This is a genomic window from Paraburkholderia mimosarum LMG 23256 = NBRC 106338 (genome assembly GCF_000739815.1).
In the GTDB taxonomy this organism is placed as follows: domain Bacteria; phylum Pseudomonadota; class Gammaproteobacteria; order Burkholderiales; family Burkholderiaceae; genus Paraburkholderia; species Paraburkholderia mimosarum.
Map to the genome: position 1 here is coordinate 57,672 of NZ_BBJJ01000002.1, position 56,973 is coordinate 114,644.

51 protein-coding genes and 2 pseudogenes (2 of these 53 running past the window's edge) are annotated in these 56,973 nt (G+C 65.7%); 36 read left to right on the forward strand and 17 right to left on the reverse strand.

Features of this window, described 5'->3' with window-relative positions:
• Together BMI01S_RS02295 and BMI01S_RS02300 are read left to right on the forward strand one after the other, a co-directional pair.
• Window positions 1-1,636, forward strand: the 3' portion of a protein-coding gene (locus BMI01S_RS02295) for a hypothetical protein (RefSeq protein WP_244145284.1). The gene continues 182 nt to the left of window position 1, outside the view; 1,636 of the gene's 1,818 nt are visible here — the last part of the coding sequence; its start codon lies off the left edge, out of view; it ends in the stop codon at window positions 1,634-1,636.
• A gap of 218 nt (window positions 1,637-1,854) precedes the next feature.
• A complete protein-coding gene (locus tag BMI01S_RS02300; RefSeq protein ID WP_028230114.1) occupies window positions 1,855-2,307 on the forward strand; it encodes a GDP-mannose mannosyl hydrolase in 453 nt (150 codons plus the stop codon).
• Between the two features lie 41 nt (window positions 2,308-2,348).
• Here the strand turns inward: BMI01S_RS02300 and galU are convergent, their stop codons facing one another.
• The gene (gene galU, locus BMI01S_RS02305; RefSeq protein WP_081723316.1) at window positions 2,349-3,317 is read right to left on the reverse strand and encodes a UTP--glucose-1-phosphate uridylyltransferase GalU; all 969 of its coding nucleotides are present in this window, start codon (window positions 3,315-3,317) and stop codon (window positions 2,349-2,351) included.
• 280 nt (window positions 3,318-3,597) lie between these two features.
• Here galU and BMI01S_RS02310 point away from each other — a divergent pair, with 280 nt between their 5' ends.
• Window positions 3,598-4,602, forward strand: a complete 1,005-nt coding sequence (locus tag BMI01S_RS02310; RefSeq protein WP_028230113.1) for a GlxA family transcriptional regulator — start codon at window positions 3,598-3,600, stop codon at window positions 4,600-4,602.
• A 133-nt stretch (window positions 4,603-4,735) separates the two neighbouring features.
• On the opposite strand, the gene hmpA is transcribed toward BMI01S_RS02310, so the two are convergent.
• A complete protein-coding gene (gene hmpA / locus BMI01S_RS02315) occupies window positions 4,736-5,938 on the reverse strand; it encodes an NO-inducible flavohemoprotein (protein WP_028230112.1) in 1,203 nt (400 codons plus the stop codon).
• 244 nt (window positions 5,939-6,182) lie between these two features.
• A complete protein-coding gene (locus BMI01S_RS02320; RefSeq protein ID WP_028230111.1) occupies window positions 6,183-6,764 on the reverse strand; it encodes a cob(I)yrinic acid a,c-diamide adenosyltransferase in 582 nt (193 codons plus the stop codon).
• Window positions 6,765-6,922: 158 nt separating this feature from the next.
• Here BMI01S_RS02320 and BMI01S_RS02325 point away from each other — a divergent pair, with 158 nt between their 5' ends.
• The 6 genes from BMI01S_RS02325 to proC all read left to right on the forward strand — a co-directional run bounded on the left by BMI01S_RS02325 (window position 6,923) and on the right by proC (window position 14,201).
• Window positions 6,923-8,338, forward strand: a complete 1,416-nt coding sequence (locus tag BMI01S_RS02325) for an FAD-binding oxidoreductase (RefSeq protein WP_028230110.1) — start codon at window positions 6,923-6,925, stop codon at window positions 8,336-8,338.
• Between the two features lie 134 nt (window positions 8,339-8,472).
• Window positions 8,473-9,978 (forward strand): FAD-linked oxidase C-terminal domain-containing protein, encoded by a 1,506-nt coding sequence (locus BMI01S_RS02330; protein WP_028230109.1) that lies wholly within the window; start codon window positions 8,473-8,475, stop codon window positions 9,976-9,978.
• 153 nt (window positions 9,979-10,131) lie between these two features.
• A complete protein-coding gene (gene glcE, locus BMI01S_RS02335; protein WP_028230108.1) occupies window positions 10,132-11,220 on the forward strand; it encodes a glycolate oxidase subunit GlcE in 1,089 nt (362 codons plus the stop codon).
• An 18-nt stretch (window positions 11,221-11,238) separates the two neighbouring features.
• Entirely contained in the window at window positions 11,239-12,468 is a 1,230-nt protein-coding gene (gene glcF, locus BMI01S_RS02340; RefSeq protein WP_028209471.1) for a glycolate oxidase subunit GlcF, read from the forward strand.
• A gap of 196 nt (window positions 12,469-12,664) precedes the next feature.
• Window positions 12,665-13,363, forward strand: a complete 699-nt coding sequence (locus BMI01S_RS02345) for a YggS family pyridoxal phosphate-dependent enzyme (RefSeq protein ID WP_028209470.1) — start codon at window positions 12,665-12,667, stop codon at window positions 13,361-13,363.
• Window positions 13,364-13,385: 22 nt separating this feature from the next.
• Complete coding sequence (gene proC, locus BMI01S_RS02350) at window positions 13,386-14,201, forward strand: pyrroline-5-carboxylate reductase (protein WP_028209469.1); 816 nt, start codon at window positions 13,386-13,388, stop codon at window positions 14,199-14,201.
• Between the two features lie 97 nt (window positions 14,202-14,298).
• On the opposite strand, the gene ubiA is transcribed toward proC, so the two are convergent.
• From ubiA to recG, 8 genes and pseudogenes are all read right to left on the reverse strand, one after another.
• Window positions 14,299-15,162: a 4-hydroxybenzoate octaprenyltransferase gene (gene ubiA / locus BMI01S_RS02355; RefSeq protein WP_028230107.1), complete on the reverse strand. Its 864-nt coding sequence runs from the start codon at window positions 15,160-15,162 to the stop codon at window positions 14,299-14,301.
• Between the two features lie 184 nt (window positions 15,163-15,346).
• Window positions 15,347-15,835 carry a Dps family protein gene (locus BMI01S_RS02360; RefSeq protein ID WP_028209467.1) on the reverse strand — a complete coding sequence of 163 codons (489 nt, stop codon included), beginning with the start codon at window positions 15,833-15,835 and terminating at the stop codon, window positions 15,347-15,349.
• Window positions 15,836-15,858: 23 nt separating this feature from the next.
• On the reverse strand, window positions 15,859-17,250 hold the full coding sequence (locus BMI01S_RS02365) for a transposase (RefSeq protein ID WP_028230106.1): 1,392 nt from the start codon (window positions 17,248-17,250) through the stop codon (window positions 15,859-15,861).
• Window positions 17,251-17,322: 72 nt separating this feature from the next.
• Window positions 17,323-17,436, reverse strand: a pseudogene (locus tag BMI01S_RS40605) (IS607 family transposase); the annotation flags it as partial.
• A gap of 92 nt (window positions 17,437-17,528) precedes the next feature.
• Window positions 17,529-17,705, reverse strand: coding sequence for a hypothetical protein (locus BMI01S_RS40610; RefSeq protein WP_154671138.1), 177 nt, complete (start codon window positions 17,703-17,705; stop codon window positions 17,529-17,531).
• 92 nt (window positions 17,706-17,797) lie between these two features.
• The gene (locus BMI01S_RS02370; protein ID WP_028230105.1) at window positions 17,798-19,237 is read right to left on the reverse strand and encodes a catalase; all 1,440 of its coding nucleotides are present in this window, start codon (window positions 19,235-19,237) and stop codon (window positions 17,798-17,800) included.
• A gap of 388 nt (window positions 19,238-19,625) precedes the next feature.
• A complete protein-coding gene (locus tag BMI01S_RS02375) occupies window positions 19,626-20,585 on the reverse strand; it encodes a hydrogen peroxide-inducible genes activator (protein WP_028209465.1) in 960 nt (319 codons plus the stop codon).
• 169 nt (window positions 20,586-20,754) lie between these two features.
• Window positions 20,755-23,316 carry an ATP-dependent DNA helicase RecG gene (recG, locus tag BMI01S_RS02380; protein WP_407668927.1) on the reverse strand — a complete coding sequence of 854 codons (2,562 nt, stop codon included), beginning with the start codon at window positions 23,314-23,316 and terminating at the stop codon, window positions 20,755-20,757.
• A gap of 234 nt (window positions 23,317-23,550) precedes the next feature.
• Here recG and queA point away from each other — a divergent pair, with 234 nt between their 5' ends.
• From queA to secF, 5 genes are all read left to right on the forward strand, one after another.
• A complete protein-coding gene (gene queA / locus BMI01S_RS02385; protein ID WP_028209463.1) occupies window positions 23,551-24,642 on the forward strand; it encodes a tRNA preQ1(34) S-adenosylmethionine ribosyltransferase-isomerase QueA in 1,092 nt (363 codons plus the stop codon).
• A 102-nt stretch (window positions 24,643-24,744) separates the two neighbouring features.
• Entirely contained in the window at window positions 24,745-25,956 is a 1,212-nt protein-coding gene (gene tgt, locus BMI01S_RS02390; RefSeq protein ID WP_028209462.1) for a tRNA guanosine(34) transglycosylase Tgt, read from the forward strand.
• A 254-nt stretch (window positions 25,957-26,210) separates the two neighbouring features.
• Window positions 26,211-26,540, forward strand: a complete 330-nt coding sequence (gene yajC, locus BMI01S_RS02395; protein ID WP_028209461.1) for a preprotein translocase subunit YajC — start codon at window positions 26,211-26,213, stop codon at window positions 26,538-26,540.
• Between the two features lie 151 nt (window positions 26,541-26,691).
• Window positions 26,692-28,740 (forward strand): protein translocase subunit SecD, encoded by a 2,049-nt coding sequence (gene secD / locus BMI01S_RS02400; RefSeq protein ID WP_028230103.1) that lies wholly within the window; start codon window positions 26,692-26,694, stop codon window positions 28,738-28,740.
• A 15-nt stretch (window positions 28,741-28,755) separates the two neighbouring features.
• Window positions 28,756-29,706 carry a protein translocase subunit SecF gene (secF, locus tag BMI01S_RS02405; RefSeq protein ID WP_028230102.1) on the forward strand — a complete coding sequence of 317 codons (951 nt, stop codon included), beginning with the start codon at window positions 28,756-28,758 and terminating at the stop codon, window positions 29,704-29,706.
• Between the two features lie 68 nt (window positions 29,707-29,774).
• Here the strand turns inward: secF and BMI01S_RS02410 are convergent, their stop codons facing one another.
• Both BMI01S_RS02410 and BMI01S_RS02415 read right to left on the reverse strand, forming a co-directional pair.
• On the reverse strand, window positions 29,775-30,326 hold the full coding sequence (locus tag BMI01S_RS02410; protein WP_036044289.1) for a YceI family protein: 552 nt from the start codon (window positions 30,324-30,326) through the stop codon (window positions 29,775-29,777).
• A 60-nt stretch (window positions 30,327-30,386) separates the two neighbouring features.
• On the reverse strand, window positions 30,387-30,923 hold the full coding sequence (locus BMI01S_RS02415; RefSeq protein WP_036044288.1) for a YceI family protein: 537 nt from the start codon (window positions 30,921-30,923) through the stop codon (window positions 30,387-30,389).
• A 365-nt stretch (window positions 30,924-31,288) separates the two neighbouring features.
• Here BMI01S_RS02415 and BMI01S_RS02420 point away from each other — a divergent pair, with 365 nt between their 5' ends.
• The 9 genes and pseudogenes from BMI01S_RS02420 (at window position 31,289) to BMI01S_RS02460 (ending at window position 40,168) form a co-directional block, all read left to right on the forward strand.
• Window positions 31,289-32,116, forward strand: coding sequence for a paraquat-inducible protein A (locus tag BMI01S_RS02420; RefSeq protein ID WP_081723313.1), 828 nt, complete (start codon window positions 31,289-31,291; stop codon window positions 32,114-32,116).
• Window positions 32,113-32,781 (forward strand): paraquat-inducible protein A, encoded by a 669-nt coding sequence (locus BMI01S_RS02425; protein ID WP_042288186.1) that lies wholly within the window; start codon window positions 32,113-32,115, stop codon window positions 32,779-32,781. Before BMI01S_RS02420 ends, BMI01S_RS02425 begins: the two co-directional genes overlap by 4 nt.
• A complete protein-coding gene (locus BMI01S_RS02430; protein ID WP_028209456.1) occupies window positions 32,774-34,387 on the forward strand; it encodes a PqiB family protein in 1,614 nt (537 codons plus the stop codon). Before BMI01S_RS02425 ends, BMI01S_RS02430 begins: the two co-directional genes overlap by 8 nt.
• Window positions 34,388-34,471: 84 nt before the next feature.
• Complete coding sequence (locus tag BMI01S_RS02435; RefSeq protein ID WP_028230099.1) at window positions 34,472-34,984, forward strand: hypothetical protein; 513 nt, start codon at window positions 34,472-34,474, stop codon at window positions 34,982-34,984.
• Between the two features lie 185 nt (window positions 34,985-35,169).
• The gene (locus BMI01S_RS02440) at window positions 35,170-36,372 is read left to right on the forward strand and encodes a transposase (protein ID WP_255217788.1); all 1,203 of its coding nucleotides are present in this window, start codon (window positions 35,170-35,172) and stop codon (window positions 36,370-36,372) included.
• Window positions 36,373-36,397: 25 nt separating this feature from the next.
• Window positions 36,398-37,129, forward strand: a complete 732-nt coding sequence (locus BMI01S_RS02445) for a PqiC family protein (RefSeq protein ID WP_042288190.1) — start codon at window positions 36,398-36,400, stop codon at window positions 37,127-37,129.
• A gap of 260 nt (window positions 37,130-37,389) precedes the next feature.
• Window positions 37,390-38,706: a THUMP domain-containing class I SAM-dependent RNA methyltransferase gene (locus BMI01S_RS02450; RefSeq protein WP_028230098.1), complete on the forward strand. Its 1,317-nt coding sequence runs from the start codon at window positions 37,390-37,392 to the stop codon at window positions 38,704-38,706.
• Between the two features lie 231 nt (window positions 38,707-38,937).
• Window positions 38,938-39,330 (forward strand): VOC family protein, encoded by a 393-nt coding sequence (locus BMI01S_RS02455; protein WP_407668934.1) that lies wholly within the window; start codon window positions 38,938-38,940, stop codon window positions 39,328-39,330.
• Window positions 39,331-39,482: 152 nt separating this feature from the next.
• Window positions 39,483-40,168, forward strand: a pseudogene (locus BMI01S_RS02460) (helix-turn-helix transcriptional regulator).
• A gap of 79 nt (window positions 40,169-40,247) precedes the next feature.
• Here the strand turns inward: BMI01S_RS02460 and BMI01S_RS02465 are convergent.
• The 3 genes from BMI01S_RS02465 to BMI01S_RS02475 are packed head-to-tail and all read right to left on the reverse strand — an operon-like array spanning window position 40,248 to window position 43,198.
• Window positions 40,248-41,702, reverse strand: coding sequence for an NAD(P)(+) transhydrogenase (Re/Si-specific) subunit beta (locus BMI01S_RS02465; protein ID WP_028230096.1), 1,455 nt, complete (start codon window positions 41,700-41,702; stop codon window positions 40,248-40,250).
• On the reverse strand, window positions 41,703-42,029 hold the full coding sequence (locus BMI01S_RS02470) for an NAD(P) transhydrogenase subunit alpha part 2 (RefSeq protein ID WP_028209448.1): 327 nt from the start codon (window positions 42,027-42,029) through the stop codon (window positions 41,703-41,705).
• Window positions 42,030-42,046: 17 nt separating this feature from the next.
• The gene (locus BMI01S_RS02475) at window positions 42,047-43,198 is read right to left on the reverse strand and encodes a Re/Si-specific NAD(P)(+) transhydrogenase subunit alpha (RefSeq protein ID WP_028209447.1); all 1,152 of its coding nucleotides are present in this window, start codon (window positions 43,196-43,198) and stop codon (window positions 42,047-42,049) included.
• A gap of 309 nt (window positions 43,199-43,507) precedes the next feature.
• Between BMI01S_RS02475 and BMI01S_RS02480 the strand changes: the two genes are divergently transcribed.
• From BMI01S_RS02480 to BMI01S_RS02490, 3 genes are all read left to right on the forward strand, one after another.
• Window positions 43,508-43,999, forward strand: coding sequence for an NUDIX hydrolase (locus BMI01S_RS02480; RefSeq protein WP_028230095.1), 492 nt, complete (start codon window positions 43,508-43,510; stop codon window positions 43,997-43,999).
• Window positions 44,000-44,025: 26 nt separating this feature from the next.
• Window positions 44,026-45,231, forward strand: coding sequence for a tRNA 2-thiouridine(34) synthase MnmA (gene mnmA, locus BMI01S_RS02485; RefSeq protein ID WP_042288291.1), 1,206 nt, complete (start codon window positions 44,026-44,028; stop codon window positions 45,229-45,231).
• A gap of 229 nt (window positions 45,232-45,460) precedes the next feature.
• Complete coding sequence (locus BMI01S_RS02490) at window positions 45,461-47,068, forward strand: FMN-binding glutamate synthase family protein (RefSeq protein WP_028230094.1); 1,608 nt, start codon at window positions 45,461-45,463, stop codon at window positions 47,066-47,068.
• Window positions 47,069-47,190: 122 nt separating this feature from the next.
• On the opposite strand, the gene BMI01S_RS02495 is transcribed toward BMI01S_RS02490, so the two are convergent.
• A complete protein-coding gene (locus BMI01S_RS02495) occupies window positions 47,191-47,802 on the reverse strand; it encodes a glutathione S-transferase C-terminal domain-containing protein (RefSeq protein ID WP_028209444.1) in 612 nt (203 codons plus the stop codon).
• Window positions 47,803-48,063: 261 nt separating this feature from the next.
• Between BMI01S_RS02495 and BMI01S_RS02500 the strand changes: the two genes are divergently transcribed.
• From BMI01S_RS02500 to ruvB, 10 genes are all read left to right on the forward strand, one after another.
• Window positions 48,064-49,458, forward strand: a complete 1,395-nt coding sequence (locus tag BMI01S_RS02500) for an aminopeptidase P N-terminal domain-containing protein (RefSeq protein ID WP_028230093.1) — start codon at window positions 48,064-48,066, stop codon at window positions 49,456-49,458.
• A gap of 45 nt (window positions 49,459-49,503) precedes the next feature.
• Entirely contained in the window at window positions 49,504-50,793 is a 1,290-nt protein-coding gene (locus BMI01S_RS02505) for a UbiH/UbiF/VisC/COQ6 family ubiquinone biosynthesis hydroxylase (RefSeq protein WP_028230092.1), read from the forward strand.
• An 89-nt stretch (window positions 50,794-50,882) separates the two neighbouring features.
• Window positions 50,883-51,125 (forward strand): antitoxin, encoded by a 243-nt coding sequence (locus BMI01S_RS02510; RefSeq protein WP_028209441.1) that lies wholly within the window; start codon window positions 50,883-50,885, stop codon window positions 51,123-51,125.
• Window positions 51,122-51,520: a type II toxin-antitoxin system VapC family toxin gene (locus BMI01S_RS02515; protein WP_028230091.1), complete on the forward strand. Its 399-nt coding sequence runs from the start codon at window positions 51,122-51,124 to the stop codon at window positions 51,518-51,520. Before BMI01S_RS02510 ends, BMI01S_RS02515 begins: the two co-directional genes overlap by 4 nt.
• 235 nt (window positions 51,521-51,755) lie before the next feature.
• Window positions 51,756-52,823, forward strand: coding sequence for a tRNA dihydrouridine synthase DusB (gene dusB, locus BMI01S_RS02520; protein ID WP_028230090.1), 1,068 nt, complete (start codon window positions 51,756-51,758; stop codon window positions 52,821-52,823).
• Window positions 52,820-53,053: a Fis family transcriptional regulator gene (locus BMI01S_RS02525; RefSeq protein ID WP_028209438.1), complete on the forward strand. Its 234-nt coding sequence runs from the start codon at window positions 52,820-52,822 to the stop codon at window positions 53,051-53,053. Before dusB ends, BMI01S_RS02525 begins: the two co-directional genes overlap by 4 nt.
• A gap of 64 nt (window positions 53,054-53,117) precedes the next feature.
• Window positions 53,118-54,683, forward strand: a complete 1,566-nt coding sequence (purH, locus tag BMI01S_RS02530; protein WP_028230089.1) for a bifunctional phosphoribosylaminoimidazolecarboxamide formyltransferase/IMP cyclohydrolase — start codon at window positions 53,118-53,120, stop codon at window positions 54,681-54,683.
• A 191-nt stretch (window positions 54,684-54,874) separates the two neighbouring features.
• Complete coding sequence (gene ruvC, locus BMI01S_RS02535; RefSeq protein WP_028209436.1) at window positions 54,875-55,417, forward strand: crossover junction endodeoxyribonuclease RuvC; 543 nt, start codon at window positions 54,875-54,877, stop codon at window positions 55,415-55,417.
• Window positions 55,418-55,592: 175 nt separating this feature from the next.
• The gene (ruvA, locus tag BMI01S_RS02540; RefSeq protein ID WP_028209435.1) at window positions 55,593-56,174 is read left to right on the forward strand and encodes a Holliday junction branch migration protein RuvA; all 582 of its coding nucleotides are present in this window, start codon (window positions 55,593-55,595) and stop codon (window positions 56,172-56,174) included.
• 102 nt (window positions 56,175-56,276) lie between these two features.
• Window positions 56,277-56,973, forward strand: the 5' portion of a protein-coding gene (ruvB, locus tag BMI01S_RS02545) for a Holliday junction branch migration DNA helicase RuvB (protein ID WP_028230088.1). Its footprint extends 380 nt past the window's final position; the window shows 697 of its 1,077 coding nt (coding positions 1-697); the start codon lies at window positions 56,277-56,279; its stop codon lies off the right edge, out of view.

The following is a 56,973-nucleotide window of genomic DNA, read 5'->3' on the forward strand; positions in this document are numbered from 1 at the left end:
CCCGCAGGCGAGCGGCAGCTTTGCAGTGGCGGCCGGACCGCGTGTCACGTGGCTCGCCTGCACGATGCCGCAGGCGGGCTACTTCGCGTTTTCTGCGGCACTGGCTTCCGAGCCCTCTATGGGTTTGCCCCAGCGCGGCACACGGCCGGCAGGCATCACGACCTTCGGCGTATTGCCCGACGTGAGCGCGGCACTTCCCGCTCCCGCCTTCGCGCACGAGGATCTGCATCGCTTCGGCGGACAAGGAACTGCATATATTGCGCCCGGCCAGCACTGCTGCGGCGGCGACGGCTTGCGGCCGCTCTACACGGATCTGGGACTCGCGTGGGCCAACGACAGGCGCGGCTGGTACGTCATGGAGCCCAAAGGCCCCAAGACATTCGATGCCACCGCCTCGCAGCTCGATCTGTCGTTCAAGCCCGGCGACATCATGCGATTGATCACGCTCGATGGCGTCCCCGCATGGGCAAGTCCGAATGGGGAGGAAACGCACAGCTACGCGCCATCGTCCGCGGCGCAGCTGCGAGACTACATGGCGCGCGTAGGCGCGGAATCCGCACGCGTGCGCGCGCAGGTCTTCCCGCGCCAGGCGCACAACTACTATCAGGTCACATGGGAGCCCGACGCGGACGGCGGCCTGCCATGGAAAGACAGCGACGTCCATTTCGTCGAACTCTACAAGGCCATCTACGAGGGCATACACTCGAGCGACCCTTCCGCGATCATCATGGGGCCGACCTATGCGGGCGTCGATGGCAATACGAAGTGGCTGAAGAAATTCGCACCACTTGGCATTGCTAAATATATCGACGGCGTGACGATTCACGGCTATTACGACTTCGGCACGAGCCCCTCGCATCCGCCCGAGCGCCTTTATGGCGCACCGGAAAAGGGCACGGTCTCGCTGCCGGAGGCGATGCGGGAGCTGCGCGCGACGATGCGCGACGTGCTCAAACCCGGCGCCCCGCTCTTCGTGACCGAAACGGGCATCAGCTACGACATCGGCACGAACTACGCACCGAACTACCCCGATGCGCAAACGCTGTATGCGCAAGGCGCGGTCGTCGCACGCACCCATCTGATCCTGTTGGGCGAAGGCGCCGACACCACGTTCGTCTTCTACGGCGCGGACATGCCGGAGAATACGCCGGGCTATGGCGTGTTCTTCGAGCTCGAGCATCCCAAGGGCATGTATGGCGCGTCGAAAATCAGCCCCAAGCCGGCCGCGCTCGCGGTCGCCACGATGACGCGGCTAATTGACGGCACCTATACGCTCGGGCCGTTGCGTGGCACGCCCGCGGGCGTGTGGGCATACGCGTTTGCGCGGCCCGTCGCAGGCCAGGACGGCGGCAAGGTCATCACGGCGCTGTGGAGCCACGACAACGCGCGCTGGAGTGCGAAGAGCGGCTTCGACGCCACGCGCGCGACGAACTACACGCTTCAGGTGGACGCGCGCGGACGCTCGGGCCGGGTGAGCGTGTTCGACATGATGGGCAACCCGACCACGATGACCTACACCGATGGCATGCTCCCGTTGCGCCTGACCGAGTCGCCCGTGTATGTGGTGTCGGACAACGCCGACGCCATCAAGGCCAATGCGGTCACGCCCGCGGGATACATCAAGCCCAGGCCTTGAGCACATCCCTGCCTGCCGGGGCCCGTTGACGCCAATAACGGGGCCTGGCATCTTGGCCCACGATAGCGAGACTTAGGCGGCTGTGGACAGTGCATCGCCATTTCGGGCCGCCTAGACTGCACATAAACGTGCCGCGTGCCTCGCACGCGCAGGTGCGCAGCGGCTGCGCGACGGACCATCCCATCGACACGACCGACACTCCACGGATACGCACATCCATGCTGTCGCCTACCGAATTCCTGGAGGTGGTGCGGCTCGCGCCGCTCGTCGCGATCGACCTGATCGTCGCCGACGCCGACGGCCGCGTGCTCGTCGGCCAGCGGCGCAACCGCCCCGCGCGCGGCACATGGTTCGTGCCGGGCGGACGCATCCGCAAGGACGAGCGGCTCGACGCCGCGTTCACGCGCATCGTCCAGACGGAACTTGGCATTGCGAGCATGCAACGCTCGTCGGCGCGTTTTGTCGGCGTGTATGAGCATCACTATCCCGACAACTTCGTGGCGGAAAACGGCATCGGCACCCACTATGTGGTGCTCGCCTATTCATTCATGCTGGATAGCACGGTGCCCGTCGGGCGCTTCGACCAGCACAGTCATTACGCGTGGCTTTGGCCCGACGAACTGCTCGCACGCGACGATGTGCACCGAAATACGAAGGAGTACTTTCGATAGAGACACGACGCGCGAGCCGGGCCCGCGTGACGAAAGCCGACTCAGCCGACCGCGGCGGCGGGGGCCAGCAGCGCACTCGCCTCTTCGGCCAGAGCGGCCGTGAGATGCGCGTGCGCGCCTTCGCCCTCGAGCGGCACGACTTGCCCCTCGCGCGCGCGCAGCCATGCGCCGAACGCCTCACGGACTTCCGGGTGACGCAACGCATAGTCCACGGTCGCCTGCAGATAGCCGAGCTTGCTGCCACAGTCGAAACGACGGCCGCTGTAGCGATACGCGAGTACCTGCTCATCGGCGAGCATCGACTGGATGGCGTCGCTCAACTGCCACTCCTCTCCGGGCGCGGGAGTCAGGGCGCGCAAATGCCCGAAAATGCCCGGCATCAGCACGTAGCGCCCCACCACGCCGAGCGTGGAAGGCGCTTCGTCGGGCTCGGGCTTCTCGACGATGCGCGACATGCGAAACACGTGCTCGTCCCAGGGCCGGCCCATCACGACTCCGTACGAGCGCGAGTCCTCGCGCTCGATTTGCTCGACGGCGACGAGGGAGCAATGGTAGTGATCGAAGCGCTCGATCATCTGCGTGAGCACGGGCGGGCTCGCGTCGATGAGGTCGTCGGCGAGCAGCACGGCGAACGGCTCGTCGCCGATGATCTTCTGCGCGCACAGCACCGCATGGCCGAGGCCGAGCGGCTCGGGCTGTCTCACGAAGATGCATTCCACGTGGGCGGGCTTGATGCTTTGCACGGCTGCGAGCAGCGCTGACTTGCCGCGCGCCGCGAGTTCGCGCTCGATCTCATAGGACTTGTCGAAATGGTCTTCGATGGCCCGCTTGCCGCGTCCCGTCACGAAGACCAGTTCGGTCATGCCGGCGGCCACCGCTTCTTCGACCGCATACTGGATGAGCGGCTTGTCCACGACCGGCAGCATCTCCTTGGGACTCGCCTTGGTGGCCGGCAGGAACCGCGTGCCGAGACCCGCAACCGGAAAGACGGCCTTGCGCACTTTTATCATGATCGTCTCGCGCCTCACTTCAGTTCGCTGCATCGGTCGGTGATGGGTCCATCCCGGCCCCGCGTGTGGCGCAAGATGGATGCCGAGCCAGCTTATCCAGCCCATACCGAGCCATTCTGCCAACTTCTCGGCATTTTCAGACTGCGCCGCGCGCGCGCCATCGACCGGCTTATCATGGTTCCCGAGAGCGTGATGTGAACGCGCATAACAGCCACATCAGGGCGCGCGACGCAAAAACGCAACGTACTCCTGCGAATCCTTTCTGCGCGAGGAACCGGCCATGCACATCGATCGGGTGGTCTGCCGGCAAGCCGCCTTCCAGCCGCGCGGCGCTCACTTGAAATTCGGACACGTGGCCAAACGCATCGGCATCCTGGTTTTCGAGGGCTTCCCGCTCGGGGACGTGTCCCTGCTCGCCGACGTTTTTCGTCTCGCGAACGACGCCTGCGCCGACACGCTTCCTGCCTATTCGCTCGTCATGCTCTCCGAAGCAGGCGGCAACGTGGCCAGTGGCTGTGGGCTGCGGATATGGTCCGAGAGCCTGCACGGACCGGTGCGCAGCGGCTTCGATACCCTATTCATCGCCGGCGGTCCGGGCGCGATGGAAGCGCGCGGCAACACGCGGCTCGTCGCGCGGCTGCAAGCGCTGGCGCCCAAGGTGCGCATCATCCGTGCGCTCGGCGAGGGCCGCGCCGTGCTCGCCGCAGCCGACGTGCCGTTCCTGCGCGCGGGGGGCAACAGCGCAAGCTCGGCACACCGGCTGCGCCGCGCGCTCGAAGCGCGCAATGCCGGCGCTTCGGTGGTGACGCCTTCCGAGGCGCTCGTCGCCGCGTTAAAGGTGGTGAAGCGAAATCATGGCGTGGCGCTTGCGCAGCGCGTTTCCGAGCACTCGATGCCGGGCTCCTGGGAACGGCTTGGCCCCATGCTGGACGACGGCGAAACGGACAGCGCGAACGGCAAGATCAACTCGGCCGCTCACTGGCTGCGCGAAAACTACCACCAGCCGATTTCGGTCGCCGATGCGGCGCGCGTCGCGCAGATGAGCATGCGCAACTTCCTGCGCCACTTCAAGACGCAAACGGGGCTCACGCCCTCCGAATATCTGCTGCGCACGCGGCTCGATGCCAGCTGCCTCTTGCTCGCGCAAACCAATCTGCCGATCGACGAGATCGCGCAGCGCTGCGGCGTGCCGCGCGGCGAGCGTCTCGCGCGCATCTTCCGGCGGCGGCTTTCGATCTCGCCTTCGGGATACCGAGCGGTGAACCGGAGGGTTTCGGGCGAATAGGTTTGGCGGGTTTTCACCGCTGGTTTCACCGCTGGTTTTGCCACCTCATACGCACGACGCCGCGCTTTGGCGCGGCGTCGATTTTATTCGGAATGCTGACTGTGCAATGAGCTTGCAACGTCAGCTTTCGCCGCTACAGCATGCCGGAGCCGAAGATCTCCGTGTGGATGCGCGAGGCGTCGACACCGCGGGCGAGCAGCGCGTCGCGCTGTTCGCGCATGAACGCCACGGGTCCGCAAAGGTAGTAGTCGGCTTCGGGCAGCAGCACATCGGCTTCGATGCGGCCGAGGTCGATGCGCCCTTCGAAGTCGTGGTCCACGCCCTGGCGGTCGCTCGTGCCCACTTCCTCGTAGAACACCGCGCGCTTGACGTTCGGATACTCGGAAACGGCGTGGCGCAGGAAGTCGCGGAACGCATGCACCTTCGCATTGCGGCAGGCGTGCACGAACATCACCTTGCGCTCGCTGCGTTCGGCGATCAGCGTAGAGAGCATCGACTTCATCGGCGTGATGCCCACGCCGCCGCTCATCAGCACGACCGGCGTCGTCTTCTTGCGATCGAGCGTGAACTCGCCCATCGGCGCACTGACGTGCACCACTGCGCCCTCTTCCACGCCGTCATGCATGATGTTCGACACGTGGCCGGGCTGCGTCTCGCCGCGGCCCGCCTCGCGCTTCACCGAAATGCGCAGCCACTTGCCGTGAGGCGCATCCGAGAGGCTGTACTGGCGCGGCTGGTCCACGCCGAGCTTGTCGACGAAGCGCGTCACGCTGACGTACTGGCCGGGCTCAAAGCGGCCTGCGGATGCGCCGTCGGCCGGCGCGAGATAGAACGAGGTGATCTCGTCGCTTTCCACTTGCTTGCGCATCACCTTGAACGGACGGAAGCCGCTCCATGAAGCCCCTTCGTACAGCTTCGCCTCGGTGCCGATCATGATGTTCGCGAGCTGCTCATAGGCCACGGCCCAGGCGTCGAGCGTGGGCTGGTCTACAGCGTCGCCGAGCACGTCCACGACCGCGCCCAGCAGATGGCGGCCAACGATCGGGTAGTGCTCCGGACGGATGTTCAGGCTCGCATGCTTGTGCGCGATGTGCGTGACCGCGCCGCCGAGCGCGCCCAGATTGTCGATGTTGGCCGCATAGGCGTACACCGCGCGCGCGAGCGTTTCGGGCTGGCTGCCGCTTTGCTGGTGCGTCTGGTTGAAGATGTTCTTGAGTTCGGGGTGCGCGGCGAACATCCGCTTGTAGAAATGCTTGGTGATCGTGGTGCCGTGCTCGGCGAAAACGGGAGCAGTGGCCTTCACGCGGGCCATCTGGTCGGCGGTTAGCGCAGTCATTTGCGGCTTCTCCTTGGTAAAGATGTACAAACGATACATCTTTAATCCGCCAGCCCGGGCCGGTCATTTTGTCGCACCCCCGCAATTTCGAGAGTGCGCGCCAGATGGGCTGGGACCGGCTGGCCGTCGCGCGCGACTCCGCGAGCTTTTTGCACTGCAAGAAAGGAATCGTTGGGCGCTACGGCGGTGCGAGATGAGAAGACATCCACCGAGCACCGCGTAGTCGTTTCAAACTCCGCACCTTTTACGCGCCTTCACCCTTGTCCGCGCCCCGGTCGTGCTGCCACAGTACATCGCTGCCGCCCGCTGCCCGGTTCAGCACGCGCGCGAGCACGAACAGCAGGTCGGACAGCCGGTTGACGTAGCGGCGCGGGGTGTCGGCAAGCGGCGGCCCCGAATCGGCAGCGGCGCCGAGCGCGACAATCGAACGCTCGGCGCGCCGGCACACGGTGCGGCACACGTGAGCGAGCGCAGCGGCGCGCGAGCCGCCCGGCAGGATGAACTCCACGAGCGGCGGCAGCGTGGCGTTGTAATGCGCAAGCCGGGCATCGAGCCGCGCGAGATGTTCGCCGGTCACGAGCGTGTGGCCCGGAATGCAAAGCTCGCCGCCCAGATCGAACAGGTCGTGCTGGATCGCAACCAGCGCGTCGCGCACGTCGCCGGGCAGCGTCTCGCAAAGCAACACGCCGATCTGCGAGTTGAGCTCGTCGACGTCCCCCATCGCGGCGATGCGTGCATCGTCCTTGCGCACGCGGCTGCCGTCGCCCAGCCCGGTCGAGCCGTCGTCGCCGGTGCGTGTTGCGATCTTGCTCAGGCGATTGCCCATGATGTGCCCTCCGAGGCTGTAGATTGACTGGATCACGTCGGCCCGCGGGCATTATAGGATTCGTGCACCGCAGCATGCGGAGCGCGCCGCTTCGGCCCAGAGGTTCAGCGTAAAATGGGCCGAACCTGCAGTGATACTCATACGAAGGAGACACCCGCGTGAATCACCCCGCGCCGCCCGCCCTCGCACGCCGCCCGTTCCCCACCGAACTCCTCGAGCAACTGCGCAGCGCGTTCGGCGAACGCGTCTCCAACTCCGAGGCAGTGCGCGCCCATCACGGCCGCGACGAGTCGCCCTTCGACCCCCAACTGCCCGATGCCGTGGTGTTCGCGCAAAGCACCGGGGAAGTCCAGACCATCGTCAAGCTGTGCGCGCGTTACGGCGTGCCGATCATTCCCTATGGCAACGGCTCATCGCTCGAAGGCCACTTGCTGGCCGTGCAGGGCGGTATTTCGATCGACCTCTCGCAGATGAACCGCGTGCTCTCGATCAACGCCGAAGACCTCACGGTGACCGTCGAGCCGGGCATCTCCCGCAAACAGCTCAACGAAGCACTGCGCGATACGGGCCTCTTCTTCCCCATCGACCCGGGCGCCGACGCGAGCATCGGCGGCATGACGGCCACGCGCGCCTCGGGCACCAACGCCGTGCGCTACGGCACGATGCGCGAGAACGTGCTCGGCCTCACCGCCGTGCTTGCCGACGGCCGCGTGGTCAAGACCGGCACGCGCGCGCGCAAGTCGTCGGCGGGCTACGACCTCACGCGCCTTTTCGTGGGCTCCGAAGGCACGCTCGGCGTGATCACCGAAATCACGCTGCGGCTCTACCCGCAGCCCGAGGCGGTCTCGGCGGCGGTGTGCGCGTTCCCTTCGATGGGCGAGGCCGTGCGCACGGTGATCGAGACGATCCAGATCGGCGTGCCGATCGCGCGCGTGGAATTCATCGACTCCCTGGCGGTCCGTGCGATCAACAAGCATTCGAACCTCACGCTGCGTGAAAAGCACACGCTCTTCTTCGAATTTCACGGCACTGCCGCGGGCGTGGAGGAGCAGGCGCAGCTCGTGCAGGAGCTTGCCGCGCAGCACGGCGGCGAAGGCTTCGAGTGGGCCACGCGCCCAGAAGACCGTAGCCGCCTCTGGAACGCGCGCCACAACGCGTACTTCGCGATGCTGCAGCTCAAGCCCGGCTGCCGCGCCGTGACGACCGACGTGTGCGTGCCGATTTCGCGCCTCGCCGAGTGCGTGATCGAGACCGAAACGGACCTCAAGGCCTCGCCGCTGCCCTGCCCCATCGTCGGCCACGTCGGCGACGGCAATTTCCACGTCGCAATCCTGATCGATCCCGACAAGCCCGAGGAAATCGACGAGGCAGAGCGGCTGAATCGCCGCATCGTGCAACGCGCGATTGAAATGGACGGCACCTGCACGGGCGAGCACGGCGTGGGCCTGCACAAGATGGACTTCCTGATTGAAGAGCATGGCGCGGACACCATCGACACGATGCGCGCGATCAAGCACGCGCTCGACCCGCACAACCTGATGAATCCGGGCAAGATATTTAGCTGGGCTGCGTAAAGAGAAAGGCGGACCAATGCTGGCATGGGCATTCCCGCCCACGCCCAGCCACCAACCCGCCTCGTTGCGCGCCAGATGCGCCCGACGCGGAACAACCCGACGAGGCGCGCAAACTCGAACAGACGGGAGGAGAGATGAACGCACCGGAGGCGAATTTGCCCGAGCTGAGCCCGGAAGCGCTCGCGCAACGCCAGCGCGAGGTGGTCCAGGCGCTGATGGCCGTGCTGCCGGCGCACTGCTTGTTGCATCGCGAAGAGGACACCGTCGCCTACGAGTGCGACGGCCTCGCCGCCTACCGGCGGCTGCCGCTCGCGGTGGCGCTGCCGGAAACCGAGTCGCAGGTACAGCGCATCGTGCAGATCTGCCGGCGCCTCGACGTGCCGGTCGTGCCGCGCGGTGCGGGCACAGGCCTTTCGGGCGGCGCCATGCCGATCCGGCACGGCATTGTGCTTTCGCTCGCGCGCTTCAAGCGCATTCTCGAAGTCGATCCCTATGCGCGAACGGCCACGGTCCAGCCGGGCGTGCGCAATCTCGCGGTATCCGAAGCGGCCGCGCCCTTTGGCCTCTACTACGCGCCCGACCCTTCCTCGCAGATCGCTTGCACGATAGGCGGCAACGTCTCCGAGAATTCGGGCGGCGTGCATTGCCTCAAGTACGGCCTCACCGTGCACAACGTATTGCGCGTGCGCGCCGTGACGATGGATGGCGAGATCGTGGAGTTCGGCTCGCTCGCGCCCGATGCGCCCGGGCTGGATCTGCTCGCGGTGATGATCGGCAGCGAAGGCATGTTCGCCATCGTGACGGAGGTCACCGTCAAGCTGATTCCGCGCCCACAAACGGCGCAGGTGATCATGGCGAGCTTCGACGACGTCGTGAAAGGCGGCGACGCCGTCGCGGGCATCATCGCCTCGGGCATCATTCCAGCGGGACTCGAGATGATGGACAAGCCTGCCACCCGTGCCGTGGAGGAGTTCGTGAACGCGGGCTACGATCTCGACGCCGCAGCGATCCTGCTGTGCGAATCGGACGGCACGCCCGAGGAAGTCGCCGACGAGATCGCGCGCACGACCATCGTGCTGCGCGAGCATGGCGCCACGCGCATCCAGATCTCGCGCACCGAGGAAGAACGTCTGCGCTTCTGGTCGGGCCGCAAGAACGCGTTTCCGGCAGCGGGCCGCATTTCCCCTGATTACTACTGCATGGACGGCACCGTGCCGCGCCGCGCGATCGGTCCGCTGCTCGCGCGCATTCACGAGATGGAAAAGCAATACGGGCTGCGCTGCATCAACGTTTTCCATGCCGGCGACGGCAACATGCACCCCCTCATTCTCTTCAACGGCAACGACCTCGACGAATGGCATCGCGCCGAGGCCTTCGGCTCGGACATCCTCGAAACCTGCGTCGAACTGGGCGGCACGGTGACGGGCGAGCACGGCGTGGGCATCGAGAAGATCAACTCGATGTGCGTGCAGTTTTCGCCTCAGGAGCGCGACGCGTTTCATGCCGTGAAGCATGCGTTCGACCCGGCCGGGCTGCTCAACCCCGACAAGGGCATTCCCACGCGTGCACGCTGCGCCGAGTATGGGCGCATGCACGTTCGAGGGAATTTGCTGCCGCACCCTGAACTGCCGCGTTTCTGACTTGCGCGGGACCATGCCCACCGCCAGGCCGACAGCGGCGCGCCGTCCATGCATTGCGCGTGACCCGCATGAGGGTCCGCTCCGGGTTGTCAGGCGAGGCTCGCTCGGTACAATCGAACGAACCCTATAACGAACGAGCGCGACCATCACGACATGGAAGAGGACGACATCGTCTCGGACTGGTCCGAACGCATCCGTGCGGCGAGCGCCGATGGGCGGGCGCTCCGGATCCGCGGCGGCGGCACGAAGGACTGGTACGGCCAGTCGCTCGAAGGCGAGATTCTCGACACGCGCGCGCACCGCGGCATCATCGCGTACGACCCGGCAGAGCTCGTGATCACGGCGCGAGGCGGCACACCGCTTGCGGATATCGAAAGCGCCCTCGCGGCGCACGGCCAGATGCTCGCGTTCGAGCCGCCCCACTTCGGGGCCCAGGCGACCCTGGGCGGCTGCATTGCGGCGGGCATCGCCGGGCCGCGGCGCGCGAGCGCCGGCGCGCCGCGCGACTTCGTGCTGGGCGCGGTGCTCATGAACGGCCACGGCGAGGTGCTGCACTTCGGCGGCCAGGTCGTGAAGAACGTGGCGGGCTACGACGTGTCGCGCCTCATGGCGGGGTCGCTCGGCACGCTCGGCCTGCTGCTGGAACTTTCCGTGAAGGTGCTGCCGGTGCCGCAAGCCGAAACCACACTCAAGTTCGACATGAACGGCACCGACGCCGTGCGCAAGCTCAACGAATGGGGCGGCCGCCCGCTGCCGATGACAGCGAGCGCCTGGCGCAACGGCACGCTGGCGGTGCGCCTCGCCGGCGCGGAAGCGGCCGTGAAAACGGCACGCGCAAGCCTGGGCGGCGAGGTGGTGGACGCCGTGGAGGCCGAGCGCTTCTGGGCGGGACTGCGCGAGCAGACCGATCCGTTCTTTGCGTCGATCGCACCCAACGCGGCGCTGTGGCGCCTCGCGCTTCCTTCCATTGCCGAGCCCTTGCAGCTGCCCGGTGCGCAGCTGATGGAATGGGGCGGCGCGCAGCGCTGGTGGATCACGGAAACGGACGCGCAAACGGTACGCATCAGCGCGAAACAGGCCGGCGGCCACGCCACGATGTTCCGCACGGGGTGCGACTACGACCGCAGCGCGGGCGTCTTCACCCCATTGCCCGCGCCGCTCATGAAGATCCATCGCGGCCTGAAGGCCGCCTTCGACCCGGCCCGCATCTTCAATCGCGGCCGGCTGTATTCCGACTTCTGACGACACCCACACGCGGCGATGCAGACGAACCTCGCGGATTTCATACGCAATACCCCCGACGGCGACGAAGCCGACGCGATCCTGCGCAAGTGCGTGCATTGCGGCTTCTGCACCGCGACCTGCCCGACCTATCAGTTGCTCGGCGACGAGCTGGACGGCCCGCGCGGGCGCATCTATCTCATGAAGCAGATGGTGGAAGGCGCGCCGGTCACGAAGAGCACGCTCACACACCTGGACCGCTGCCTCACGTGCCGCAGTTGCGAGACCACGTGCCCGTCGGGCGTGCAGTATGGGCGCCTTGTCGAAGTCGGCCGCAAGCATGCCGAACAGATGGTCCAGCGCCCGCTGCGCCAGCGCCTCATGCGCCGCCTGCTCGCGGGGCTGCTGCCGCGCCGCGCGCTTTTTACGCCGGCCATGCGCCTCGGTCAGCAAGTTCGACCGCTGTTGCCGAGGCGCCTGCGCGACAAGGTGCCGGTGCGCCAGCGCCCGCTCGCATGGCCCAGCGCGAAGCACGCCCGCAAGATGCTGATGCTGCAGGGCTGCGTGCAGCCCTCGATGATGCCCAACATCAACATCGCCACCGCCCGCGTGCTGGACGCGCTCGGCATCGAGACGATCGTCGCGCCGCAATCGGGGTGCTGTGGCGCGATCCGCCTGCACTTGGGCTACGTGGACGACGCGCTCGCCGACGTTCGCGCCAACATCGACGCCTGGTGGCCATACATCGAGCAAGGCGTGGAGGCGATCGTGATGAACGCCTCCGGCTGCGGCGCGACGGTCAAGGAATACGCTCACCTCTTGCGCGACGATCCGGACTATGTGGAAAAAGCGCGCCGCGTGGTCGAACTCACGCGCGACCTTTCCGAACTGCTGCCCGCCTTCGAAGAGCAGCTCGTGGCCGCCACGAGGCGCCGCGACATCGAGACCGTGGCCTGGCATCCCCCGTGCACGCTGCAGCACGGCCAGCAATTGCGCGGCGGCGTGGAAAGGCTGCTCACCGCGCTCGGCCTCGACGTACGGCTGCCCGCCGACAGTCATCTGTGCTGCGGTTCCGCGGGCACCTATTCGATCACGCAGCCGCGCCTTTCCTACACGCTGCGCAACCAGAAGGTGGACCGGCTGCAGGCGCTGGAGCCGCAATTGATCGTCTCCGCCAACATAGGCTGCATCACGCACCTGCAAAGCGGCACGAAGATTCCGGTCACGCACTGGATCGAGCTGGTCGAACATATGCTGGCAACGAACTGAAACGATGGGCGGCCGAGGCGCACGCGCCCTGGGAACGCAATCAATGTAGCGGCGCGCCCCACTCGCAAACAGTCGGCCAATCGGCATAGCCCTTCTGGCCAGTGTTTCGCGCCGTGCACGGTCCGTATAATGGCCGTCGTTCTGATCGTTTTGGATCCAAAACCGGCGCGCATTCCACGCGCCGGCCGCAAGCACGATGACCGATCTCTCCCACAATCTCGAAGCTGTCCGCGAGCGCATCGCGGCCGCCGCCCGCAACGCCGGCCGCGACCCGCAAAGCGTGGCGCTGCTCGCGGTTTCGAAAACGTTTCCCGCTCAGGACGTACGCGCCGCTCACGCCGCCGGCCAGCGTGCGTTCGGTGAAAACTACGTGCAGGAAGCCGTGGACAAGATCGAGGCGCTCGCCGACCTGCGCGCGGGTCTCGAATGGCATTTCATCGGGCCGCTCCAATCGAACAAGACACGCCCCGTGGCCGAGCGTTTCGACTGGGTCCATTCGGTCGATCGTCTGAAGATCGCCGAACGCCTTTCGGCGCAGCGTCCCGCCGGCATGGCGCCGCTCAACGTTTGTCTCCAGGTCAACGTGAGCGGCGAAGCGAGCAAGAGCGGCGTCCCCCCGCAGGAAGCGCAGCAGGTCGCACGCCAGATCGCCGCCCTGCCCAACCTGCGCCTGCGCGGGCTCATGTCGATCCCCGAGCCGGAAAGCTCGCTCGAGGCACAACGCGCGCCGCACCGCCAGTTGCGCGAGCTGTTCGACGCGCTGCGCGCAGAAGGCCTGGCGCTCGACACGCTCTCGATGGGCATGTCGGCGGACCTCGAAGCCGCGGTGCTGGAAGGCGCGACGATCGTGCGCGTCGGCACCGCGATCTTCGGCGCGCGCGATTACTCTCACTGATTCGCTGAACAAATCCAACACCATGAAAATTGCCTTTATCGGCGGCGGCAACATGGCCGCAGCACTCATCGGCGGCCTGATCCGCAAGGGCGTCCCCGCCGACAACCTCTACGCGATCGATCCAAACGACGAAGCCCGCAAGCGCAACGCCGAGCAGTTCGGCGTGCGCACGGGCGCCGCCGCGGACTCGGCGCTGGCGTCGTACGACGCGGTGCTCCTCGCCGTGAAGCCGCAGATCGCCAAGGCCGTGGCCGAAGGCATTGCCCCGCACCTCGGCGCGCATCAGGTGGTCATCAGCATCATGGCCGGCATTCGCATTGAAGACCTGTCGCGCTGGCTCAACGGCCACGCACGCGTCGTGCGCACCATGCCGAATACGCCCGCGCTGATCGGCATGGGCGCAACGGGTCTCGTCGCCAGCGGCGGCGTGGACGCGGCCGGACGCCAGCTCGCCTCCGACGTGCTCGGCGCCGTGGGTCAAACCGTCTGGTTCGACGACGAAGCGAAGATCGACGCGGTTACGGGCATCTCGGGCAGCGGCCCGGCCTACGTCTTCTACTTCATCGAAGCGCTCGAAGAAGCGGCGCGCCAACTCGGCATGGACGAGCAGCAAGGCCGCGCACTCGCCATCGCGACGTTCGCCGGCGCGGCACAGCTCGCGCTGCAGTCGGACGAGCCGCCTGCCGTGCTGCGCGAGCGCGTGACGTCGAAAGGCGGCACGACAGCCGCCGCGCTGGCGTCGTTCGATGCTTCGGGCGTGAAGGCCGCCATCGTCAAGGGCGCGCTCGCGGCAGAAGCGCGCGCCAAGGAAATGGGCAACGAATTCGGCAAGCAGTAAGCCAGCCGGTTCCGGATGGAAAAGTAGCGCCGGGGGGTGTCACGCCCCCGGCGCTTTTGCGGAGTAAGGGTTTCGCGAGGCGGGGGCGGGAGCGCCCTCAGAGCCCCGAAACGGCGTAATGGGCGGCGATGCCTACGAACAGCACGCCACCCAGCCAGTTGTTGTGGCGGAACGCGGCGAAGCACGGCATGCGCTCGCGGCCCCTGATGAGCGTGTAGTGGTAAATGGCGCAACCCACGGCGGCGGCCCAGCCGAGCCAGTAGAGCCAGCCGAACGCCAGCGTCACGCCTACCCAGACGTAGATGCCGAGCGTGGCCGCGTAGCAGAGCATGATCGCGAGCACGTCGTAGCGGCCGAACGTGAGCGCCGAAGTGCGGATGCCGATCTTGATGTCGTCGTCGCGATCGACCATTGCGTATTCGGTGTCGTAGGCCACGGACCAGAACACGTTGGCGACCAGCATGATCCACGCAAGCGCCGGCACGTGATTCTGTACGGCGGCGAACGCCATCGGAATGCCGAAGCCGAACGCGATGCCCAGATACGCCTGTGGAATCGCAAAGAAGCGCTTCGTGAACGGATAAGAGGCCGCCACGAAGAGCGCCACGACCGATAACTCCTTCGTGAGCGCGTTCAGCGGCAGGATCAGGAGAAACGACACGAGCGCGAGACCCGCGGCAATCGCCACCGCTTCCCAGGCGCGGATGCGGCCGGAAGTGAGCGGGCGCTCGGCCGTGCGCTTGACGTGACGGTCGAAGTCGCGGTCGGCGTAGTCATTGATCGCGCAGCCCGCCGAGCGCATCAGCACCGTGCCGACGGTGAAAATGATCAGCAGCGAGAGCGGAGGATGGCCGTCCGAGGCGATCCACAGCGCGTTGAGCGTCGGCCACAGCAGCAGCAGGCTGCCGATCGGCTTGTCCATGCGGACGAGCCGCAAATAGAGCGGGAGTCGGGCGAACATGATCAGGGTGGGAAAAGCAATGCCGCTATTGTAGGCGAGGCCACCGCTTCGCCACCTCCGGCCTCGCCATGTCCGCGCCCTCTCCCCGGTGGCGGCCGGGCATAAAAAAACCCGCCGGACATCCGGCGGGCTTCCTGTCGTACCCGGTGCGGCTGGACTGCGACGCCTGCGCGCCGCGCCGGCATCAAGCCAGCAGCGAGCGCAGCATCCACGCGGTCTTTTCGTGCGTCTGCATGCGCTGCGTGAGCAGGTCGGCGGTCGGCTCGTCGTTGGCCGCCTCCGTCGACGGGAAGATCGCGCGCGCCGTGCGCACCACGGCTTCCTGGCCTTCCACCAGCTGACGGATCATGTCTTCCGCAGCCGGCACGCCGTCGGCTTCGGGAATCGACGAGAGCTTCGCGAACTCCTTGTAGCTGCCCGGCGCATGCACGCCCAGCGCGCGAATGCGCTCGGCGATCGCGTCCACGGCCAGCGCGAGTTCGTTGTACTGCCCTTCGAACATCAGGTGGAGCGTGTTGAACATCGGCCCCGTGACGTTCCAGTGGAAGTTGTGCGTCTTGAGATACAGCGTGTAGGTATCCGCCAGCAGGCGCGAGAGACCATCCGCGATCTTCTTGCGGTCTTTGTCGCTGATGCCGATATTCACGTGCTGTACGGTTGCTTTTTTGGCCATGACGACTGTTCCATAAAATTTGCTCATAGTCGAGCAGTGGATTTATCCGCACTTCGTTGATGCGACTTTCGCCGCCCAACTGAAGCCTCTTGACGCTCAGTTGCGCCGGAGGAGCGTGCGAGCAGGATCTGCTTCACCTGTGTGTGATGCATGAACCGGACGATTTCCCGATCATGAATCCTGTTACGCACATTCCGCGCAGCATTGAAGTCCGCCTGAAGAACGTCCCCGTTTGCACGGTAAAACTTGTCGCCCGCGCGCCTGCCTTCTAGCAAGCCCGTGAACGAGTCCATTTGCGACGTGTAGGCGGCGTTGACGACGACGTGCGTCGCTCCGCGCTGCGTGCATACTTCTTCAAGTGCCTGAGCCAATACACCCTTGGCCCATGCGCTCATGCGGCGGTTGTAGTTCCGCCACTGAGTCTTCCCCCTGATGGACGATGTCAGGTCTTCGGAGCCAACGACAGCGGCCTTGTCCAACATGGTGTGAGCGGCCTGATAGGCGATGGTCCGCAGTCTGTTCTGCGTGCGATCCCGGCGTGCCTCGAGTTTCCCGCACCCAAGGTTGTTCGCCCTGATGCGCTCAGCTTTGGCAATTCGCCCAGCCGCCCGATGCTTCTTTTCGAGCGCATGCAGTTTGTTGCGGGCCTTCCCGGTCTTCGATACCTGATTGCTGTACGCGCTGAGCACGGCGCCGAACTTCTCGCCATGATGGGCGCCGTCCGAGTCCGTGAAAGCTTCGGTATAGCCTTTATCGACGCCGATTTCAGCCGTTCCGCATGGCCGGCCTTCGCCCTTTTCGGTCGCGTAATGGATCTCGACGCTTTCGCCTTTCAGGATGATGCGCAGGTTGCAGCCTGTGAGGTCGACATGCTTTCCGCTGCTCGTGGTCGCAAGCACGATTGGCTCGCCGTACTGCTTTGCTACGCGGATCGTCACCGTGAGCCGGCCGCCCACGAGGCGGCTCTCGTGCTTGTCCGAGCGTACGATGAACTGGTTGTCGCAGCGCGAGACCCCGTGACGGAAGTGCTTGCGCATCATGCGGTGCAGGTAACGATCTTCAAGCCACCTGTCAGCCCTGAGCAGGGCAAACAGGCCCTTGCGCTCATCCGCATCCGGGGTGCGCTTCGCGATCGCTTGCCGTACCTTCGCGCAAGCGGCTGCCTTGTACGTCAGAATGTCGTGGACAACATCTTTGGTGGTCTCGGCGCGGATTGTTCCATCTACCGCGAGATTTGCGTACCAGCCGCTGGCAGTCACTTCCTTGCGAATGTCTGCCGCACTCTTGCCAACGCTCCCCAGCGCCCCGTAGCGCCGCCAGAGGTCCGCACGCACGAAAGCCATTACGTCGCAAACAGCGCGAAGCGCTGGCAGCGATGATGATGTCGCGTAAAGGATGCGGGTGACCGTTGTCATTGCAGGATATATCCTTCGGTTCCTTGCTCCTGGGGTAATCGTCCCTGATCTGCTGGCAAGCCAGGTCGTCCAGTACACCACAGTCAGCCCCTTCTCGGTGCCACCGAGCACATTCTGAACGTCTGATTCATTAAAGTATCGATGGCCGGACGGAAGACGCTTTGCAGTCGGCTTGCCTTCGCGCTCAAGTGTAGCCTGGAAATGTCAGAAAACCCGTTCATCCGGCCCTACTGGGTGGCCCGGTTCCGGGCGCCCGTGCCCGGCGCCGCGCCAGCTGTTCAATGTCCCGCGAGGAGTGCGAAACCTTGCGTGGCAATCGCCACGAAGCCACTCGCTACTACCGCAAAGCCCACCGCGCGACGCACGAGCTGCGTGCCTTGCGCGCGCGTGCGCGCCATCGCGGCCGCCTTTCCTGGTCCCATGGTCTTGAGGGTCATCGTCATCGTTCGGGTCATGATCGTGCTCCCTGGCGTTACCTTTTCGTCCTGTCCTGATCAGGGCGCGGCGTGTCGTCTCAACGTTGTGACGGCACACCGCGCCCGCCAGCTCACCTGGCCAGCTTCGCGATCGCGTCGATCACGCCTTGCGCATACGCCGGATCGGCGCGGCGGAAGTGCTCGATCTGACGCTCCGCGATCTCCGCCGGCACGCCGTTGATGTGACGCGCGATATTGCCGAACAGCCGCTCGCGTTGCGCTTCATCGAACAAACGAAACAGCGCGCCCGGCTGGCTGTAGTAGTCGTCGTCCGCGCGATGATCGTAGTGATCGACCGCGCCCGCCGCGAGCGGCGGCTCGCCGGCCTGCGAGCGTTGCGCGAAGTCGCCGAAGCGGCTCGGCTCGTAGTTCACGTTGCCGCCGAGGTTGCCGTCGGTGCGCATGGCGCCGTCGCGATGGAACGAGTGGACCGGACAGCGCGGCGCGTTCACCGGAATCTGATGATGGTTCACGCCCAGGCGATAGCGCTGCGTATCGCCGTACGAGAACAAGCGTCCCTGTAACAGGCGATCGGGCGAGAATCCGATGCCGGGCACCACGTTCGCGGGCGTGAAGGCGACCTGCTCGACGTCGGCGAAATAGTTCTCCGGATTGCGGTTCAGCTCGATCGTGCCCACGTCGATCAACGGGTAATCCTTGTGCGGCCACACCTTCGTGATGTCGAACGGGTTGTATGGCACTTTCGCGGCATCGGCCTCGGGCATCACCTGGATCCGGAAATGCCACTTCGGGAAATTGCCCTTCTCGATCTCGTCATAGAGATCGCGCTGCGCCGATTCGCGGTCCTGAGCCACGACCTGCGCCGCTTCCGCGTCGGTGTAGTTCTCCACGCCCTGCGCCGACTTGAAGTGGAATTTCACGTAAAAGCGCTCGTTGCCGGCGTTGATGAACGAGAACGTGTGCGAGCCGAAGCCGTGCTGCTGGCGATAATTCTTCGGAATGCCACGATCGCTCATGAGGATCGTCACCTGATGGAGCGACTCGGGATGACGCGACCAGAAGTCCCACGCCGCCACGTTGCTGCGCAGGTTCGTGCGCGGATCCCGCTTTTGCGTGTGGATGAAGTCCGGGAACTTGAGCGGATCGCGGATGAAGAACACCGGCGTGTTGTTGCCGACGATGTCCCAGTTGCCCTCTTGCGTGTAGAACTTTATCGAGAAGCCGCGCACGTCGCGCTCGGCGTCGGCGGCGCCACGCTCGCCCGCCACCGTCGAGAAGCGGATGAAGAGCGGCGTTTCCTTGCCGACTTCGCCGAACACCTTGGCCTTCGTATAGCGCGAGATATCGTGCGTGACCTTGAGGGTGCCGAACGCGCCCGAGCCCTTGGCGTGCACGCGGCGCTCGGGAATCACTTCGCGGTCGAAGTGCGCGAGCTTCTCGAGCAGCCACACGTCCTGCAGCACGACGGGGCCGCGCGGGCCGGCGGTGAGCGAATTCTGGTTGTCGACGACGGGTGCGCCTGCTGCCGAGGTGAGAGTACGGTCGGTCATGCTGGATTCCTTTCTGGCTGCTGGTGTGTTCTGGAATTCGGTGGGGTCTGGCGGGAATCGGCACGAGGCCGTCAGGCGGACAGCGCGCGGTCGACCAGCAACGAGAACGCGACGGTGCGAAGGCCCGATGCGGCGCGTGCCGGTGTGCTGGGCGTGGGGGTATTCGGGGTGGTGGTTTGCATCGCTTCCTCCAGTGGATTCCGGTTGGGATCGGTTGGAAGCCACTGTAGCATCAGCTATCGATAGCTATAATTTGATTTATTTAATCTATCGAATAGCCGCAGCGTATTGCGGTCGCGAGCGGTATCAGGGGAAAGCGCCACGGACGAATGCCGCGCGCGCGGAAGGAACGCGCCACGCCGAGACATCGGCGCGGCGCATGAGTCCGTCAGGCCGCCTCGGCGGGCGCCTCGATCTTCTTCACGCCAGGCAGTTCGCAAGCGTGGATTGCGTCGACGATCGCCTCGATCGCCGGCAGGCGCGTGAAGCTCTTGCGCCAGGCCAGCACCACGCGGCGATCCGGCACGGGCTCGTCGAACGGCACGTAGGAAAGCAGCCCCGAATCGACGCCGCCCGCGTGCGGCTTCACCTCCGTGACCGACATGCGCGGCAGCACGGTGATGCCCACGCCGCTCGCGACCATATGGCGGATGGTTTCCAGCGAGGAGCCTTCGAAGGTCTTCTGGATGCCGTCGGCGTTCTGCGAAAAACGCATCAGTTCCGGGCACACGCCCAGCACGTGATCGCGGAAGCAATGGCCGCTGCCGAGCAGCAGCATGGTTTCCTGCTTGAGGTCGTCCGGGTCGATCTTCGCGCGCTGTTCCCAGGCATGGCCCGAGGGCAGCGCCACGACGAACGGCTCATCGTAGAGCGGGCGCAGCGTGAGGCCGGTTTCGGGGAACGGCAGCGCCATGATCGCCACGTCGATCTCGCCTTGCTTGAGCAGCTCGATTAGCTTGAGCGTGTAGTTCTCCTGCAGCATGAGCGGCATTTGCGGCACGCGCTTGATCATCTGCTTGACGAGCGTGGGCAGGAGGTACGGCCCGATCGTATAGATCACGCCGAGGCGCAGCGGCCCCACCAGCGGATCCTTGCCCTGTTTGGCGATTTCCTTGATGGCGAGCGTCTGTTCGAGCACGCGCTGCGCCTGCGTGACGATCTGCTCGCCGATGGGCGTCACGCTCACTTCGCTCGTGCCGCGCTCGAAGATCTGAACGTTGAGTTCGTCTTCGAGCTTCTTGATGGCGACCGACAGGGTCGGCTGGCTCACGAAGCAGGCTTCCGCGGCCCGTCCGAAGTGGCGCTCTCGAGCTACCGCGACGATGTATTTCAATTCTGTGAGCGTCATTGGGGGACCAATTGGGGGAACATCAGTAACAATCAGACAAGGCGAATCAATAGTTTGTACTTATACACCTATGGCGCTGATTCGCCAATAATCTGCACCCCTACGCGGGGCACGATCACGGCAAAGGGGTCAGACGGCAGGGGCGCGCGGAGGTTCCGCGCAATGGACCTCATGCCTTCAGGTATTGTTCGCGCGCGCCCAGCCAGCGGTTCAGGTGCTGCGTGACGACGTGGGGATACTCGCGCAGCAGGCGATCGGCCGCGCCGCGCGCGGGCTCGATGAGCCAGGCGTCGTTTTCGAGGCTCGCGAAGCGCAGCATCGCCGCCCCCGACTGGCGCGCGCCGAGAAATTCGCCGGGGCCGCGGATTTCGAGATCCTTGCGGGCGATCTCGAAGCCGTCGGTGGTCTCGCGCATGGTTTGCAGGCGCGCGCGGCCCGTGAGCGACAACGGCCCGGTGTAGAGGAGCACGCAAACGGAAGCCGCGCTTCCACGCCCCACTCGCCCGCGCAATTGATGCAGTTGCGCGAGGCCGAAGCGCTCCGCGTGTTCGATCACCATCAGCGACGCGTTAGGCACGTCCACACCCACTTCGATCACCGTCGTCGCGACCAGCAGTTGTACTTCGTTGCGTGAGAACGCATCCATCACGGCGGCCTTGTCCGCGGAAGCCAGGCGGCCGTGCACGAGGCCCACGGTCAATTCCGGCAGCGCGGCCACGAGCGTTTCATAGGTTTCCACGGCCGTTTGCAGCTGCAGCGTTTCGCTCTCCTCGATCAGCGGACATACCCAGTACACCTGACGGCCCGTGAGCGCCGCCGCGCGCACGCGGGCGATCACCTCCTCGCGGCGCGCGTCGGAGACGAGCTTCGTGAGGATCGGCGTGCGGCCGGGCGGCAGCTCGTCGATGGTGGAGACGTCGAGGTCCGCGTAGTACGTCATGGCGAGCGTGCGCGGAATCGGCGTGGCCGACATCATCAGCTGATGCGGCTGGAACTCGCGGTGCGCCTCGCCAGGCGCTTTCGCGTTCTGCGCCTTGGCGCGCAGCGCGAGCCGCTGTTCGACGCCGAAGCGATGCTGCTCGTCGACGATCACGAGGCCGAGGCGCGCGAACTCGACGGCCTCCTGAATGATCGCGTGCGTGCCGATCACGAGCTGCGCCGTGCCGAGCGCAGCCGCTTCGAGCGCCGCGCGCTTTTCCTTCGCCTTGAGGCTGCCCGCGAGCCACGCCACCTGCACGCCGAGCGGCTCGAGCCAGCCGCGCAGCTTGCGCGCGTGCTGCTCCGCGAGGATTTCGGTGGGCGCCATGAGCGCGGCCTGATAACCCGCGTCGATGGCCTGCGCGGCGGCAAGCGCCGCGACCACGGTCTTGCCGCTGCCCACGTCGCCCTGCAGCAGACGCTGCATCGGGTGCGGCTGTTCGAGATCGTGGGCGATTTCCGCCACCACGCGCTCCTGCGCGCCCGTCAACGTGAACGGAAGCGCTGCGCGCAGCCGTGAGAGCAGCGTGGTTTGCGCCACGCGGCCCGCGACATGACGCGCCATCGCGGGCGCGGCGCGCGTGCGGCGCTCTTCGTGCGCGCGCTTGAGCGACAGTTGCTGCGCGAGCAACTCCTCGAACTTGATGCGCGTCCACGCGGGATGCGTGCCGTCGATCAGTTCGTTCTGGTCGGCATTCACGGGCGGATGGTGGAGGGTCTTCACCGCATCGATGAGCGGCGGCACATCCAGCGGCTCCATGAACTCGTGCGCCACTGCCGCGGGCAGAAGTTCGGGCAGATGCGCGCGCGAAAGCGCGTTGTCGATAGCCTTGCGCAAGTACGCCTGGCTCACGCCCGCCGTGGACGGATACACCGGCGTGAGCGCCTGCGGCAGCGGCGCGTCGCCCTCCACGACCTTCACCGCCGGATGCACCATCTCCATGCCGAAGAAGCCGCCGCGCACGTCGCCGCGCACGCGCAGACGCTTGCCGATCGCCATCTGCGCAACCTGCGAGCCGTAGAAGTTCAGGAAGCGCAGATGCAGCTCGTCGCCATCGTGGTCGCGCAGCTTCACCACCAGCTGGCGGCGCGGGCGGTAGGCGATCTCGTTGTCGAACACCACGCCTTCGGTTTGCGCGACGCCGCCGGGCAGCAGCTCGCCGATGGGCGTGAGCGTGGTTTCATCCTCGTAGCGCATCGGCAGATGCAGCACGAGGTCGATGTCGCTGCGCAGGCCGAGTTTGGCGAGACGGTCGGCGGTTTTGGTGAGCTTGGGCTTGTCCTTGGCCGCCGTTTTTTCTGCGCTCTTTTCCGCGCTTTTCTCCGCAGCCTTCTCCGCAGCCTTGTCCGCAGCCTTGTCCGCAGCCTTGTCCGCGGACTGCTTCGCCGCACGCTTGCGAGCGGGTGGCGCGGCCTCCTGCGTTGCGTCCGGCTGTCGCGTCCGGTCGCCGTCTTCGGGCGTGCGCGCGCCGTCGCGCGTTTCGCTCGCGGAATCGGATTCGGACATCAATCGGCTAACGGACTCAGGCATGGGCAGCTTCGCAAGTACAATATCGGCTTTCCGGCATGGCGCGGCACGCAGCGTGCAGGCGCCCTGGCTCTCCGGCACATGGCGCGCATGGCACACGGGCAGGTCACAGCCGGCCACGTTCCAGACGGGCATGTCCCAGACGGGCATGTCCCAGACGGGCACGTCCCAGACGGGCACGTCCCAGACGGGCATGTCCCAGACGGGCACGTCCCAGACGGGCATGTCCCGCAATCATAGCGGCTGTCGATCTGCAGTTAGCGCTTTGGCGCTTTGTCGATCCGAACCGGATGCTTTCGCACCGGCTCCGGTCCCGGGCAGCGCGCTCCGGTGCCATACCCGTTTGCTCGTTGCGCGCGGGAGGACATTGCCGCCGCTTTTTGGGGCGCGACCGTCGGCTCGCCGCCGGGAAGCCGCCGCGCGCCGGTCCTCCGGCGCATTTCCGTTATTTCAGGCCGCATGTTCAAGCTTTCCGATTTCGATTTCGACCTCCCCGAGGAACTCATCGCGCAAACGGCTCTCGCCGAGCGCAGCGCGAGCCGCCTGCTGGAGGTCGACAACACCGCGCAATTGCCCGGTCAACCAGGTCAACCCGGCCAACCCGCGCGCCTCACCGACCGGCGTTTCTCCGAACTGCCCGCGTGCGTGGCGCCGGGCGACCTGCTCGTCTTCAACGATACCAAGGTGTTGAAGGCGCGTTTCTTCGGCCAGAAGGCCAGCGGCGGCAAGATCGAGGTGCTCGTCGAGCGTCTGACCGGCGCGCGCACGGCGCTCGCGCAGATCCGCGCGAGCAAGAGCCCCGGGGCCGGCACGGTGCTGCGCCTCGCCGACGCGTTCGAGGTGACCGTGGGCGAGCGCGTCGAGCCGTTCTATACGCTTCACTTCCCCGACGACTGCCTCACGCTGATCGAACGGTTCGGCCGCCTGCCGCTGCCGCCCTACATCACGCACGATGCCGACGCGAGCGACGAAACGCGCTATCAAACGGTGTACGCGCAGAATCCGGGTGCGGTGGCCGCGCCCACGGCCGGTCTGCACTTCGACGACGCCCTGCTCGCCCAACTCGACGCGCAAGGCGTGGACCGAGCGACGCTCACGCTGCACGTGGGCGCGGGCACGTTCCAGCCGGTGCGCGTGGAGAACATCGCCGAGCACAAGATGCACAGCGAGTGGTATCAACTGCCGCAGACGCTGGTCGACAAGATCGCGGCCACGCGCGCGCGCGGCGGCCGCGTGATCGCCGTGGGCACGACCTCGATGCGCGCGCTGGAAGCCGCCGCGCGCGACGCCGACCGCGAAGGCCGCGCACTCGCGGCGACGCAGGCCGAAACCGACATCTTCATCACGCCGGGCTACACGTTCCGCGTGGTCGACCGGCTCGTGACGAATTTCCACCTGCCGAAGTCGACGCTGCTGATGCTCGTATCTGCGTTCGCGGGCATCGAAACGATCCGCGCGGCATATCGTCACGCGATCGCGCAGCGGTACCGCTTCTTCAGCTACGGTGACGCGATGCTGCTCACCCGAACCGACGACGCGCTCAACAAGTAACACGTTTAAACGCCTTTCTCGCTGCTCGCGCTCGTTCATCGAACGCTGCGGCTTTCACCCCATCTGCGCCGGACTGTTCTCCGGTGGCACAGGAGTCAACGCATGACCGACGGTCATCAAAACAACGCACGCGCCGAGCACGGCGCGTATCTGGGTCAGGTCGTAGGCGAACGCCCACAAAATGGCCTCAAATTCGAGCTGCTCGGCACCGATGGCCTCGCGCGCCGCGGCCGCGTGACGCTCAATCACGGTGTGGTCGAAACGCCGATCTTCATGCCCGTGGGCACCTACGGCACCGTCAAGGCGACCCAGCCGCGCGAGCTGGAGGAAATGCACGCGCAGATCATCCTCGGCAACACGTTCCACCTGTGGCTGCGCCCGGGTCTCGAGACGATCGAGGCGCATGGGGGCCTGCACCGCTTCATGGGCTGGAACCGGCCCATCCTCACCGATTCGGGCGGCTTCCAGGTGTTCTCGCTCGGCGACCTGCGCAAGATCTCCGAAGACGGCGTGCGCTTCGCCTCGCCCGTGAACGGCGACAAGCTGTTCCTCTCGCCCGAAGTGTCGATGCAAATCCAGAAGGTGCTCGATTCGGACATCGTCATGCAGTTCGACGAATGCACGCCCTACGCGACCAACGGCGTGGCGACCACCCACAAGGAAGCCGCCGACTCCATGCGCATGTCCATGCGCTGGGCACAGCGCTCGATCGACGAATTCAACCGCCTTGGCAACCCGAATGCGCTGTTCGGCATCGTGCAGGGCGGCATGTTCGAGGACCTGCGCGACGAATCGCTCGCCGGCCTCGCGCAGATGCCGTTCCATGGCTACGCGATCGGCGGACTTTCGGTGGGCGAACCCAAGGAAGACATGATGCGCGTGCTGGAGCACGTCGCGCCGAAGCTGCCCGCCGACAAGCCGCATTACCTGATGGGCGTGGGTACGCCGGAAGACCTCGTGGCGGGCGTGGCCGCGGGCGTCGACATGTTCGACTGCGTGATGCCCACGCGCAACGCGCGCAACGGCTGGATCTTCACGCGCTTTGGCGACATCAAGATCCGCAACGCCGTGCACCGCAACTCGCTGCGCCCGCTCGACGAGCAGTGCGGCTGCTACACCTGCCGCCACTTCACGCGCGGTTACCTGCACCATCTGCACCGCGTGGGCGAGATTCTCGGCGCGCAGCTCAACACGATCCACAATCTGCACTACTACCTGGAACTGATGAGCGAGATGCGCGCGGCGATCGAAACGAAGACGTTTGCGGCCTTCCGCCAGCGTTTTGCCGGGCAACGCGCACGCGGCGTCGACTGAGAGCGCCACACGACATTACAATCACCTTTCGCACCGATGGCGCGAACAGGGCGCCGCGTCTGTGTCTTGTCCATGCCTTGTCATGTCGCGCGGCGCCGGTTTTCACGCCCGGTTTTCACGCCCAAGCTCGCCGGGCAGCGGCAAGATTCAAGATAAGCGCTTGATCGGCAAGCCAATTTGGCGTCATCGTCGCGGAGAATGCCGGTGGTAGAATAACCGGCTCGCTTTTTGATCGTAAAAACGGAGAGACCAACGTGTCGTTCATTTCCAATGCCTTCGCGCAAGGCAGTGCAGCAGGTGGTGCCGAATCGAGCTTGATGAGCTTCCTGCCGCTCATTCTGATGTTCGCCGTGCTGTACTTCATCATGATCCGTCCGCAGATGAAGCGTCAGAAGGAACATCGCAACATGCTCGCGGCCATGGCCAAGGGCGACGAAGTGATCACGAGCGGCGGCATCGTCGGCAAGGTGACCCGCGTCAGCGAAGCCTACGTGGGCGTCGAAATCGCCGACGGCACGGAAATCACCGTGCAGAAGTCCTCGGTCTCGACCATCCTGCCGAAGGGCACGATCAAGTCGCTGTAAAGCGTCGCAAGAATCATCGAGGCCGTTGCCTCCAAAAGAACGGCCTCGCGCGCCCGGCCCAGCCACTGACCACGAAACGTCAATGCAGGAACGCCCCGAAGGCATAGCCGGACGCGCACAGCGCTCTTCCCCTCCCCCGTTGGGTCAACCAATGAACCGTTATCCCCTCTGGAAATATGTCGTGATGCTGGTGGCGCTTGTCATCGGCTTCGTGTACACATTGCCCAATTTCTTCGGCGAAGCGCCCGCGGTCCAGGTCTCGAGCGGCAAGGCCACCGTCAAGCTCGACTCGGGCACGCTCGCCCAGGTCGAAGCCGCGCTCGTTGCGAACAACATCAAGGCTGCCGACGTCACGTTCGACAACTCGTCGCTGAACGCGAACATCCGCGTGCGCGTCGCCGATACGGACACGCAGTTGCGCCTCAAAGACGCGCTCAATCACGCGCTGAACGCCGACCCGACCGATCCGCAGTACATCGTCGCGCTGAACCTGCAGAGCGCCTCGCCGCGCTGGCTCACCAGCATGCGCGCGCTGCCGATGTATCTCGGCCTCGACCTGCGCGGCGGCGTGCACTTCCTGCTCCAGGTCGACATGAACGGCGCGCTCAACAAGAAGCTCGATTCCGACGCTTCGGACGTGCGCACGCTCCTGCGCGACAAGAACATCCGCGACGGCGGCGTGAACCGCGTCAACCAGTCGGTGGTGGTCAATTTCGCCGATGCCGACGTGGCCGAGCAGGCGCGCAAGGTGCTCGCGGGATCGGGCGGCATCACCGAGCTTCAATGGGCCACGCAGAACAATCCCGAGGGCGGCGTGCAGCTCGTCGGCACGTTCACGCCGGCCGTGAAGACAGCGGTTCAGCAAGCGGCGCTCAAGCAGAACATCCAGACGCTGCACAACCGCGTGAACGAGCTCGGCGTGGCGGAGCCCGTAATCCAGCAGCAGGGCGACGACCGCATCGTGGTCGAACTGCCGGGCGTGCAGGACACCGCGAAGGCGAAGGACATCATCGGCCGCACGGCGACGCTCGAAGCGCGCCTCGCCGACCCGATGGGCCTGCATCCGGACGTGAACGCGCCGGTGCCGCCGGGCGACGAACTCTTCACGCAAGGCAACGCCGCGCCGGTGCTGCTGCGCAAGCAGGTGATCTTCACGGGCGACCGCATCATCGACGCCTCGGCGGGCTTCGACGAGCATCAGCGTCCGTCGGTCAACATCCGTCTCGACTCCGCGGGCGGGCGCGCCGTGCGCGCCGTTTCGCGCGACAACATCGGCAAGCCGATGGCGATGGTGCTGTTCGAAAAGGGCAAGGGCGAAGTGCTGACGGTGGCGACGATCCAGTCGGAACTGGGCGACCGCTTCCAGATCACGGGCCAGCCCACGCCGCAGGCCGCCGCCGACCTCGCGCTGCTGCTGCGCGCCGGCTCGCTCGCGGCGCCGATGGAAATCATCGAGGAACGCACGGTCGGACCGAGCCTCGGCGCGGACAACATTCGCAAGGGTTTTGATTCGGTGATCTACGGCTTCGCCGCGATCGCCGTGTTCATGATCGCGTACTACATGCTGTTCGGCGTGATCTCCATGATCGGCCTCTCGGTGAACCTGCTGCTGCTCGTGGCGGTGCTCTCGATGCTGCAGGCCACGCTCACGCTGCCGGGCATCGCGGCTATCGCGCTCGCGCTCGGTATGGCCATCGACGCGAACGTGCTGATCAACGAACGCGTGCGCGAAGAACTGCGCAACGGCGCGCCGCCGCAGCTGGCCATCCAGAACGGCTACGCGCACGCCTGGGCAACGATTCTCGACTCGAACGTGACGACGCTGATCGCCGGTCTCGCGCTGCTCGCGTTCGGCTCGGGTCCGGTGCGCGGCTTCGCGATCGTGCACTGTATCGGCATTCTCACGTCGATGTTCTCGGCCGTGTTCTTCTCGCGCGGTCTCGTGAACCTCTGGTACGGCGGCAAGAAGAAGCTCAAGTCGCTCGCCGTGGGTCAGGTGTGGCGTCCTGAGCCTCAGGAGGCGGCACCCGCGCTCGCCGGCGCCGACGTCGGCACCGATACGGCCCGCGCGGTTTCCGCAACGGCCGCGAAGCGCGAACCGGCCAAGGCCGGCGCAAAGGGCGCCGCGCGCGCCAAGCCGGTCGTGCGCCGCCGCGACGCCTCGGGCGGCCCCGGCAACAACACGGGCTCGTCCCGCTGATACGGAGTCACAAACATGGAATTTTTCCGCATCCGCAAAGACATCCCGTTCATGAAGCACGCGTTGATCTTCAACGCGATCTCGCTGATCACCTTCATCGCGGCGGTGTTCTTTCTGTTTCATCGCGGCCTGCACCTGTCGATCGAATTCACGGGCGGCACGGTCATCGAAGTGCAGTACCCGCAGGCGGTGCCGCTCGAGCCGTTGCGCGACTCGCTCGCGAAGATCGGCTACGGCGACGCCCAGGTGCAGAACTTCGGCACCTCGCGCGACGTGCTGATCCGCCTGCCGCTCAAGGAGGGCCTGAGCTCGGCGCAGCAGAGCGACCAGGTGATGTCCACGCTCAAGGCCGCCAATCCGCAAGTTCAATTGCAGCGCGTGGAGTTCGTCGGCCCGCAGGTCGGCAAGGAGCTCGCCACCGACGGCCTGCTCGCGCTCGCCTGTGTGGTGGCGGGCATCGTCATCTACCTGTCGTTCCGCTTCGAATGGAAGTACGCCGTGGCCGGCGTGATCGCGAACCTGCACGACGTCGTGATCATCCTGGGCTTTTTTGCGTTCTTCCAGTGGGAGTTCTCGCTCTCGGTGCTCGCGGCGGTGCTCGCGGTGCTGGGCTACTCGGTGAACGAGTCCGTGGTTATCTTCGACCGGATTCGCGAGACCTTCCGGCGCGAGCGCAAGATGAGCGTGACCGAAGTGATCAACCACGCCATTACGACCACGATGTCGCGAACCATCATCACGCACGGCTGTACGCAGATGATGGTGCTCTCGATGTTCTTCTTCGGCGGCCCGACGCTGCACTACTTCGCACTGGCGCTGACGGTGGGTATTCTCTTCGGCATCTACTCGTCGGTGTTCGTTGCGGCGGCGCTCGCCATGTGGCTCGGTGTGAAGCGCGAAGACCTCGTGAAGGACAAGAAGGAAAAGTTGGATCCGAACGATCCGAACGCGGGCGCGCAGGTTTGAGCCGCGCACCAGCGCAAAAGCCGGTTCTCGCGAACCGGCTTTTTTTTCGTGCACAGCCGCAGCGCTCGCTACTGTTTGATGCCTTCTGCCTGGATATGCAGGGTGGTCTTCATCTTGAAGCCGTACTTCTTGCCCATGTCGATGCCGAAGTCGTCGCGGTTGAAAGCGCCCTCGGCTTCCACGCCGCACACCTCGCGCTTGAGCACGGGGTGCTGCATGCACTTGAACGATTCGATTTCGAGCGTGAGCGGCCGTGTCACGCCGTGCAGCGTGAACTTGCCGATGATTCGCCTCGGCGTGTCGCCGTCGAACACCATGCGCGTGCCCTTGTACGTGGCGGTGGGATATTTCGCGACATCGAAGAACTCGTCGCCGATGAGATGCTGGTCGAGCCGCGCGTTGCCGGTCTGCACGGAGGCCGGATCGATCGTCACGTCCGCACTGCCCGTTCTTGCCGCGCGGTCGATCGTGACGGTGCCCGTGGTTTTGGTGAACTTGCCGCGCCACGTGGACAGGCCGCCCATATGGTCGGCCTCGAAGCTCGGAAAGGTGTGGTTCGGATCGAGCTGGTAGGTGTCGGCGGCGTGCCCGAGCTGGGCGGCGATCGCCACCACGGTCATCCCCACAGCCTTGCTCAGCCACGTCGAGTTGTTCAAAAGCCGCTCCTCAAGGCCGGCGCGCTACTTGTGAGCGACGACGAGATGAAACTTGATGAGCACTTCGTCGGAGACGATCGAGGTGTCCTTCCATTCGCCCGTGCCGATGTCGAAGGCAAGGCGGTGGATGGGCAGCGTGCCGTCGAAGGTCTGCGTCCCACCCTGCCGCGTGAGGACCACGGGCACGCTCACGGCCTGCGTATGCCCCTTGATCGTGAGGTTGCCGCTCACGCTGTACTGGTTCGTCGCGGTCGGCGTGATCGCAGTCGAGACGAACGTTGCCTGCGGGAACGCCTTTGCGTCGAACCATTCGGGCCCGCGCACCGAATCGTTGTAGGTCCGGTCGCCCAGATCGTAGCTCGCCGTCTCCACCGTGATCCGGGCGTTGCCGCTCGCCGGTTTCGCCGGATCGAAGTCGATCTGCGCACTGAACTTCGTGAAGCTGCCCTGCACCGGCACGTTCATCTGGCGCGAAATGGCGACAATCGTGCTCTTCGCTGCGTCGAGCTGCGCGTGCGCGGCCCCGCCAGCGCACAGCGCCGCGGCGCCGGCCGCCCACATCGCGACGCCCCCGATGGCTGCGCGCAAACGATAAGAGCGAATCCACCCTGACAATGCTTCCATGATCGTCTCGCCTGGGTTTCGTAGTTTCCCGCTTCGCGGATCCTGCTGCGGCCACGTTCCGCAGCCATCCGGTTCCCATGCCGGAAAGATAATCCAATTCCAGTGACAACAAACATTTGGAGATAAGGCTAGACTCGCCCGGCGAACTGCCCGGCCGGTGAGCGCACGTCGTTGCGGCACGCCACCGGGCGTGTTTGGTAACATGGCGCGACGCGCTGTCGGTACCCGCTGCTGGTCAACGTAGACAGGCGCGCCACCGCCACAGGCCCTTTGCTCCCCGTCGTTTCGCGTCACCTGCCCGCATGGCCCAGGACAAATTGATCGCGTGTCACGATTGCGACGCGCTCTACCGCAAACCGCGGCTGCTCGGCCGCCAGTCGGCACGCTGCTCGCGCTGCGGCGCGACGCTCTACAGCAGCGCCGCGACCCAGCTCGACCGCATCTGCGCCGTGACGGTCGCGGCGCTCGTCACCTTTCTCATCGCGCAGTCGTTTCCCATCATCGAGCTCGATGCCAACGGCATCACCACGGAGTCGAGCCTGTTCGGCGCCCTCATCGTGCTGTGGCATGAGGACATGGAAATCGTTGCGGTGATGGTTTTCTGCGCAACCACCCTTTTTCCGCTAACGGAGATGGTGGCGCTCCTCTACGTGCTGCTGCCGGTGCGGCGCGGCTTCATTCCACCGGGCTTCAACCTCGTGCTGCGCGCCATCCTGTTCGTGCGGCCCTGGGGCATGCTCGAAGTGTTCATGCTGGGCGTGCTCATCACGATCGTGAAAATGGTGAGTCTCGCGCGCGTGATTCCCGAAACCGCCCTCTTTGCCTTTGGCGCGCTCACGCTGATGTTCACCGTGGTCGTCACCTTCGATGCGCGCACGCTCTGGGACATCGCCGATGCGCTGCGCGACGCCGCGCGCGAGGCACGCGAAGGCGGCGCCGGTCCGGGGGGCCAGGCAGGCGGCTCGGGCGGCCCTGGGAGCCCAGGGGGCCCGCACGAGCCGCGCTGGCCGTCATCGCCCTTCCCGGCGTCGACACGCCCGCCGGCCGAGCCTGAGATCCGCGGCCCCGGCGCCGGCGAGCAGGATCCGGCGCCGCCGCGCGGCGGCCCACTTCCCAAGGCCCCCCGATGAAATATCAAACCGCCACCGACGCCGGCTACATTTCCTGCCACGCCTGCGGGCATGTGCAGGCGCACGTGCGTCCGCGCTCGGGTGCGCACGTGCGCTGCGAGCGCTGCGGCTCGCCCACGCACGAGCGCAACCCTGACAGCATCATGCGCACGTGGGCGCTGCTCATTGCCGCCGCGCTGCTCTACATCCCCGCCAATTTGCTGCCTGTCATGCATACGGCCTCGCTCGTCGGCGAAGAGGACGACACCATCATGAGCGGCGTGGTCTACTTCTGGACCTCCGGCGACTGGCCGCTCGCCGTGATCGTCTTCATCGCCAGCATTCTGGTGCCGATGCTCAAGCTTTCCGTGCTCGCCCTGCTTGCGTTCACGTCGCAGCGCAAGTCGACATGGCGGCCCGTCGAGCGCACGAAACTGTACCGGCTCGTCGAATTCATCGGACGCTGGTCGATGCTCGACGTGTTCGTCGTCACGCTAACCGTGGCTTTGGTGCGCTTCCAGTCGCTCGCGGTGATCACGGCCGGGCCCGGCGCGATCGCGTTCGGCTCGGTCGTGATCCTCACGATGATCGCCTCGATACAGTTCGATCCGCGCTTGATCTGGGATCCGGTGGACGAAGACAAGCACCAACCTGCGCAACATTCTCAGGATCACCCACATGAATAGTCCGCAAGGACCGACCCCGCCGAATCTGCCCGAACCGGAGATCATCAAGCCGAGGCGCTGGCTGCCGTCGCTCGTATGGATCGTGCCGATCGTCGCCGCGCTGATCGGCGTGGCCCTTGTCGTGAAGTCGGTGGCCACGCGCGGGCCGACCATCACGATCAGCTTCGTGAGCGCCGAAGGGCTCGAGCCCGGCAAGACCAAGGTCAAGTACAAGGACGTCGACATCGGCTCGGTGCGCGCGATCAGGCTCTCGCCGAACCTCTCCCATGTGATCGTCACGGTCGAACTCACGAAGGACGCCGAACGATTCGCCGTGAAGGACAGCCGCTTCTGGATCGTGCGCCCGCGCGTGGGCGCGAGCGGCGTCTCGGGTCTCACCACGCTGCTCTCCGGCTCGTACATCGGCGCGGACGCCGGTCGCTCGGAGGACTCGCAGAGCGACTTCGTCGGGCTCGAGGCGCCACCTGCGGTGACCATCGACGAGAAAGGCCATCGCTACACGCTGCATAGCGGCACGCTCGGTTCGCTCGACATCGGCACGCCGATCTTCTTCCGGCGCATCCAGGTGGGCCAGGTGACCGGCTATTCGCTCGACAAGGACGGCACGGGCGTGACGGTGCAGGTGTTCGTGACCGCGCCGTTCGACCAGTACGTGGGCACCAACACGCGCTGGTGGCACGCGAGCGGCGTGAACGTGCAGCTCGATTCGAACGGCATCAAGGTCAACACGCAGTCGCTCGCCACCATCGTGGTGGGCGGCATTGCGTTCCAGGCTCCGCCCGGCCAGTCCATGGGCCCGCAGGCGCCCGACACCGCCACCTTCGCGCTCGCCTCCGACGAGGCCGAGGCAATGCGCGAGCCGGACGGCGCGCCGCAGCGCGTGGTGATGTACTTCAACCAGTCGTTGCGCGGCCTTTCGGTGGGCGCGCCGCTCGATTTCCGGGGCATCGTGCTCGGCCAGGTGACCGACATCGGCATCGAGTACGACCCGAAACAGCACAATTTCACGATGCCCGTGACGATGGATCTCTATCCGCTGCGACTGTCGCGCCGCATCCGCGGAGAAGCGCCTGCGCCGTATACACCGCAAAGCCAGGAACTGCTCAAGCGGCTCGTCCAGCGCGGCCTGCGCGGCCAGTTGCGCACCGGCAATCTGATCACGGGGCAGCTCTACATCGCCCTCGACATCTTCCCGAAGGCCGCGCCGGCGACCGTCGATTTCAATCACGACCCGCTCGAGCTGCCCACGGTGCCGAACTCGCTCGAAGAGCTGCAACTGCAGGTGGCGGACATCGCGAAGAAGCTCGACCAGATTCCGTTCGACAAGATCGGCAACAACCTGAACGACTCGCTCAAGAACGCCAACCAGCTGTTCGGCAAGGTGAACGACCAGATCCTGCCGCAGCTGCAAGGCACGCTGGATGAGGCGCAGAAGACCTTCAACGCCGCGCAGTCCACGCTGCAGCAGGACTCGCCGCTGCAGTCGGACGTGCATCAGGCGATGCAGGAACTCACGCGCACGCTGCAATCGCTCAACGCGCTCTCCGATTACCTCGAACGCCATCCCGAATCGCTGCTGCGCGGCAAATCTGGAGCAAATAACTGATAGCTGACTTTACGGCATGCGCAAGTACAAGAAGCAGATCAAGGAAGATTTTCCAGGCATCAAGGAATCGAAGGATATCCTCGAATGAAAAATCTAATCGCGAACAGCATCGCAGAACAACTTCATCGCCTCGCGACCGATACGGGCAATCCCATCACGAGCGCCATTGGCATGCGGGTTGCACGCATCATGCTCGAAGAAAAGCATTCACGCATTGAGTGGGACGAATCTCCGTGGGATGTGTCCTCGCGCGCAGTTCGAACTGCCGACCCCTTTGACCTGACGCAATACGAGACCGTTGAACAGTTTCTTGAGGCCGAAGCCACAGGGAACACAGTCGCCACGTACTGTTCGGGGCATGGGTTCGCCGCCGAAACATATTCGGCTGAATTCGAGCAGCATGCCGGCGATCTTCTCTATAGGTACATCGTGGATAACTTCCCGGATGCCCGCGATCAGGATGAGCAAGATCGTATGGACGACGAAATCTACGAATTTCTCGCAGATGAACTGCTGGAATACGAATTCCTGCAGCCCGTCCAAAACATGCCGATTCAGGCATGCCTTGAAAGGTATTCTGCCGCCGCAAAAGCATGATCACCGTCACCCGCACCCTGCACGCAATCCCATCCTCGCTGCGCGCCATTCGCGCGTCCTGCAAGGCGATGGCGTTCGTGCGTGCCGATCTCTGGCGCCGCTACGGCGCGCTCGGGACCGTTGGCAAGAGTGCGGCTGACATTCGCAAGGAAGTGACTGCCGGCGGTTGGTATTCCGGGCTTTCGGTGGACGGCACGATCCGCGCAGAAACTACGAAGGATGCCGTCAACGACATTCTGACGTACAAGGCTGCCGCATGCGCCAAGGTGCGTCAGGCGATCGCGAAGCGGACCTCCGATCAGAATGAGCGCAAGCGGCTCTACACGCTCCTGAAGTCCGACAAGTGGCGCGAGGACGGTTATCTGCACCGAATGATGCGCAAGCACTTCAGGCATGGCGTGTCAAGTTGCGACAATCAGTTCATCGTTCGGTCTGACAAGCACGAGAGCAGGATCGTGGGCGGTCGACTCACGGTGACGATCCGCATTGCGAAGCAGTACGGCGAGCCGCTCGTGCTCACGACGACGAGCAGCGGGAAAAACGTCGACCTCACGGGCTGCAATCTGCGCGTAATCCTGAAAGGCGAATCGGTCGAGATCCATTACGCGACCGAAAAGACCGCAGGTCGCCCGTGCGGGACTGCCGAAATCGGCGTCGACAAAGGCTACAGCGAAGCGTTCACGGACTCCGACGGCAGGCACCACGGCGACAATTTCGGGGCAGTCCTGACGGCGCACAGCGATCAGGTTTCGAAAACCGGGAAGGCGCGCAACAAGCTGCATGCGCTCGAGAAAAAGCATCGGGCGGCTGGCCGCATAGCCAAGGCTGAGCGCATCAAGGTGAACAATCTCGGACGCGTGAAGCTCGACAGGCGACGTGATCGCACGCAAAAAAGGCTGCGCACCATCGCCTATCAGGCTGCCCACTCGATCGTGGATGCTGCGGCAGTGATCGGTTCAGAGGATTTGACCGCGCCCATCAGGGGCAATCTCCAATGGCGGAAATACAACCGCCGAATGAGTGCATGGGCCAAAGGTGTACTGGCTCAGGCGCTCGAAGAAGTATGCACGCAGCGTGGAGCGACGCACGTCGTCGTCAACGCCGCCTACACGTCGCAAATGGACTCGTTCACGGGCTTGCTGGAAGGCAGGCGCGCGGGCGACAAGTTTTACCGTGCAAACGGGGACGTTCTCCAGGCGGACTTCAACGCTGCGCGGAATGTGCGTAACAGGATTCGTGATCGGGAAATCGACCGGTTCATGCCTCACACACAGGTGAAGCAGATCCTGATCGCACGCTCCTCCGGCGCAACTGAGCGTCAAGAGGCTTCAGTTGGGCGGCGAAAGCCGCGTCAACGAAGTGCAGATAAATCCAGTGCTCAACATTGAGCAATTATTTTGGAACAGACAAGCCATGATGCTCCGACGTGCCCCCAACCTTGCCACACTCGGCGCGGTGTTGATCGCGGCCGCGCTCGCGGGCTGCAGCTCGCCGGCCAGCCGATTCTACACACTGAGCCCGACCGACGACGCTGCCCGCACGGCCGCCGCGCCCAGCGCGGGTAACGCCCAGTGGCTGATCGAGCTGGCGCCAGTCGACGTGCCGCCGCAGGTTGCAAAGGCGCAGCTCGTGGTGCAAAGCGACGCCACCCAGGTGCGGGTGCTCGAGCAGGAGCGCTGGGCGTCGATGCCCGGCGACGAAATCCGCCGCGCGCTCTCGGGCGACCTCACGCAGCAGCTAGGCACCATCGACGTGTACGGCTCGCCGCGCCCCTCGGGCGTGCCGGTGTACCGCGTGAGCGTGAACGTGCAGCGCTTCGAGTCGTGGCCCGGCTCGCATGCGCTGATCGACGCCGTGTGGAGCGTGCGCTCGCTCGACACGCAAACCGTCATGACCTGCCGCAGCGTGCTGAACGAGCCCGTGGGCGACGGCTACGACGCGCTCGTGGTCGGCCACCGCCGCGCGATCGACGCGCTCTCGCAGTCGATCGCGAGCGGCGTACGCGCGCTCGCGGCCGCGCCGCGGGCGAGCGTGGCGGCAAACGGTATGAAGTCCGGCACGCGGGCGAAGCCGCCGGCGAGCATCGCCTGTCCGCAGACGGCGCCCGCCGCTGCCGGCGGAACGCCGCAGCCCGCAGGCGGCTGAGAGGAACCGGTTCTCGGTGGCGCGGCGCCCGTGCGCCGCGCCGGCGACCTGCCCTCACCGCAGACCGCACTAACCGCACGCACTCCGGAACCCATAAGGGCCCCAGCAGGCTAGTGTTCGGCAGATGCGGCGGCAATCGGGTTCAGTGCCTCCGACTCGCGCACGCTGACATGCTTCGTCACGCGCTCGGGCATCCACGTCAGGCCGCCCCCGCAACCCGCGTACAATAGCGCCTTCCCCGCAGCGTCCCATCCTCCTTCATGTCTTTCGATTTCTTTGCCCCCTGCCCGCGCGGCCTCGAAGCCGCGCTCGCCGCCGAACTGGCCGAAACCGCGCAACGGCGTCTGCCGCCCGGCGCACTCCAGGTCGGCGCCGAGGTGCCCGGCGGCGTGCATTTCCGCGGCAACTGGGCCGGCGGCATCGCCGCGAACCTCCATTCGCGCATTGCGAGCCGCGTGCTCCTGAAGATCGCCCAGCGGCCATACCGCAGCGAGCAGGACATCTACGCGCTCGCGCGCGAGCAGCGCTGGGACCAGTGGTTCACGCCGAACGAGACGCTGCGCGTGGACATCACCGCGATCAAGTCGCCGCTGCGCAGCCTCGAATTCGCCACGCTGCGCGTGAAGGACGCGATCTGCGACCGCATGCGCGACAAGGCGGGCGCTCGTCCTAGCATCGACACCGCGTATCCGGACGTGCGCGTCTTCGCCTTCCTCACGGCGAACGAGTGCACGCTCTATCTCGACACCTCGGGCGAACCGCTCTTCAAACGCGGCTGGCGTCTGGACAAGGGCGCCGCCCCGCTGCGCGAAAACCTCGCCGCGGGCATCCTGCGCCTCACGGGCTGGACGGCCGGTACGCCGCTCTACGACCCGATGTGCGGCAGCGGCACCTTCCTCGCCGAAGCCGCGCAGGTTGCGCTCGATATCGCGCCGGGCCTCGATCGCCGCTTCGGCTTCGAGTCGCTCAAGCAGGCTGACATGGCGGCATGGCGGCACCTGAAGAGCGAAGCCAACACGGCGCGCAACGCGGCCCAGAGCAAGCAGCACGACCTGCTGATTTTCGGCAGCGACATCTCCGACGTCATGCTGGAAAAGGCGCGCGCGAACTTCAAGCGCGCGGGCTTCGGCAACGTGCCGCTCAAGCAGCTCGACGCGCGCAACATGACGCCGCCCACCGACGCGCCGGGCATCCTCGTGGCGAATCCGCCGTATGGCGAGCGTATCGAGGTGCGCGGGCGCAATGCGCGCGGCGAGGCGCGGCCCACGGCGCGCGAACTGCGTGGCGACGACGACGAAGGCTTTCACCGCGCGAGAGACGAGGCGCCCGACGCCGAGTTCTTCCAGGCGCTCGGCGACGCGCTCAAGCAGCGCTTCACGGGCTGGCGCGCCTTCGTCCTCACTTCGGACCGCAAGCTGCCGGGCCAGCTGCGCCTGCGCGAAGCCGCCAAAACGCCGCTCTACAACGGCGCGCTCGAATGCCGCCTGTTCCGCTTCGACCTGATTGCAGGCAGCGTGCGCCAACGCCCGGCCAGCGGCGGCGCGAATCCCGCCGCAGGCAACGACGACGCCCAATGACCTCGGCGAACGCGCACGGCGGGTGACATCTGAGCCCGCCGCCGCGCCGCGCGTGAACTAGCCGTTTGCGCATGAAGACCGGAAAGGTCGACGACAAGCGTATGGCGCGCCAAACCTACTGACAGCACGCTGTCAGCAGCCCCCCGGCAGACTGCTTCTACGCCATCCGGCGAGGCCACAGCCGCCCGGCTGCCGCCATCCACTCTGTCCGCCGTTGCCTTCGAGGAGCGCATTGTGTCTACCGATCTGTCCCGTGTGATCTCGTGGTTCGAAATTCCCGCGCATGACCTGGAACGTGCCGCACGTTTCTACGAAACCGCCTTCGACACCGCGCTGCAGCGCGAAGTGGTCGGCGGCGTGCCGATGGCGCTCTTCGCGCACACCGAAGCCGAAACCGGCGGCTGCATCGTGTTCAATCCGCATGACGCCAAGCCCGACCCGAAGGGCGTGCTCGTGTACCTGAACGCACAGCCCTCGGTCACGGCGGTGCTCGACCGCGTGGAGAAAGCCGGCGGCAAGCAGCAAGGGCCGGCCGTCGAGCTGCCGAACAACTACGGCTATATCGGCTTCTTCATCGATACCGAGGGCAACCGCGTCGGTTTGCACGCGCCGAAGCTGGGTTGATACCGGCTCGACATCGGCTCGAATCTGGCTCGACGCTGGCCTGAACTTCGCTAGATAGCGCGCGGGTTGCGAGCCGGCGCATCGAGCGCGCGCCCGGCGCTATCATCCGTCCTTGTCCCGATCACCGCGCCCGCCTTCGCGACCGACCCGCCATGACCCGCCGCGCCGACCGCCTCTTTCGCATCGCCGAACTGCTGCGCGGCCGGCGTCTCACCACCGCGCAGCAACTGGCCGAATGGCTGGAAGTCTCGCCGCGCACCGTCTATCGCGACGTGCGCGACCTTCAGCTCTCGGGCGTGCCGATCGAGGGCGAAGCGGGCATCGGCTACCGGCTCGCGCGCACGGCGAGCCTGCCGCCGCTCACCTTCACCGCCGACGAACTCACCGCACTCGCCGTCGGCGCGCGCATGGCCGAATCATGGGGCGGCGCGGCGCTCGCGAGCGGCGCACGTGGCGCGCTCGCGAAGATCGCCGCGGCGATGCCGGCCGAAAAGCGCGCGGTGCTGGAACGCCTGGCGGTTTTCGCGCCTGCGTACCACATGGATCACGCGTTCTGGACAAGCTCGACGCGCTGCATCGTGCCGTCGATACGCGGCTCGTCGTGCGCTTTGCCTACTGCGACCGCATCGGCGCGCATACGGAGCGGCGCATCTGGCCGCTCGGGCTCGTCTATTGGGGCGCGCAATGGACCGTCGGCGCGTGGTGCGAAATGCGCGAGGACTTCCGCAATTTCAACATCGCGCGCATGGAGGAAGTACAGGTGCTCGAACCGTTTCCCGACGTGAGCGGCCGGCGTCTCGCCGACTATCTGAGGCGCGTGAATGCGCCGTCGCTATGAGCGCTTCGAGGTGGGCTCGCCGATAAAAAAAGGCGCGCATCGCTGCGCGCCTTTTGCCGATCTTCGGAGTGCCTCGGGCTTATTCCACCGCCTTCACCATCTCCTCGATCACCTTCTTCGCGTCGCCGAACACCATCATCGTCTTGTCCATGTAGAACAGTTCGTTGTCGAGGCCCGCGTAGCCCGCCGCCATCGATCGCTTGTTCACGATGATCGTGCGCGCCTTGTACGCCTCGATGATCGGCATGCCCGCAATGGGCGACTTCGGGTCGTTCTTCGCCGCCGGATTCACCACGTCGTTCGCGCCGAGCACCAGCACCACGTCTGTCTGGCCGAACTCGTTGTTGATGTCCTCCATCTCGAACACCATGTCGTAGGGCACTTCGGCTTCCGCGAGCAGCACGTTCATGTGGCCCGGCATGCGGCCTGCCACCGGGTGAATCGCGTAGCGCACGTCCACGCCGTTTTCGACGAGCTTGTCGGTCAGCTCCTTCAAGGCATGCTGCGCGCGCGCCACCGCAAGACCATAGCCCGGCACGATCACGACACTTTCCGCATTGCCGAGCATGAACGCGGCATCATCGGCCGAACCCGACTTCACCGGACGCTGCTCCTGCGCCCCGGCCACCGCCGCCCCGCCCGCTTCGCCGCCGAAGCCGCCGAGCAGCACGTTGAAGAACGAGCGGTTCATCGCGTGGCACATGATGTACGACAGGATCGCGCCCGAAGAGCCCACGAGCGAGCCCGCGATGATCAGCATCGCGTTGTTCAGCGAGAAGCCGATACCCGCCGCCGCCCAGCCCGAGTACGAGTTCAGCATCGAGACGACCACGGGCATGTCCGCGCCGCCGATCGGGATGATGATGAGCACGCCCAGCGCGAACGCGATCGCCGTCATGATGATGAACGGCAGCCACGACTGCGTGATGAAGAACAGGATGCCGAAGCCGATCATGCCGAGCGCGAGCATCAGGTTGATCAGGTGCTGGCCGGGGTAGACCACGGGCGCGCCCTGGAACAGGCGGAACTTGTACTTGCCCGAGAGCTTGCCGAACGCGATGACGGAGCCTGAGAACGTGATCGCGCCCACGAACGTGCCGATGAACAGTTCGATGCGGTTGCCGTACGGCAGGAAGCCCGGATACGGCGCATCCTCGGCAACGAGCCCGAACGCAGCGGGCTCCGAGACCACCGCATACGCGATGCAGACCGCCGCGAGACCGATCAGCGAGTGCATGGCCGCGACGAGTTCGGGCATCTTCGTCATCTCGACGCGCGCGGCGACATAGGCGCCGAGGCCCCCGCCCACCACGAGCGCCGCGAACAGCAGCACGAGGCCGAGCCCGAGGTTCGAGCCGAACTGCGCGGACTCCTTCACGATCAGGGCAAGCGTGGTGAGAATCGCGATGGCCATGCCGACCATGCCGAACACGTTGCCGGCGCGCGCGCTCTTCGGATTCGACAGTCCCTTGAGCGCCTGGATGAAGCAGACCGACGCCACCAGGTAAAGCAGCGTAACGACGTTCATGCTCATTTACGCACCCTCCTTGGCCGGACCGGAGAGTTTTTTCGGCTCCTTCTTGCGGAACATTTCCAGCATTCGCCGCGTGACGAGGAACCCGCCGAATACGTTCACGGCGGCGAGCAGCACGGCGAACGTGCCGAAGAACTTGCCCGCGCCGCCCACGGTCAGGCCCGTGGCGAGCATTGCACCGACGATCACGATGGCCGAGATCGCGTTAGTCACGGCCATGAGCGGCGTATGCAGCGCGGGCGTGACGTTCCAGACCACGTGATAGCCCACGTACACGGCCAGCACGAAGATGATCAGGTTGATGACGGTATGGTTGATGACTTCCATTATTGGTCTCCTCCTCGTCATGCCTTGCGCGTGACGGCGCCGTCGCGCGCCAGCAGCGTGGCCGCGACGATGTCGTCCGCGAGATCGATGTTGAGCGTGCCTTCCTTCGTGACGATGAGCTTGAGGAAGTCGAGCAGATTGCGCGCGTAGAGTGCCGAGGCGTCGGCGGCGACCATCGAGGCGAGGTTCGTATAGCCGCAGATCTGCACGCCGTGGTGCGTCACGACCTTGTCGGCCTCGGTGAGCGGGCAGTTGCCGCCGCGCCGGCCGGTGGCCTGGTCGGCGACGGGGCCTCGTCCGGCCGCGAGGTCGATCACGACGGAACCCGGCTTCATGGCCTGCACGGTTTCCGAAGGCAGCAGCGTGGGCGCGTCGCGGCCCGGAATTAGTGCGGTCGAGATGACGATGTCGGCCTGCCTGGCGCGCTCGTGGACCAGCGCCGACTGGCGCGCGAGCCAGGAAGGCGGCATGGGGCGCGCGTAGCCACCCACGCCCACGGCGGCTTCGCGCTCCTCATCGGTTTCGTAGGGCACCTCGAGGAATTTGCCGCCGAGCGACTCGATCTGCTCCTTGACCGCCGGGCGCACGTCGGAGGCTTCGATCACCGCGCCCAGGCGCCGCGCCGTGGCAATCGCCTGCAGCCCCGCCACGCCCGCGCCGAGAATCAGCACGCGCGCGGCCTTCACGGTACCGGCGGCGGTCATGAGCATCGGCATGAAGCGCGGATAGAGGTGCGCGGCCACGAGCACCGCCTTGTAGCCGGCGATGTTGGCCTGCGACGACAGCACGTCGAGGCTTTGCGCGCGCGTGGTGCGCGGCGCGGCTTCGAGCGCGAAGGCGGTCACGCCTGCCTCGGCGAGTTTCGCGGCGTTTTCCGCATTAAAGGGATCGAGCATGCCCACCAGCACCGCGCCGCGTTTCATGAACGGCAGCTCGCTCACGGTGGGCGACTGGACTTTCAGCACGAGATCGGCGCCGAACGCGGCGGCCGCGTCGGCGATCTGCGCGCCGACGGCCGTATAGGCCTCGTCGGGAAAGCTCGCGCCGACGCCCGCGCCGGCCTGGATCGTGACCGTATGGCCCTGGGCGACGTACTTCTTGACTGTCTCCGGCGTCGCGGCCACGCGGGTTTCGTTCGCCCGCGTCTCTGCGGGCACTCCGATATGCATCGTTGTTTCCTCCTCGACCTTCTTGTTCTAGCTGTTGTAGCTGTTCTGGCTCGAATCGAGCGAAGGGAGGCCGACAAACGGCGTTGAAGCGCCGGCATCCATTGCGACGGCAAAACGACGGCACCACTTTAACCGAAAGCAGCGGCCGTTTTATAGCGGGATTTGCACGTTTTTGTGCGATGCACACGACACGTTCCGAGGTCCGACCGGACGGTCGGGAAAACCCCTGGCTGGCGCTTCGATCGGTGCCCGCGCATGTCCGATCCGGCCCCGGGCAGCGTTCACGGTGTCCCGGTAAAATACCGGCCCATGAATGAGGAAACCTGGGCACCCCACGTCACCGTGGCCGCGATCGTCGAGCGCGACGGGCGTTTTCTCCTCGTCGAGGAGCACACGAGCGCCGGACTGCGCCTGAACCAGCCGGCTGGCCATCTGGAAGCGGGCGAGACGCTGCACGAGGCCGTGGTGCGCGAAACGCTCGAGGAAACCGCCCACGCGTTCACACCCGAGGCGCTAGTCGGCGTGTACATGACACATTTCGGCCAGCCAGGCGAGAGCGGCGCGACCTATGTGCGCTTCACATACTGCGGCAGCGTTGCAGCCGTGCCGCAGAGCCGTGCGCTCGATCCGGACATCGTCCGCACGGTATGGATGAGCGTGGACGAACTGCGCGCGGCGAGCGAACGTCATCGCACACCGCTCGTCATGCGCTGTGTCGACGATTACCTCGCGGGCAAGCGCGTGCCGCTGGACTTCATCCACACCCACGCAACCGCGCCCAGGCTGGGAACCAGAAGCTGAACAAGCAGCAAAGAGATGAGCACATGATGAGCAAGGGCAGGGTCGTGGTGGGCATGTCGGGCGGCGTCGATTCGTCGGTCACCGCATGGCTGCTCAAGAAGCAGGGGTTCGACGTCGTCGGTCTCTTCATGAAGAACTGGGAAGACGACGACGACGGCGAGTACTGCTCGACGCGCCAGGACTGGATCGACGTGGTCTCGGTCGCGGACCTGATCGGCATCGACGTCGAGGCGGTGAACTTCGCCGCCGAATACAAGGACCGCGTGTTCGCGGAGTTCCTGCGCGAGTACTCGGCGGGCCGCACGCCGAATCCGGATGTGCTCTGCAACGCCGAGATCAAGTTCAAGGCCTTCCTCGACCACGCCATGTCGCTCGGCGCCGGGACGATCGCCACGGGCCACTATGCGCGCGTGCGCGAACGCGATGGTCGCTTCGAATTGCTCAAGGCGCTCGACCATACGAAAGATCAGTCGTACTTCCTGCATCGCCTGAACCAGGCGCAGCTTTCGAAGACGATGTTCCCGCTCGGCGAGATTCCCAAGACGAAGGTGCGCGAGCTCGCCGAAAAAATCGGTTTGCCGAACGCGAAAAAGAAGGATTCCACAGGAATCTGCTTCATCGGCGAGCGGCCGTTCCGCGACTTCCTCAACCGCTATCTGCCGACGAAACCCGGCCCGATGATGACGCCCGAGGGCAAGGTCGTGGGCGAGCACATCGGCCTCGCGTTCTACACGTTCGGACAGCGCAAGGGCATCGGGCTTGGCGGCAGCAAGGACGGCAGCGGCGACCCGTGGTTCGTGGCGGGCAAGGATATCGCGTCGAATACGCTCTACGTGGTGCAGGGCCACGATCATCCGTGGCTGCTCGCGCACGAACTGCGCGCGGGCAACGTGAGCTGGGTGGCCGGGGAACCGCCGGCGGAGCACCACGCGTGCGGCGCGAAAACGCGCTATCGCCAGGCCGATGCGCCGTGCACGTTCGCGTCGGCGAGCGAATCCGGCGCGGGCCAGTTCTCGCTGCGCTTTCCCGACGCGCAATGGGCCGTCACGCCCGGCCAGTCGGCGGTGCTCTATGACGGCGACGTATGCCTGGGCGGCGGCATCATCGAAGCGGTGACGACGCTCGCGCAGCATGTGCCCGCCGTGCTGCCACCCGAAGCGCCGAAGAAAAAGAAGCGCGTGCCGCGCAAGAAGCCAGCGGCGGCAACACCGGCAACGGCAGGCCAAACGTAAAAAAACACGCGGCGCTCCAGGCGCCGCGTGTTTTTTGACCCGACCTTTCCGCCTTCATCGAGCCCGGCCCAAAGGCCGATCGAGCCGTGCTGGCTTCCCGGCCGGATTCACGGACTTGCGGCATCATTCCGGCAAGCCGCGCCCGCCAACGGCGCGGCTGACGCACGCCGCTGCCCTCCAAAAGACGACGCGGCGCGCGCACCCAATCAAGTTCGAGGAGTTCCCCCCAATGTTTTCCCGACGTTATCTCGCCATGTGGGGCGCGGTGCTGCTGCTCGTGGCCTGTGTCGCCGCGGCCGCCCTCCATCATCTGTCGTGGTACTGCGTGATCGTGCCCGTGCTGCTCGTCGCGCTCGGCCTCTACGACATCACCCAGGACCGCCACGCGATTTTGCGCAACTACCCGATCTGGGGGCATATGCGCTTTCTGTTCGAGTTCGTGCGGCCCGAGATCCGCCAGTACTTCGTCGAGGACGACACCGACGAGAAGCCGTTCTCGCTCGTTCAGCGCAGTCTCGTCTACCAGCGCGCGAAGAACGTCGTCGACAGCCGCCCCTACGGCACCGAGCTCGACGTGAAAGCCGTGGGCCACGAATGGATCAGCCACTCGCTCGCCCCCACGAAGCTCGAAGGCAGCGACTTCCGCGTGCTCGTGGGCGCCACGCGCGCGCAGCCCTATTCGATGTCGATCTTCAACATCTCGGCGATGAGCTTCGGCGCGCTCTCGGCAAACGCCATCCGGGCGCTCAACATGGGCGCGAAAAAAGGCCGCTTCGCGCACGACACGGGCGAAGGCTCGCTCTCGAAGTATCACCGCGAAAACGGTGGCGACGTCATCTGGGAAATCGCGTCGGGCTACTTCGGCTGCCGTAACGACGACGGCACCTTCAGCGCCGAAAAATTCCAGCGCCTCGCGAACGAGCCGCAGGTGAAGATGATCGAGGTGAAGCTCTCGCAGGGCGCGAAGCCCGGCCACGGCGGCATGCTGCTCGCCGCCAAGGTCACGCCCGAGATCGCCGAAACGCGCGGCATTCCGATCGGCAAGGACTGCGTGTCGCCCGCCCGCCACTCGGAGTTCTCGACGCCGCGCGGCCTGCTCGAATTCGTCGAGCGCCTGCGCAAGCTCTCGGGCGGCAAACCCACCGGCTTCAAGCTTTGCATCGGGCACCCCTGGGAGTTCTTCGGCATCGCCAAGGCGATGCTCGAGACCGGCATCCTGCCCGACTTCATCGTCGTGGACGGCGCCGAAGGCGGCACGGGCGCGGCGCCGCTCGAATTCACCGATCACATCGGTACGCCGTTGCAGGAAGGGCTGCTGCTCGTGCACAACACGCTCGTGGGCATCGGCCTGCGCGACAAGATCAAGATCGGCGCGAGCGGCAAGATCATCACCGCGTTCGACATTGCGCGCACGCTCGCGATCGGCGCGGACTGGGTCAACTCGGCGCGCGGCTTCATGTTCGCCGTGGGCTGCATCCAGGCGCAGAAGTGCCACTCGGACCGCTGCCCCACCGGCGTCGCCACGCAGGACCCCGTGCGCCAGCGCGCGCTGAACGTGCCCGACAAGGGCGAGCGCGTCTTCAATTTCCATCACAACACGCTGCACGCGCTCCAGGAGCTGATCCAGGCCGCCGGTCTCGCGAGCCCGTCGGATCTGCGTGCGCATCACATCGTGCGGCGCGTGTCGTCGTACGAGGTGAAGCTGATGTCGGAGCTGCTCAAGTACCTGAAGCCCGGCGATCTGCTCGAAGGCCGCTATCGCTATCAGTTGTACGAAAAGTGGTGGCCTCTCGCTCGCAGCGACTCGTTCGCGCCGGTGGAGGAGAAAATCGCCTGAGGAAGGAGGATCGCGCCGCCGCTGCGAAGTGAGATGCGCGGTGCGCAGCGGCTCGGGACGCGCCTTGCGCGCGTCCAGCGGCAAACGCCCGACGGCAACACTCTGCCGCCGGGCGTTTTTTGTCAGCCTTGCGGCACCGTGTCGATGAACGACGGGCGCTGCGACAGCTTTTCGTAGTGGCGCGCAAGGTTCGGATGCGCCTCGCGCCAGTTCAGCTCCGGCATGCGGAAGTCGAGATAGCCGAGCGCGCAGCCCACGGCGATATCCGCGAGCGTGTAGCGGTTGCCCGCGCACCACGGGTTGCCGTCGAGACCCTTGGCCATCGCGTCGAGGCCTTCGCGGATCTTGCGCTCCTGGCGCTCCACCCACGCCTCGCTGCGCTGCTCCGGCGTGCGCTGCGTGGCCTCAAGCCGGATCAGCACGGCAGCGTCGAGCATGCCGTCGGCGAGCGCCTCCCAGCAACGCACTTCGATGCGCTCGCGTCCTGCCGGCGGAATCAGCTTGGCCACGGGCGAGAGCATGTCGACGTATTCGCAGATCACGCGCGAGTCGAACACGGCTTCGCCGTCGTCCATCACGAGGCACGGAACCTTGCCGAGGGGATTGAAATCGTGGATCGTCGTGTCGGCGCCCCACACGTTTTCGAGCACCAGCTTGTAGTCGATTTTCTTTTCGGCGAGCGTGATCCGCGCCTTGCGGACATACGGGCTGCCGAGCGAACCGATAAGTTTCATCGCACCTGCCTTTTCTGGAATCCGGCCGAAGTATACGTTGGATTCCCGTTTTTCTGACGTGTCGTCTGTTGCAGTGCAGGAATTTTCCTACAAACAATGTCAGCCGGAGACAACATCCTGCACCGGAAGGCCCTTGCGGGCGGCCGGAGGCGCCGCGCGCCTGTCTGTAGCCAGCGCTACAATCCCACGATGGACTCGACCCTCACGCAAAGCCCCCCCGCCGCCTCGCGCGAAGCCCAATCTGCCGCCGACCAGGCCGACATGCAGCGCGGCCCGGACGGCGGCGCCGCGCTCTATCGCGCGCGCCGCGAACGCGTGCTTGCCGCGCTGCGCGCCCGGGGCGGCGGTGTCGCGCTCGTGCCGACCGCGCCCGAGGCGCTGCGCAACCGCGACGCCGACTATCCCTATCGGCACGACAGCTACTTCTACTATCTCACCGGCTTCACGGAGCCCGAGGCGCTGCTCGTGCTCGACGCGAACGCGGGCGAGAACCAGCCCGCCGCGATCCTGTTCTGCCGCGCGAAGAACGTCGAGCGCGAAACCTGGGAGGGCTTCCGCTTCGGTCCTGACGCCGCGCGCGAAGCATTCGGCTTCGACGCCGCCTTTGCCATCGACGAACTCGATGCGCGCATCGCCCAGCTCATCGCGAACCGGCCGGCGCTGCACTACGCGCTCGCGGCCTCCGAGCGCTTCGACGCGCAGGTGAAGCGCTGGCTCGACGCGGTACGCGCGCAGGGGCGCAGCGGCATCACCGCGCCGGCCGCCGCGTACGACCTGCTGCCGCTGCTCGACGACATGCGCGTCATCAAGGACGCGCACGAACTCGACACGATGCGGCGCGCCGCGAAGATCTCGGCGCTCGCGCACGTTCGCGCGATGCAGACCTGCCGGCCCGGCATGCGCGAATATGAAATCGAGGCGGAGCTGCTCTACACGTTTCGCAAGCACGGCGCGCAGGCGCCGGCCTACGGCTCGATCGTCGCGGCGGGCGCGAACGCCTGCGTGCTGCATTACCCCGCGGGCAACACGGTGGCGCGCGAAGGCGACCTCGTGCTCATCGACGCCGCGTGCGAGCTGAACGGCTACGCCTCGGACATCACACGCACGTTTCCGGCCAGCGGCCGCTTCACCGGCGCGCAACGCGAGCTGTACGACATCGTGCTCGCCGCGCAGCAGGCTGCCATCGACGCGACACGCGCGGGCGTGAACTTCGAGGCGCCGCACGACGCCGCCGTGCGCGTGCTCGCGCAGGGGCTGCTCGATACCGGCATCGTCGACCGGCAACGCTTGGCGAGCGTCGACGACGTGATCGCCGAGCGCGCCTATGCGCGCTTCTACATGCATCGCACGGGGCACTGGCTGGGCATGGACGTGCACGATGCGGGCGATTATCGTGAACGCGGCGAACACAGCGGCGCAAGCGCGGACGCCCCGCCGCCCTGGCGCACGTTGCGCCCCGGCATGACGCTCACGATCGAGCCGGGCCTCTACATCCGCGCGGCCGAGGACGTGCCCGAGCACTACTGGGACATCGGCATCCGCATCGAGGACGACGCCATCGTCACCGAAGCGGGCTGCGAACTGATCACGCGCGACGTGCCCGTCGCCGCCGACGAAATCGAGGCGCTGATGCAGGCCGCGCAGCGCGGTGCCTGAAGCCGGCTCGGACACGAAGACTCCATACGAAGCGAAACAAACGACATGAACGCAGTTTCCGGCAGCGCGAGCCACGCCTCCAACGGCGAGCCCGCGCAAGCACATTTCGATCACGACGTGACGATCGTCGGCGCAGGGCCGGTGGGTCTCGCGCTCGCGGGCTGGCTCGCGCGGCGCAGCGCCACGCGCGGACTCTCGATCGCGCTGATCGACGCGCGCGAACCCGGAGACAGCGCTGGCGACCCGCGCGCGATCGCCGTCTCGCAGGGCAGCCGCACACTGCTCGAAACGCTCGCGTGGCCTCACGACGCCACGCCCATCGAGCGCATCCACGTTTCGCAGCGCGGCCATTTCGGGCGCACGCTGATCGACCGCCACGACTACGATCTGCCTTCGCTTGGCTACGTGGCGCGCTATGGCGTGATCGTGCAGGCGCTCGCACAGTCCGTGCGCGGCACGGGCGTGCACTGGCTGCATCACACGCATGCGCATGATCCCGTGGTGGAGCACGATGGCGTGACGCTGCCCGTCGTTAGCGCGGGTGTAGCGCGCCACATGCGCACGCGCATCCTCGTGAACGCAGAAGGCGGGCTCTATCGCGCGCCGCCGCAACGCGCCGCGCACGACGATTCCGCTGAAGCCGCCGAAGCCGACGTGACAAGCGCGCAGTCGCGGGTCGAGGCGCGGCGCACGCGCGACTATGGCCAGACCGCGCTGGTCGGCGTGGTGACGCTCTCAGCGCCGCAACCGCACGTGGCGTGGGAACGCTTCACGGGCGAAGGCCCGATCGCGCTCCTGCCGATGGGCGGCGTGCGCGGCGCGGATTACGCGCTGGTGTGGTGCTGCTCGCCTGCGCAAGCCGAGCGCCGCGCGCAGCTAGGCGATGCCGACTTTCTAGCGGAGCTTGGCGTAGCGTTCGGCGCGCGCATGGGCCGCTTCACGCAGATCCACGGCCGCGCGGCGTTCCCGCTCGGCTTGAACGCGCTCGACGCGCTAGTTTCCGGCAACGGCCGCATCGCGGCGGTCGGCAACGCGGCCCAGACGCTGCACCCGGTGGCGGGACAGGGCCTCAATCTCGGTCTGCGCGACGCGCATGCCCTCGCCGATTCGCTCGCGCAGCACGGCCCCACCCCGCGCGCGCTCGGCGAGTTCGCGAGCCGCCGCGCGTTCGACCGGCGCCTGACGATCGGCGCGACGGATACGCTCGCACGGCTGTTCACCATCGATTTCGGCCCGCTCGCCACATTGCGGGGGCTCGCGCTCACGGCGCTCGAATTCGTGCCGCCGGTGAAGGCGGCGCTCGCCCGGCAGATGATGTTTGGTCAGCGGAGTTGATCCAATCGACAAGCGAAATCCGTTCGACACCTTGCCCTTGCCAACCGCGCTACAATAGATACAAATTGTAGATATATTCGAGGGCGCGAATGGACATCGCGAAAATTTTCAAGCACGGCGGTTCACAAGCTGTCAGGCTCCCAAAGGATTTCCGCTTCGAGACGACGCAGGTGCGCATACGCCGTCACGGTGCGGCCGTCATCCTCGAACCGGTGCCGCAGGACTGGGCATGGCTCTCCCCGCTGATCGGCCCGATCGATGCCGACTTCGAAGCAGCCGCAACCACGCAACCGGCAGAACAAGTGCGGCCTGACCTGGACTTGTTCGAATGAAATATCTGCTGGACACGAATGCCGTGATCGCAATCCTCAAAGGCGAACCCGTTGTGTTGGGGCGCTTGCGTGCGCACTTGCCGAGCGATTTCGGACTCCCATCGATCGTCATGCATGAGTTGTATTACGGTGCCCATAAGAGCCAGCGGGCAGCCGACAACCTCGCTCGCGTCGAAGCCCTGCAATTCGAGGTCGTACCGTTCGACGCAGAGGATGCGCAGCACGCCGGTGAACTCCACGCGCGACTTGTGGCCGCCGGCACGCCGATTGGTCCTTACGACGCACTTATCGCCGGACAGGCGCGCGCGCGTGGGCTGGTGCTAGTCACGCACAACGTGCGCGAATTTGCACGCGTGGGCGACTTGCAAGTCGAGGACTGGCAAGCTGAAGCCTGAATGTGACGCGTGAATCCGATCGACGATTCGCCTGTGAAGGGTCGAATCGGATTTCACTTGAACGCCGTTGCGTGGGTTTCAGGCCGCGTGTTGAACCGTCCCAGGGTCCACGCACCGCGACCTCGCATCGCGCTTACGCTAAAATACGCGTTTCCCCTTTTTAAAGTTCACGCCGCTAGCCGCGCCAGCCGGAAACGCATTCCCGGCCGCGACCTCCGGCCTCCGCTCGCGCGTCATGCTCACAATCGGCCGCCACACTCTGCGTAATAACCTGTTCGTCGCACCCATGGCGGGCGTCACGGACCGGCCGTTTCGCCAGTTGTGCAAGCGCCTCGGAGCGGGCTACGCGGTCTCTGAGATGGTCGCGTCCAACGCGCAGCTCTGGAAAAGCGAAAAGACCATGCGCCGCGCCAATCACGCGGGCGAAGTCGAACCGATCTCCGTGCAGATCGCCGGCGCCGACCCCGACATGATGGCCGAAGCCGCGCGCTACAACGTGGCCAACGGCGCGCAGATCATCGACATCAACATGGGCTGCCCGGCCAAGAAGGTCTGCAACGTCGCGGCCGGCTCGGCGCTCCTGCAGAACGAGCCGCTCGTCGCGCGCATCGTCAAGGCCGTGGTCGACGCCGTGGGCGTGGGTCCGGACGCCGTGCCCGTCACGCTCAAGATCCGCACGGGCTGGGACCGCGACAACCGCAACGCGCTCACCATCGCGCGCATCGCGCAGGATTGCGGCATCGCCATGCTCACCGTGCATGGCCGCACCCGCGCGGACCTCTATCACGGTGAAGCGGAGTACGAAACGATTGCCGCGGTGAAGGCCGCCGCGCGCATTCCCGTGGTCGCGAACGGCGACATAACGTCGCCGCACAAGGCGCGCGAGGTGCTCGCGCTCACGGGCGCGGACGCCATCATGATCGGCCGGGCGGCGCAGGGGCGCCCGTGGCTCTTTCGCGAGATCGAGCATTTCCTTGCGACGGGCGAGTTGCAGCCGCCGCCGCGCGTGGACGAAATCCAGTCGATCATGAACGAGCATCTGGAGGACCACTACGCGTTCTACGGCGAATTTACCGGCGTGCGTACTGCGCGCAAGCATATCGGCTGGTACACTCGCGGCCTTTGCGGCGCCAATACCTTCCGGCATCGCATGAACACGCTGGACACCACACGCGAGCAGCTCGTCGCCGTCAACCAGTTCTTCGACGAACAAAAGGCGCGCTCCGAGCGCCTCGTCTACGTCGACGACGAAAACAACGGCAGCGACAGCGGCGACGAATCAACCGATCGACTGGCAGCATGAGCAAGCACAACATCGAACAATCCGTCCGCGAGAGCCTGGGCATCTACTTCCAGGACCTCGACGGCAGCAATCCGCACGACGTCTACGACATGGTGATGGCGTGCGTCGAAAAACCGATGCTCGAGGTGGTGCTCGAGCAGGCAGGCGGCAATCAGTCGCTGGCCGCCGAGTATCTCGGCATCAACCGCAACACGCTGCGCAAGAAGCTCCAGCAGCACGGCCTGATGTAACGCCGCTGCGCTTTACTGGACCTTCGGCGCGGACTCCTCGATCTCTCGGCAACTCTCCCCCATCATGATCAAGCAAGCGCTCATCTCCGTTTCCGACAAGTCTGGCATCGTCGACTTCGCGAAATCGCTGTCCGATCTCGGCGTCAAGATCCTGTCGACCGGCGGCACCGCGAAACTGCTCGCGGACGCGGGCCTCCCCGTCACCGAAGTGGCCGACTACACCGGCTTCCCGGAAATGCTCGATGGGCGCGTGAAAACGCTGCACCCGAAGGTTCACGGCGGCATTCTCGCGCGCCGCGACCTGCCCGAGCACATGGCCGCGCTCGAAAAGCACGGCATCCCGACGATCGACCTCCTCGTCGTGAACCTCTATCCGTTCGTTCAGACGGTGTCGAAAGACGAGTGCACGCTCGAAGACGCGATCGAGAACATCGACATCGGCGGCCCGACCATGCTGCGCTCGGCCGCTAAGAACCATCGCGACGTGACCGTGGTCGTCGATCCGGCCGATTACGCGAAGGTGCTCGAAGAGATGCGCGCGAACGGCAACAGCGTGAGCTACGCCACGAACTTCCGCCTCGCGACCAAGGTGTTCTCGCACACGGCGCAGTACGACGGCGCGATCACGAACTACCTCACGAGCCTGACCGAAGCGCTCGAGCACAAATCGCGCAACACCTACCCGGCCGTGCTGAACCTCGCGTTCGACAAGGTCCAGGACCTGCGCTACGGCGAAAACCCGCACCAGAGCGCCGCGTTCTACCGCGATCTCACGGCGCCCGCCGGCGCGCTCGCGAACTACACGCAGCTGCAGGGCAAGGAGCTCTCGTACAACAACATCGCCGATTCGGATGCGGCTTGGGAATGCGTGAAGACGTTCGACGCCCCGGCCTGCGTGATCATCAAGCACGCGAATCCGTGCGGCGTGGCGCTCGGCGCGAACCCGCTCGAAGCGTACTCGAAGGCGTTCCAGACCGATCCGACCTCGGCGTTCGGCGGCATCATCGCGTTCAACCGCGAAGTGGACGAAGCCGCGGCGCAGGCCGTGTCGAAGCAGTTCGTCGAAGTGCTGATCGCGCCGTCGTTCTCGGAAGCCGCGAAGGCCGTGTTCGCAGCGAAGCAGAACGTGCGCCTGCTGGAAATCGCCCTGGGCGATGGCCATAACGCGTTCGACCTGAAGCGCGTGGGCGGCGGTCTGCTGGTGCAATCACTCGACGCAAAGAACGTGCAGCCGCACGAACTGCGCGTGGTGACGAAGCGCCACCCCACGCCGAAGGAAATGGACGATCTGCTGTTCGCATGGCGCGTCGCGAAGTTCGTGAAGTCGAACGCCATCGTGTTCTGCGCGAACGGCATGACGATGGGCGTGGGCGCAGGCCAGATGAGCCGCGTGGATTCCGCACGCATCGCCAGCATCAAGGCCGAGAACGCGGGCCTCAAGCTCGCGGGCACGGCGGTCGCCTCGGACGCGTTCTTCCCGTTCCGCGACGGCCTCGACGTGGTGGTGAACGCGGGCGCGACCTGCGTGATCCAGCCGGGCGGCTCGATGCGCGACGACGAAGTGATCGCCGCCGCCGACGAGCACAACATCGCCATGGTCATGACGGGCATCCGCCACTTCCGTCACTGATCTTCGTTGCCTTGATCGCATGCGGCGCGTGACCTGCACGTGACGCGCCGCTTGTACGAAGCCCGCTGGACTTGCGTCTCGCGGGCTTTTTCTTTGCGCCGCGCGCCGGGTTCGCTTGCAACTTCGAGGCTCGCGGCATCTGTGCCGTTCGTTGTAACATCGCAGCCACATCCCGGCTTTTCCCGCACTCCATGAGAATTCTCGGCATCGACCCCGGCTTGCGCGTCACGGGCTTCGGCGTGATCGAGCGTCACGGCCACACGCTCACGTATGTCGCAAGCGGCGTCATCCGTACCGCCGATGCCGATCTTCCCACGCGCCTCGGCACGATCTTCGAGGGCGTCTCCACGCTGATCCGCCAGCACGCGCCCGACCAGGCCGCAATCGAAAAGGTCTTCGTCAACGTCAATCCGCAATCGACGCTGCTGCTCGGCCAGGCGCGCGGCGCAGCAATCTGCGGGCTGGTCTCGGGCGGCGTGCCGGTGGCCGAATACACCGCGCTGCAGCTCAAGCAGGCCGTGGTCGGCTACGGCCGCGCGACCAAGGAACAGATGCAGCAGATGGTCGTGCGCCTGCTCGCTCTCACGGGCACGCCCGGCACCGACGCCGCCGACGCGCTCGGCATGGCGATCTGCCATGCCCACGGTGGCGATGCGCTCGCGACGCTAGGCGGCATGGCGCCGGCGCTCGCGAAGAAGGGCATGCGCGTGCGGCGCGGGCGGTTGATTGGCTGAATACGCGGCTCGATCAAACGAGCGCTCTATCCGCGTCTGAACCCGTCTGAACCCGTCCGAACGCGGCTGAACGCGCGAGCGCAGCCTGGCCGCACGGCCAATGTCCAGGCGAGGCGCGCCGCACCGTCGTCCCCTCCGCTACACTCTTGAGCTTTCCCTCATCACAGAAACCGCCATGATCGGTCGCATTGCCGGCGTACTGCTGGAAAAGAACCCGCCGCACCTGCTCATCGACTGCAACGGCGTCGGCTACGAAGTCGACGTACCGATGAGCACGTTCTACAACCTGCCCGGCACCGGCGAGAAGATCGTGCTGCTCACGCAGATGATCGTGCGCGAAGACGCGCATCTGCTCTACGGCTTCGGCACGCAGCAGGAACGCGCGACGTTTCGCGAACTGCTCAAGATCAGCGGTATCGGCGCGCGCATGGCGCTTGCCGTGCTCTCCGGTATGAGCGTGCACGACCTTGCGCAAGCGGTCACGCAGCAGGATGCGGCGCGCCTCACGCGGGTGCCCGGCATCGGCAAGAAAACGGCCGAGCGCCTTCTGCTCGAACTCAAGGGTAAGCTCGGCGCGGACCTCGGCGCGATGGGCGCCGCCGCTTCGCCGTCGGATCACGCGAACGACATCCTCAACGCGCTGCTCGCACTCGGCTATTCGGAGAAGGAAGCACTGGCAGCGGTCAAAAGCGTGCCCGCCGGCACCGGCGTTTCCGAAGGCATCAAGCTCGCGCTCAAGGTGCTCTCGAAGACGTGATCGCGAGGCGCCCGCGTACGCGACAGGCGCTGTTAGTTGCGCACCTGTCGCGGGGCGCGGGATGCAGCGTTGAGCGCATGGCACGCGCGGTACAATCGCCCAATGATCGAAACCGACAAACTCGCCGCCAACCGCGCCGGCGCCGACCGCGTGATCGCCGCCACGCCCGCCTCGACTCGCGAGGAAGCGTTTGAGCGCGCATTGCGCCCGCGTCAGCTCGACGAATATGTCGGCCAGGAAAAGGTGCGCGGCCAGCTCGAAATCTTCATCGAGGCCGCGAAACGCCGCTCCGAACCGCTCGACCACGTGCTGCTGTTCGGGCCGCCGGGCCTCGGCAAAACGACGCTCGCGCACATCATCGCGCGCGAAATGGGGGTCAATCTTCGACAGACGTCGGGCCCCGTGCTGGAGCGCGCGGGCGATCTCGCGGCGCTGCTCACCAATCTCGAAGCCAACGACGTGCTCTTCATCGACGAGATTCACCGGCTCTCGCCGGTCGTCGAGGAAATTCTGTATCCCGCGCTCGAGGACTACCAGATCGACATCATGATCGGCGAAGGGCCGGCCGCGCGCAGTGTGAAGCTCGACCTCCAGCCGTTCACGCTCGTGGGCGCGACCACGCGCGCGGGCATGCTCACGAACCCGCTGCGCGACCGCTTCGGCATCGTCTCGCGCCTCGAGTTCTATAACGCGGGCGAGCTCTCGCGCATCGTGCAGCGTTCGGCTTCGCTGCTCGGCGCGCAGATCCATCCTGATGGCGCGCTGGAAATCGCGCGCCGCTCGCGCGGCACGCCGCGGA

Bases quoted from the DNA above. Each gene is read 5' to 3' on its own strand.
- BMI01S_RS02300 (WP_028230114.1), top strand. From the start codon at position 1,855: ATGCTGTCGCCTACCGAATTCCTGGAGGTGGTGCGGCTCGCGCCGCTC.
- galU (WP_081723316.1), bottom strand. From the start codon at position 3,317: ATGATAAAAGTGCGCAAGGCCGTCTTTCCGGTTGCGGGTCTCGGCACG.
- BMI01S_RS02310 (WP_028230113.1), top strand. From the start codon at position 3,598: ATGCACATCGATCGGGTGGTCTGCCGGCAAGCCGCCTTCCAGCCGCGC.
- hmpA (WP_028230112.1), bottom strand. From the start codon at position 5,938: ATGACTGCGCTAACCGCCGACCAGATGGCCCGCGTGAAGGCCACTGCT.
- BMI01S_RS02320 (WP_028230111.1), bottom strand. From the start codon at position 6,764: ATGGGCAATCGCCTGAGCAAGATCGCAACACGCACCGGCGACGACGGC.
- BMI01S_RS02330 (WP_028230109.1), top strand. From the start codon at position 8,473: ATGAACGCACCGGAGGCGAATTTGCCCGAGCTGAGCCCGGAAGCGCTC.
- glcE (WP_028230108.1), top strand. From the start codon at position 10,132: ATGGAAGAGGACGACATCGTCTCGGACTGGTCCGAACGCATCCGTGCG.
- glcF (WP_028209471.1), top strand. From the start codon at position 11,239: ATGCAGACGAACCTCGCGGATTTCATACGCAATACCCCCGACGGCGAC.
- BMI01S_RS02345 (WP_028209470.1), top strand. From the start codon at position 12,665: ATGACCGATCTCTCCCACAATCTCGAAGCTGTCCGCGAGCGCATCGCG.
- proC (WP_028209469.1), top strand. From the start codon at position 13,386: ATGAAAATTGCCTTTATCGGCGGCGGCAACATGGCCGCAGCACTCATC.
- ubiA (WP_028230107.1), bottom strand. From the start codon at position 15,162: ATGTTCGCCCGACTCCCGCTCTATTTGCGGCTCGTCCGCATGGACAAG.
- BMI01S_RS02360 (WP_028209467.1), bottom strand. From the start codon at position 15,835: ATGGCCAAAAAAGCAACCGTACAGCACGTGAATATCGGCATCAGCGAC.
- BMI01S_RS02365 (WP_028230106.1), bottom strand. From the start codon at position 17,250: ATGACAACGGTCACCCGCATCCTTTACGCGACATCATCATCGCTGCCA.
- BMI01S_RS40610 (WP_154671138.1), bottom strand. From the start codon at position 17,705: ATGACCCGAACGATGACGATGACCCTCAAGACCATGGGACCAGGAAAG.
- BMI01S_RS02370 (WP_028230105.1), bottom strand. From the start codon at position 19,237: ATGACCGACCGTACTCTCACCTCGGCAGCAGGCGCACCCGTCGTCGAC.
- BMI01S_RS02375 (WP_028209465.1), bottom strand. From the start codon at position 20,585: ATGACGCTCACAGAATTGAAATACATCGTCGCGGTAGCTCGAGAGCGC.
- recG (WP_407668927.1), bottom strand. From the start codon at position 23,316: ATGCCCGTCTGGGACGTGCCCGTCTGGGACATGCCCGTCTGGGACGTG.
- queA (WP_028209463.1), top strand. From the start codon at position 23,551: ATGTTCAAGCTTTCCGATTTCGATTTCGACCTCCCCGAGGAACTCATC.
- tgt (WP_028209462.1), top strand. From the start codon at position 24,745: ATGACCGACGGTCATCAAAACAACGCACGCGCCGAGCACGGCGCGTAT.
- secD (WP_028230103.1), top strand. From the start codon at position 26,692: ATGAACCGTTATCCCCTCTGGAAATATGTCGTGATGCTGGTGGCGCTT.
- secF (WP_028230102.1), top strand. From the start codon at position 28,756: ATGGAATTTTTCCGCATCCGCAAAGACATCCCGTTCATGAAGCACGCG.
- BMI01S_RS02410 (WP_036044289.1), bottom strand. From the start codon at position 30,326: ATGACCGTGGTGGCGATCGCCGCCCAGCTCGGGCACGCCGCCGACACC.
- BMI01S_RS02415 (WP_036044288.1), bottom strand. From the start codon at position 30,923: ATGTGGGCGGCCGGCGCCGCGGCGCTGTGCGCTGGCGGGGCCGCGCAC.
- BMI01S_RS02420 (WP_081723313.1), top strand. From the start codon at position 31,289: ATGGCCCAGGACAAATTGATCGCGTGTCACGATTGCGACGCGCTCTAC.
- BMI01S_RS02425 (WP_042288186.1), top strand. From the start codon at position 32,113: ATGAAATATCAAACCGCCACCGACGCCGGCTACATTTCCTGCCACGCC.
- BMI01S_RS02430 (WP_028209456.1), top strand. From the start codon at position 32,774: ATGAATAGTCCGCAAGGACCGACCCCGCCGAATCTGCCCGAACCGGAG.
- BMI01S_RS02435 (WP_028230099.1), top strand. From the start codon at position 34,472: ATGAAAAATCTAATCGCGAACAGCATCGCAGAACAACTTCATCGCCTC.
- BMI01S_RS02445 (WP_042288190.1), top strand. From the start codon at position 36,398: ATGATGCTCCGACGTGCCCCCAACCTTGCCACACTCGGCGCGGTGTTG.
- BMI01S_RS02450 (WP_028230098.1), top strand. From the start codon at position 37,390: ATGTCTTTCGATTTCTTTGCCCCCTGCCCGCGCGGCCTCGAAGCCGCG.
- BMI01S_RS02465 (WP_028230096.1), bottom strand. From the start codon at position 41,702: ATGAGCATGAACGTCGTTACGCTGCTTTACCTGGTGGCGTCGGTCTGC.
- BMI01S_RS02470 (WP_028209448.1), bottom strand. From the start codon at position 42,029: ATGGAAGTCATCAACCATACCGTCATCAACCTGATCATCTTCGTGCTG.
- BMI01S_RS02475 (WP_028209447.1), bottom strand. From the start codon at position 43,198: ATGCATATCGGAGTGCCCGCAGAGACGCGGGCGAACGAAACCCGCGTG.
- BMI01S_RS02480 (WP_028230095.1), top strand. From the start codon at position 43,508: ATGAATGAGGAAACCTGGGCACCCCACGTCACCGTGGCCGCGATCGTC.
- mnmA (WP_042288291.1), top strand. From the start codon at position 44,026: ATGAGCAAGGGCAGGGTCGTGGTGGGCATGTCGGGCGGCGTCGATTCG.
- BMI01S_RS02490 (WP_028230094.1), top strand. From the start codon at position 45,461: ATGTTTTCCCGACGTTATCTCGCCATGTGGGGCGCGGTGCTGCTGCTC.
- BMI01S_RS02495 (WP_028209444.1), bottom strand. From the start codon at position 47,802: ATGAAACTTATCGGTTCGCTCGGCAGCCCGTATGTCCGCAAGGCGCGG.
- BMI01S_RS02500 (WP_028230093.1), top strand. From the start codon at position 48,064: ATGCAGCGCGGCCCGGACGGCGGCGCCGCGCTCTATCGCGCGCGCCGC.
- BMI01S_RS02505 (WP_028230092.1), top strand. From the start codon at position 49,504: ATGAACGCAGTTTCCGGCAGCGCGAGCCACGCCTCCAACGGCGAGCCC.
- BMI01S_RS02510 (WP_028209441.1), top strand. From the start codon at position 50,883: ATGGACATCGCGAAAATTTTCAAGCACGGCGGTTCACAAGCTGTCAGG.
- BMI01S_RS02515 (WP_028230091.1), top strand. From the start codon at position 51,122: ATGAAATATCTGCTGGACACGAATGCCGTGATCGCAATCCTCAAAGGC.
- dusB (WP_028230090.1), top strand. From the start codon at position 51,756: ATGCTCACAATCGGCCGCCACACTCTGCGTAATAACCTGTTCGTCGCA.
- BMI01S_RS02525 (WP_028209438.1), top strand. From the start codon at position 52,820: ATGAGCAAGCACAACATCGAACAATCCGTCCGCGAGAGCCTGGGCATC.
- purH (WP_028230089.1), top strand. From the start codon at position 53,118: ATGATCAAGCAAGCGCTCATCTCCGTTTCCGACAAGTCTGGCATCGTC.
- ruvC (WP_028209436.1), top strand. From the start codon at position 54,875: ATGAGAATTCTCGGCATCGACCCCGGCTTGCGCGTCACGGGCTTCGGC.
- ruvA (WP_028209435.1), top strand. From the start codon at position 55,593: ATGATCGGTCGCATTGCCGGCGTACTGCTGGAAAAGAACCCGCCGCAC.